Raw genomic sequence first — 57,671 nt, 5'->3', positions numbered from 1 at the left:
GCACCAGCGCGACGAGGTGCCGGACCGACTCCGCTCGGCCTCCCGTGAGGAGGTCTTCGACTACATCGACAACCTGCTCGACGAGTAGGCCGTCTCCGGCGCGCCGAACCGGAACGATCCGGTCCCGCTCGAACCTGACAAGGAACCGCTCGATGCGTGCGCTGCTGATCGACAACTACGACTCCTACACCTACAACCTGTTCCAGCTCCTCGCCCGGGTGTACGGCAAGGAGCCGACCGTCCTGGTCAACGACGACGCGTCCTGGGCGAAGCAGGACCCGGCGGCGTTCGACTGCGTGGTGATCTCGCCCGGCCCCGGCCGGCCCCAGCGCCCCACCGACCTCGGCTTCTGCCAGGGCCTCCTGGACCGCTGGCAGGACGTTCCGGTCCTCGGGGTGTGCCTGGGCCACCAGGCCATCGCCCACCACTACGGCGGCGAGGTCGTCCCGGGCGTGCCGCGGCACGGCCATCTGACCCGGGTCAGGCACGGCGGCGAGGACCTGTTCGACGGCCTGCCGCAGCACTTCACGGCGGTGCGCTACCACTCGCTGCGCGTCACCGAACCCCTGCCGCGGGGCCTGCACGCCACCGCCTGGGCGGAGGACGGGACCGTCATGGCGCTGCGCCACGACGAACTGCCGCGCTGGGGCCTGCAGTTCCACCCGGAGTCCGTGGCGAGCGAGTGGGGCGCCCAGCTCCTGCGGAACTTCGCCGAACTCATAGGCGGCCACTACGCCGCCCCACCACCGGAGTACGCGCCCTGGGCCCGCCCGCCCGAGACCGCCGGGGCCGCGCGCCTCGACCTGACCGTCGAGGTCGTCGACCGGGCCGTGGACACCGCGGCGCTGTTCACCACGCTGTTCTCCGGCAGCGAGCACGCCTTCTGGCTCGACAGCAGCGCCCCCGGCGTCGGCGGCTCCCGCTTCTCCTTCCTCGGCGACGACTCCGGCCCCCTCGCCGAGACCCTGACGTACCGGACCGGCGAGAACGCGGTCACGGTCCGCGACGCAACCGGCGAACGCACCGAGGACGGCACCATCTTCGAGGTCCTCCAGGACCGCCTCCGCGCCCGCCCCGTCGGCGCGGCGGACCTCCCCTTCGACCTCAACGGCGGCTACGTCGGCTACTTCGGGTACGAGCTGAAGGCCGAGTGCGGCAGCCCCAACGTCCACCGCGCCGAGACGCCGGACGCCGTGTGGATGTTCGCCGACCGGCTGCTCGCGGTGGACCACCAGGAGGACCGCACCTACGTCCTGGCCCTCAGCGGCCCGGGCCCCGACGAGGCCGCGCCCGCCCGCTCCTGGGTGGCCCGGACGGCCCGCCGCGCCCGCGGCCTGCCGGACGCCGCTCCCGCGGGCGGCCCCGCCCCGGAGGCCGGGGCACCGGCGGACGCGGCCGTCCTCGCCCGCGCCCGCGCCGACTACGTCGACGACATCGAGGACTGCCTCCGGGAACTGCGCAGCGGGGAGAGCTACGAGATCTGCCTGACCAACCGCATCCGGCTCCCCGCCCTGCCCGACCCGCTCGACTACCACCTGCTGCTCCGGCGCCTCAACCCCGCGCCCTACAGCGCCTATCTGCGCCTCGGCCCGGTCGGCGTCGTCTGCTCGTCCCCGGAGCGGTTCCTGCGCGTCGACCGCGACGGGACCGTGGAGAGCAAGCCGATCAAGGGCACGGCGCCCCGCGGGGCCGACCCGGCGAGCGACGAGCGGCTGCGCAGGTCCCTGACCGCGTCGGCCAAGACCCGCGCCGAGAACCTCATGATCGTCGACCTGCTCCGCAACGACCTCGGCCGGGTCTGCGAGGTGGGCTCCGTCGACGTGCCCGCGTACATGGTCACCGAGTCGTACGCGACGGTGCACCAGCTCGTCACGACCGTACGCGGCCGACTGCGGCGCGACGTGGACCCGGTCGCCTGCGTCCGCGCCTGCTTTCCCGGCGGCTCGATGACGGGCGCCCCGAAGCTGCGCACGATGGCCATCATCGACCGCCTGGAGCAGGAGGCGCGGGGCATCTACTCGGGCACCATCGGCTACTTCGGGCTCTGCGGCGGCGCCGACCTCAACATCGTGATCCGCACCGCCGTGACCTCCGGCACCGGCACGGTCATCGGCGCGGGCGGCGCGATCGTCCTCGACTCCGACCCGGCCGACGAATTCGACGAAGTCCTCCTCAAGGGAAGGGCGTTGGTGCGGGCGCACGCGCTGCTGACCGGGGCGGCGGAGCGGGAGGAGGAGCCGCGTGACGGATGAACGGGAGGGAGCGGGGGCGGCATCGGCAGCGGTGGGTGCGGCGCCGACCGGCTCGGCGCCGACCGGCACGGCGCCGACCGGCTCGGCGGCGGCCAACACGGTGGTGACGGCGACTGGCGCTGTGGCGGCTGCGACGGCCGCGACGGGGGAGGGCGCGCGGCCCGTCGGTCCGGGTGTCGCGCGGCTCGACGGCAGCCCCGCCACCGCCGACGACCTGGCGGCCCTCGCCCTCTACAACTACGGCCACTTCACCGCCCTGCGCGTCGAGCACGGCCGCGTCCGCGGGCTCGCCCTCCATCTGCGGCGCCTCGCCGACGACAGCCGGACGCTGTTCGCCGCGGAACTGGACACCGGCGCGGTGCGGGCGGCGCTGCGGCGCGTCGCGGAGCGGAGCGAGGGGCCCGTGACCGTGCGGGTCACCGTGTGCGCCCCGGAGATGAACCTGGACTGCCCCGACACCCTGACCCCGGTCGCGCTGATCAGTACGCGCCCCGCACCACCGGACGTACCGCCCCCGCTCCGCCTGGCCACCGCCTCCTACGTCCGTGACCTGCCGGAGGTGAAGCACACCTCCCTCTTCGGCACGCTGCGGCTGCGCCGGGACGCCCGGCGGCGGGGCTTCGACGACGCGCTGCTGCTCGACCCCGGCGGCCGGGTCCAGGAAGGCACCACCTTCAACGTCTGCGGCTGGGACGGGGCCCGGCTCCTGTGGCCCCGGGCGAGCTGCCTGCCCGGCGTCACCGCGCGCCTCCTGCGCGAGGCGGCCACCGCCGCCGGCGTACCGGCCCTCGACGCGCCCGTCACCCGGCACGAACTCGGCGCCCTGCGCGGTGTGTTCGCGACCAACGCGGCCTTCGGCGTGCGCCCGGTCGCCGCCGTCGACGGCACGGCCGTTCCCGTGGACCCCGAACTCCTCGCGACCCTGCGGGCTCTGTACGCCGAGGTGCCCGCCGAACCCCTGTGACCCAAGATCCAAGCCGACTCCAAGAAGGCACCAAGAGCCACTGAACAGAATGCGGTGCGGCAGCGCACCCGCCTTTTCGCCGAGGGAAGGACCGAGTATGTCGACCGTCGCAGAGTCCGGGACGTCATGGCAGGACCTGCCGTTCCTGGACATCACCGTGCCGGATTTCGCCTGGGACTCGCCCGAGGTGGCCGAGGCCAGAGAGCGGTCCTGGGTCGCGGGCACCCCACTGGGACTCCTCGTCCTGCGGTACGCCGAGGCCCACAGCCTCTCCCGCGACCCGCGCCTCGTCTCGGGCTTCCGTGACGTCGTGGACCTGGTCGGGCCCTCCGAGGGTCTCGTGCGCGAGTTCATGCGCGACTTCATGCAGAGCCTGGAGGGCCCCGACCACCGCAGGCTGCGTGGCCTGGTCACGCACGCGTTCACGTCCCGCCGTATCACCGCGCTGCGGCCGTTCATCCGCGCCACCGCGGAGCGCCTCGCCGACGAACTCGCCACCGGGGGAGAGCGCGACTTCGTGGCCGCGTTCGCCGACCCGCTGCCCGCGGCCGTCGTCTGCGAACTGCTCGGCTTCCCGGCGGAGGACCACGCGGTCGTCGGCCGCTGGTGCAAGAACACCAACCTGGTCCTCGCCCTCGGCCCCGACCAGAGCAGGGTCGGCGAGGTCGAGGAGGGCCTCGCGGGGATGTACGAGTACTTCGAGACCGTGATCCAGGAGCGCAAGGCGAACCCCGGCGACGACCTGTTCTCCGACATCCTGCGCGCACAGCAGGAGGACGGCGCCCTCGACGACCGAGAGCTGCGCACCCTCATCGCGACCCTGCTCGTCGCCGGATACCAGACCACGAGTCACCAACTGGGCCACGCCATGGTCGCGTTCGCCGCGCACCCCGAGCAGTGGCCGCTGCTGCGGCAGGGACCCGAACCGGTCACCCAGGCGGTCGAGGAGGTGCTGCGCTGGTGCCCCACCACGACGGTCGTGGCCACCAAGTCGGCGGCCGAGGACTTCTCCGTCAACGACCTGCGCATCCAGGCGGGCACCCCGGTCTGGCTGTGCGCGCACTCGGCGCAGCGCGACCCGCTGGTGTTCAAGGACGGCGACGCCTTCGACATCACCGTGAAGCGGGAGGCGTCCCCGCTGGCCTTCGGCGGCGGCGCGCACTACTGCCTGGGGGCGGCCCTGGCCCGCGTCGAACTCGCCGAGGCCTTCGACGTGCTCGCGGCCCGGCTCGGCCCGCCCGAGGTCGCGGGACCGATCACCTGGCGGCCCTCGACGGGGGTCTCCGGCCCCGACGCCCTGCCGCTGCGCTTCGGCGCCGCGCCCACCACCTGATCCCACCCGGCCCGGCGCCACCGGCCGACCCCGGCGAGCCCGCCAGGTCCCCCCTCTTCGCGGGAAGGGCAGCACGTTCGACATGACCCACGGCACCGGCACCAACCACGGCACCGACACCGGCACCGCCCACGGCACCGACACCGACGACAGGACGCTGGACTACCTCAAGCGTCTCTCCGCCGAACTGGGCCGGACCCGCGAGCGCCTGCGGCTCGCCGAGTCGGCGGGCCGGGAGCCCGTCGCGCTGGTGTCGATGGCCTGCCGCTTCCCCGGTGGCGTCACGTCCCCCGAGGACCTGTGGCGCCTGGTCGCCGAGGGCCGGGACGGTGTCGGCGCGCTGCCCGCGGACCGGGGCTGGGACGTCGAGGGGCTCTACCACCCGGACCCCGACCGGGTGGGCACCTGTTATGCGCGCGAAGGCGGGTTCCTCGCCGACATCGCCTCGTTCGACGCGGCCCTGTTCGAGATCAGCCCGCGCGAGAGCCTGGTGATGGACCCCCAGCAGCGGCTGCTCCTCGAAGTCTCCTGGGAGACGTTCGAGCGGGCGGGCCTCGCCCCCGCCGCCGTGCGCGGCAGCCGCACCGGCGTCTTCACCGGGATGATGGGACAGGACTACACGGCGCGGGTCCCCGGCACGCACACCGAGTACGAGGGACAGCTGGAGACCGGACGAGCGGCGAGCGTCGCCTCCGGCCGCGTCGCCTACACCTTCGGCCTCGAAGGCCCCGCGGTCACCCTCGACACGGCCTGCTCGTCGTCCCTGGTGGCCCTGCACCTCGCCGTCCAGGCGCTGCGCAACCGGGAGTGCGACCTCGCCCTGGCCGGCGGGGTCACGCTGATGTCGAGTCCGGCGACCCTCCTGGAGTTCAGCAGGCAGCGCGTGCTCTCGCCCGACGGCCGGTGCAAGGCGTTCGCCGGACAGGCCGACGGCACGGGGCTCGCCGAGGGCGTGGGAGTGGTCCTCCTGGAGCGGCTTTCGGACGCGCGACGGCTCGGCCACCCCGTCCTCGCCGTCGTCAGCGGCAGCGCCGTCAACCAGGACGGCGCGTCGAACGGGATGACCGCACCCAACGGCCCCTCCCAGCAACGCGTCATCCGCGCCGCCCTCGCCGACGCCGGACTCACCGCGGCCGACGTCGACGCCGTCGAGGCGCACGGCACGGGCACCCGCCTCGGCGACCCCATCGAGGCACAGGCGATCCTCGCCACGTACGGCAAGGGCCGCGACGCCGAACGCCCCCTGTGGCTGGGGTCGTTGAAGTCCAACATCGGCCACACCCAGGCCGCCGCCGGGATCGCGGGCGTCATGAAGACCGTCCTCGCACTGCGTGCGGGCCTGCTGCCACCGACCCTGCACGTCGACACCCCGACCCCGCACGTCGACTGGTCCACGGCCCCCGTCCGGCTCCTCACCGCCCCCCGCCCCTGGCCGGACACCGAGGGCCGCCCCCGCCGGGCGGGGGTGTCGTCGTTCGGCATCAGCGGGACGAACGCGCATGTCATCGTCGAGGCGGGGGACGGGGTCGCGGCGAGCGATGAGGGCCTGGAGGGTTACGGGAGCTCGTCGGGGGAGGGTGTGGCGGACAGGGCGGCCACCGTGGCCCCGGCCAACCCGGCGGCCACACCCCCCTGCCCCGTCCCCTGGGTGCTCTCCGCGGGAACCCCCGAGGCCCTGCGCGCGCAGGCGTCCCGGCTTCGGGAGCACCTCGCGGCGCGCCCCGGGCTCCGCGAGGCCGACGTCGCGTACTCGTTGGCGACCACGCGCGCGCCGCTCGCGCACCGGGCCGTCGCCGTCGGCCGGGACCGGGGTGAACTGCTGCGCGCGGTCGGGGCGTTGGCCGACGGTGAGCCCTGCGCGGGGCTGGTCGAGGGCGTGGCGCGGGATGCGGGGCGGACGGTCTTCGTGTTTCCCGGGCAGGGTTCCCAGTGGGCCGGGATGGCCAGGGAGCTCTGGGACACGTCCGCCGTGTTCCGTGAGCGGATGGAGGCGTGCGCGGCCGCCCTCGGTCCGTACGTCGACTGGTCGTTGCGCGACATGGTGCGCGGCCACGCCGACGACGGCGCCGAGGACCGCGTCGATGTCGTCCAACCGGTGCTGTGGGCGGTGCTGGTGTCGCTCGCCGAGCTGTGGCGGTCGTACGGGGTCGAACCCGCCGCCGTGGTGGGGCACTCGCAAGGGGAGATCGCGGCGGCCTGTGTGGCGGGGGCGCTGTCCCTCGACGACGGCGCCCGGGTCGTGGCCCTGCGGTCCCGGCTGGTCGCCGAGCGCCTCGCCGGGGCGGGCGGCATGGTGTCCCTGACGGCCCCGGTGGCCGAGGTCCGGGCGCGGCTCGCGGAGTTCGGCGACCGGCTCGCGCTCGCCGCCGTGAACGGCCCGTCGTCCGTCGTGCTCTCGGGCGACCCGGCGGCGCTCGACGAACTGATGGGCGGCTGCGAGCGGGACGGCGTGCGCGCCCGGCGCGTAGCCGTCGACTACGCCTCCCACTCCCCGCAGGTGGAACGGCTCCGCACGGACCTGCTCGACGCGCTGACGGCGATCCGCCCGCGCGCGGGCACGCTGCCCCTGTACTCCACGGTCACCGGCGCGGTCGTGGCGGGCACCGAGCTGACCGCCGAGTACTGGTACCGCAACCTGCGCCGCACCGTCCGCCTCTCGGACGCCGTGGAGCGGCTCGCCGCCGCCGGACACGGCACGTTCGTGGAGTGCAGCCCGCACCCGGTGCTCGCCCTCGGCCTGACGTCGACGCTCGGCGACCTGGGCCGGGACGCCCTCGTGACGGGCACGCTGCACCGCGCCGACGGCGGCCTCGACCGGTTCCTGCGCTCCCTCGGCGAGGTGCACGCGGGCGGCGGGTCCCCGGACTGGGAGAAGGTCTTCGCCGGGACCGGCGCGCGGCGCGTGCCCCTGCCCACGTACGCCTTCGACCGGCAGCGCTACTGGCTCGACGCCGCACCGCCCACCGGTGACGTCGGCGCCGTCGGCCTCAGCCCGCTCGACCACCCCTGGTGGGGCGCCGTCACCGACCTGCCCGACTCCGGCGGCGTCCTCCTCACCGGGCGCCTCTCCCGCGACACCCACCCCTGGCTCGGCGACCACGCGGTCGACGACGTGGTCCTGCTGCCCGGAACGGCCTTCCTGGAACTGGCCGTCCAGGCCGCCGAGCAGGTGGGCTGCGACGGCGTGGCCGAGCTGACCCTGGAGGCGCCCCTGGTCCTGCCCGCGCGCGGCGGCGTCCAGCTGCGGGCCGTCGTCGGCCCCGCCGACACGGCCGGGGACCGCCCCCTCACCGTCCACACACGCCCCGACGACGCGCCGGACGCGCCCTGGACCAGGCAGGCCGCGGGATCGCTCACCCGCACCGTCCGGCACGGCGGCGTCCCGCTCACCGCCTGGCCCCCGCCCGACGCCGAACCCCTCCCCGTGACGGGCGTGTACGAGGACCTGGCCGAGCTGTCCCTGCGGTACGGCCCCGGCTTCCGGGGTCTGCGGGCCGCCTGGCGCCAGGGCGACGAGATCCACGCCGAGGTCGCCCTGCCGGGCGACGGCGACGCGGACGGGTTCGCCGTCCACCCGGCGCTCCTGGACGCCGCGATGCACGCGGCTGCGGCCTTCGACGGCGTGGCGCGCCCGGCGGGCGACGGCCAAGAGGGCACGGGTTCCGGGCCCCGGCTGCCGTTCTCCTGGTCCGGCGTGCGGATCCACGCGGTCGGCGCGACCCGGCTGCGCGTACGGATCACACCGGTGGGCCCCGACGCCGTCGCGCTCGAAGCCGCCGACGAGACCGGCGCGCCCGTCGTGTCCGTGGAGTCCCTCGCCCTGCGCCCGGTGACGCCCGGCCGACTGCGGTCCGCCGCCCCGGACCCGGCGGACTCCCTCTTCGCCGTCCACTGGGTGCCCGCCCCGGCCGCCGCGCCCGGCACGCCGCAGACGTGGGCGGTCCTCGACGGCGCCGAGGCGGTCGTCCCCGCGCTCGACGCGAGCGGCGCCCAGGTGCGGCGGGAGCCCGGCATCGCGGCGGTGGCCGAGGCGCCGGACGTACCGGACGCGGTGGTCGTGGCACTCCCGACACCCGTACCGACACAGACACCCGTACCGGCACAGGCACCGGTACCAGTACCGACACCGGCACGGACACCGGCACCTGACGACACGTGTGACCTGGCCAGGACCACCCGCGAGGCCGTCGTCGGGGCGCTGACGCTCATACAGAGGTGGCTCGCCGACGACCGTGCCTCGTCCGCCCGCCTCGTGGTGCTGACCCGCGGCGCCGTGGCGGTACGCGACGACGAGACGGCCGACCCTGCCCTCGGCGCGGTGTGGGGCCTGCTGCGCTCGGCGCGGGCGGAGCACCCGGACCGGTTCGTCCTGGTCGACTGGGACGGTCGGGAACCGTCGGCCGAGGCGCTGCCCGCCGTCGTGGGCGGCGACGAACCGGAGGTGGCGCTGCGGGCCGGGGAGGCGTTCGTACCGAGGCTCCACCGGGTGCCGGTCGGCGACGGCGCAGCCGACGACAGCCCCCGGGCCGACGCCGGCAGTGGCGATGGCGATGGCCCGGGCGGCGTCGTTCCCTTCCGTCCCGACGGCACGGTTCTGGTGACCGGCGCGTCCGGCGTCCTCGGCCGGATCGTGGCCCGTCACCTCGTCGAGGCGCACGGCGTACGACACCTGCTGCTGGTGAGCCGCCGCGGCGCGGACGCGCCCGGAGCCGCCGAACTCGCCGCGAACCTCGCGGACGTGGGGGCGTCGGCTCGCTGGGCCGCCTGTGACGTCGGGGACCGCGCCGCCCTCGCCGAGGTCCTCGCGGAGGTGCCCGTGGAGCACGCCCTGTGCGGGGTGGTGCACGTGGGCGGTGTGCTGGACGACGGCGTCGTGCCGTCGCTCTCGGCGGAGCGGATCGGCACGGTGTTCCGGCCGAAGGTCGACGCGGTGGTCAACCTGCACGAGCTGACCCGGGACGCGGACCTCTCCGCGTTCGTCCTGTTCTCCTCGGCGGCGGGCACGTTCGCCACCGCGGGCCAGGGCGGTTACGCGGCGGCCAACGCGTTCCTCGACGCCTTCGCCCGGGTCCGGCGCGCCCAGGGGCTGCCCGCGCTCTCCCTGGCCTGGGGGCTGTGGGCCGAGGCCAGCGCGATGACCGGCGGCATGTCCGACACCGACCGCGACCGGCTGCGCCGCGCCGGGGTGACCGGCCTGTCCGCCGACGAGGGCACCGCCCTGCTCGACGCGGGCCTCACCGCCGGACCGCCCGTCGTCGTCCCGGCCCGCCTGGACCTGGCCGCCGTCCGGGCCGGGGCCGCCACCACGGGCGTCCCCGCACTGCTGCGCGCCCTCGTGCGGCCCCCGGCGCGGCGCGCGGCGGCGGGCGCCGACGGGGACTCCGCCCTCGCGCGCGAACTCGCCGACCTCGCCCCGCAGGACCGTGCCACGCGGGTCCTCGACGTGGTCCGGGCCCAGGCCGCGGCCGTACTCGGCCACACCGGGCCGACCGCCGTCGAACCCGGCCGTGCCTTCAAGGAGTTGGGCTTCGACTCGCTCACCGCCGTCGAGCTGCGCAACCGGCTGACCCGGGCGACCGGCCTCAGGCTGCCCGCCACGCTCGTCTTCGACCATCCGACGCCGCAGGACCTCGCCGCGCACGTCCACGGGCGGCTGACCGGCCAGGACCGGCGCGAGCGGCCGACGGTACGGGGCACGGCCCGGGCCGACGAGCCGATCGCCGTCGTCGGCATGGCCTGCCGGTTCCCCGGCGGCGTCGGCTCGCCCGAGGACCTGTGGCGGCTCGTGGACCGGGGCGCCGACGCGATCTCCGCGTTCCCCGCCGACCGCGGCTGGTCCCTCGGCCCCGGCGGCTTCGCCACAGAGGGCGGATTCCTGCGGGACGCCGCGCAGTTCGACCCCGAGTTCTTCGGCATCAGCCCGCGTGAGGCGGTGGCGATGGACCCGCAGCAGCGGCTCCTCCTCGAAGTGTCCTGGGAGGCCCTGGAACGGGCGGGCCTCGACCCGACGGCCTTGCGCGGCAGCCGCGCCGGGGTGTTCGCCGGGCTGATGTACCACGACTACACGACGCGCCTCGGGACCATCACGGACGACATCGCCGGATACCTCGGCACGGGCGGGTCCGGCAGCGTCGCCACCGGCCGCATCGCCTACACCTTCGGGTTCGAGGGCCCCGCCGTCACCGTCGACACGGCCTGCTCGTCGTCGCTCGTCGCCCTGCACCTGGCCGCGCAGGCGCTGCGCGGCGGGGACTGCGACCTCGCGCTCGCGGGCGGGGTCACCGTCATGTGCTCGCCGAACGCCTTCACCGAGTTCGCCAGGCAGGGCGCGCTCGCCGCCGACGCCCGCTGCAAGCCGTTCGCGGCGGCGGCCGACGGCACCGTGTGGGGCGAGGGCGCCGGTGTCCTCCTCGTCGAGCGGCTCTCGGACGCGCGCCGCAACGGCCACCGCGTGCTCGCCGTCGTCCGCGGCTCCGCCGTCAACCAGGACGGCGCCAGCAACGGCCTCACCGCCCCCAACGGCCCCTCCCAGGAACGCGTCATCACCCAGGCCCTCGCCGGAGCCCGGCTCGCGCCGTCCGACGTGGACGCCGTCGAGGCCCACGGCACCGGCACCACCCTGGGCGACCCCATCGAGGCCCAGGCGATCCTCGCCACCTACGGACAACAGCGCCCGGCCGACCGGCCGTTGTGGCTCGGCTCCGTCAAGTCCAACCTCGGGCACACCCAGGCGGCCGCGGGCGTCGCGGGCGTCATCAAGATGGTCATGGCGCTGCGCCACGCCGTCCTGCCCCGCACGCTGCACGTGGACGCGCCCTCACCGCACGTCGACTGGTCGTCCGGCGCCGTGGAACTCCTCACCGAGGCCCGCCCCTGGCCGGACGAGGGACGGCCCCGCCGGGCCGGGGTCTCGTCGTTCGGGATCAGCGGCACCAACGCGCATGTGGTGCTCGAGCAGGCGCCCGTGGGGGTGAACGGGGGTGACACGGGAGTGGGTTCGGCTCCGGGCGCGGGCGGTTCGAAGGCCGCCGTGCTGCCGGGCGCCGACGGCCCAAGGGGCGCTGTGGTGCCGGTCACCGGGCGATCCAGGGTGGCCGCGGGTCCCGATGCCGAGCGTGCCGACGCGCCCACCGTGTCCGACGCCGAGCGGGCCAGGGCGTCCCGGGCGCCGGACTCCCCGCGCTCCGGCGAGTCCACGGCGTCCGGTGCCGAGCGCTCCGGGTCGTCCGAGCCGTCCACCGATGCGCGGTGTGGGGCACCCGAGCCGTCCGGCGCTGAGGCTTCTGGGGCGCCGGAGTCGTCCGGCGTCGAGGCCTCTGCGCCACCGGAGTTGTCCGGCGCCGTGGCTTCTGGGGCGCCCGAGTCGTCCCGCGCCGAGGCCCCTGCGACACCGGAGCCGCTCGACGCCGTCGCCTCTGGGGCACCGGAGTTCCCCAGGGGCGAGCACGCCGGGGTGTCCGATTCGCCCGCCCCCGACCGTCCCGGTGCCCCCGAGTCCGCCGCCGCCCCGGCGAAGCAGGCGGCGACCCCTGACCCCGACGCCTCAACGCCCCCCATGGAGACAGACCCTGACGACTCCCACCCCCAACCAGCCCCCACCCCCGTCCCGTTGACCCTCTCCGCCAGGAGCGAGCCCGCCCTGCGGGCCCAAGCAGGCGCCCTCCGCGAGCGGTTCGTCGCCGAGCCCACGCTCGATCCCGTCGACGTGGCCCACTCGCTCCGGACCACCCGTGCCGCGCTGGAGCACCGCGCCGTGGTCCTCGGCGGTGACCGGGACGCGCTGCTGTCCGCCCTCGGCGCCGTCGCGGAGGGCCGTGAGACGCCCGCGGCCGTCGAGGCGGTGGCGCGGGACGCCGGGAAGACCGTCTTCGTGTTCCCGGGGCAGGGCGCCCAATGGGCGGGCATGGCGGCCGGGTTGTGGGACGCAGCGCCCGTCTTCCGGGCCCGCCTGACCGAGTGCGCCGACGCGTTGGCCCCGTACACCGACTGGTCCGTGGTGGACGTCGTCCGGGGCCGGGCCGCCGGGGTGGACCCGGAGCGGGTGGACGTGGTGCAGCCCGCGCTGTGGGCGGTGATGGTGTCGCTCGCGGAGCTGTGGCGGTCGTACGGAGTGGAACCCGCCGCCGTGGTGGGGCACTCGCAGGGGGAGATCGCGGCGGCCTGTGTGGCGGGGGCACTGTCCCTCGACGACGGCGCGCGCGTGGTCGCGCTGCGCAGCCGGGCCCTGACGGCGATCGCGGGACGCGGCGGCATGGTCTCGCTGGCGACGGGCGCCGCCGAGGCCGAGGACCTGGTGGCCGCCTGGGGCGGGCGCGTCTCCCTCGCGGCGGTCAACGGGCCCGCGTCAGTGGTGGTGTCGGGCGGTACGGCCGCCGTGGACGACCTGCTGGCCCACTGCGAGCGCACCGGGCTCTGGGCGCGCCGGATCCCGGTGGACTACGCCTCCCACTCGCCCCACGTCGAAGCGGTGCGCGAACGGATCGCCGAGGACCTCGCGGGGATCCACCCCCGCCCGGGCCGCGTCGCGTTCATGTCGACGCTCACGGGCGCCTTCCTGGACGCCACCGGCCTCGACGGCGACTACTGGTACCGCAATCTGCGCGAGTCCGTCCGGTTCGAGCCCGCCGTACGGGAACTGCTCGCCCAGGGCTTCGGCGCCTTCGTCGAGTCCAGCCCCCACCCCATGCTCACGATGGGCCTGCGGGAGGTCCTGGCGGAACGGCCCGGCGGGCCCGGCGTGGCCGTGGCGTCGCTGCGGCGCGACCAGGGCGGCCCCGAACGCTTTCTGACCTCGGTCGCCGAGGCGTACGCCCACGGGGTCGCCGTCGACTGGTCCGCGGCCTGGACGGGCCGCGCGCCCCGCGTCGTCGACCTGCCGACGTACCCCTTCCAGCGGCGCAGGTTCTGGCTCGACGCCCCCGCCGCGGCCGGTGACGTGACCGCCGCGGGCCTCGGCCGCCCCGACCACCCGCTCCTCGGCGCGCGCGTGGACCTCGCCGACTCCACCGAGGCCGTGTTCACCGCGCGCTGGTCCCTGGACACCCACCCGTGGCTCGCCGACCACGCCGTGGGGGACACCGTCGTCGTACCCGGCACCGCCTTCCTGGAACTGGCCGCCCTCGCGGGCGCCGGGACCGGCTGCCCGCACATCCGCGAGCTGATCCAGGAACAGCCCCTGGTCCTCACCGACGGGAGCGCGGTGCGGATCCAGGTGCGGGTGGCGCCGCCCGACGAGGAGGGCACGCGGACGCTCGGCGTGTACGCGCGCCCCGACGGCCCCGACGGCCCCGACGACCTCGACGGCCCCGACGGCACAGCCCCGCAGGACCCCTGGTCGTGCCACGCGCGCGGCGCCCTCACCGCGGCGGACACCGCGGCACCGGCCGCCCTCGAGGGAACCTGGCCGCCGCCGGGAGCCGTCCCCGTCGACCTGTCCGACTTCTACGAACGCCTGGACGGGATCGGCCTCTCCTACGGCCCCGCCTTCCACGGCCTGCACACCGCGTGGCGCCTCGGCGACGAGATCCTCGGCGAGGCCGCGCTGCCGGACGACAGCCACGCCGACGCGGCCCGCTACCACGCCCATCCCGCGCTCCTCGACGCGGCGCTGCACTCCTGCCTGCTCCGCACCCGCCCCGACGGAACCGCGGGACCCGACGGAACCGGCGGGGCGGCCATGCCGTTCGCCTGGAACGACGTCGCCCTGCACGCCCCGTGCGGCCCGGAGGTGCGCGTCCGGGTGTCCCCGGGCGCGGCCCAGGACGTGTCGGTGGTCGTGGCGGACGCCGACGGCACACCCGCCGTGACCGTGCGCTCGCTGGCGGCCCGCCCGGTCTCGCCCGAGCGCCTGCGCGCTTCCGGCGGCCACGAATCGCTCTTCCGGCTCACGTGGACGGCGGCACCCGCCGCCACCGCGCCGCCAGCGCCGAGCACTTGGGCCGTGCTCGGGGACGACGACCTGGGACTGCCCCCGGACGTCGGGCGCTTCGCGGACCTGCCCGCGTACCGCGCGGCGATCGAGTCCGGCGCGTCGGCACCCGGCGTCGTACTCGTCCCGCTCGGCACGGACCCGGAGGACGGCCCGGACGGTCCCGGCGGTCGACCGGACGAGGCGGTACGCGCACGGCAGTCGACCTGCCGTGCGCTGGAGCTGCTGCGTGACTGGCTCGCCGAGGACACGGGGAGCGCGGCGCGGCTCGTCCTCGTCACGCGTGGCGCCGTCGCCGCGCCGGACGACGGGACCGACGGGGACCCGGCCGCCGCGGCGGTGTGGGGCCTGGTGCGCTCGGCGCAGGCGGAGCACCCGGGCCGGTTCGTCCTTGCCGACGTCGACGGCCACCCGGAGTCCACGGCCGCGCTCACCACGGCCCTCGCCACCGCCTCGGCCATGGACGAGCCCCAACTCGCCCTCCGCGCGGGCCGGATGCTGCTGCCCCGACTGGAACGCGCGCCGCTGCCCCCGGACACCACCGCGGTCCGGGACACGTCAGCGGCTCGGGACACGCCAGCCGCGCCGGACACGACAGCGGCCCGGGACACGACAGCGGCCCGGAACACCGCCACGGACCCGGCCACCCCCACCCCAGGGACCCCATGGGACCCCGACGGCACCGTCCTGCTCACCGGAGCCGCCGGAACCCTCGGGCGCGCCCTCGCCCGGCACCTGGTCGTCACGCACGGCGCCCGCCGTCTGCTCCTGGTGGGCCGACGCGGCGGCGACACCGCCGAGGCCCCGGCCCTCACCGCCGAACTGGCCGCGCACGGCGCGGAGGTGACCTGGGCGGCCTGCGACGTCGGCGACCGCGACGCGCTGGCCGCGCTCCTGAAGGCGGTGCCCGCCGCGCACCCCCTCACGGCCGTCGTGCACGCGGCCGGTGTCCTCGACGACGGCGTGCTCCCGGCGCTCACCCCGGAACGGATCGACCGGGTGTTCCTGCCCAAGGCGGACGGGGCGGTCCATCTGGACGAGCTGACCCGGACGGCGCCCCTGGCCGCGTTCGTGGTGTGCTCCTCGGCCGCGGCCACTCTGGGCAGCGCGGGTCAGGCCAACTACGCCGCCGCCAACGCCTGCTCGGAGGCGCTGGTACGCCGCCGACGCCGCGCCGGACTGCCCGCGCTCGCGCTCGGCTGGGGGCTGTGGGCCGAGAGCAGCGACCTGACGGCCGGGCTCGGCCGGGCGGACGAGGCCCGGATGGCTCGCGCCGGAGTCCAGGGCCTGACGACAGCGGAAGGACTCGCCCTCTTCGACGCCGCCCGCGCCCTGGACGAACCGCTGCTGCTGCCCATGCGGCTCGACCTCGCCGCGCTCCGCGCGCGCCACGACACCCTGCCGCCGGTGCTGCGCAAACTGGTGCGCGCCCCGGCGCGGCGCGGCGGCTCCGGGAACACGGGCGCCGCGGCGCTGCGGCGGCGCCTGGCCGCCCTGCCCCCGGCCGAGCGGAACCGGCAACTGCTCGACGTGGTCCACGCCGAGACCGCCACCGTCCTCGGCTATCCGAGCCCGGCGGCGGTGGCGCGGGACCGGGCCTTCAAGGACCTCGGCTTCGACTCGCTGACCGCCGTCGAACTGCGCAACCGGCTCGCCGCGGCGACCGGCCTGCGGCTGCCGCCGACGCTGGTCTTCGACCACCCCACGCCGACGGCCCTCGCCGAGCACCTGTCCGCGGAACTCGCCCCCGCCGACGCGGAGTCCGACACCCGGCGCGACACCGAACGCCAGGTCCGCGAGGCCCTCGCCGCCATCCCGCTGCCCCGGCTGCGCGACGCGGGCCTGCTCGACGCCCTCCTGGAACTGGCGGGCCGCCCGACGGGCACCGCACCCCCACCGGACGGCGCCGGGGCCGAGGCCGGTGCGCCGTCCGGCTCGATCGACCAGATGGACGCCGAGGGCCTGCTCGCCCTGGCGCTCAACACCAGTGCGTACGACGGCCACGACAGCGACAACGGCCACGACGGCAACGGCACCGGCCCGGACCACGCCGCGCACGCCGGGACGGAGGATCACGATGCCGGTAGGTGACGAGAGGCTCGTCGAGGCGCTGCGGGCCTCCCTCAAGGAGGTCGAGTCGCTGCGCGCCCGCACCCGCGAACTGACGGCCGCCGCCCACGAGCCGGTGGCGATCGTCGCGATCGGCTGCCGTTTCCCCGGCGGCGTCCGCTCCGCCGAGGACCTGTGGGACCTGGTGGCCACCGGCACCGACGCGATCTCGGCCTTCCCCACCGACCGGGGCTGGGACACCGAGACGCTCTTCGACCCGGACCCCGACCGGCCGGGGCGGACCTACGCCGTCGAAGGGGCCTTCCTCGACGACGCGGCGGAGTTCGACGCGGACCTGTTCGGCATCAGCCCGCGCGAGGCGGCAGCGATGGACCCCCAGCAGCGGCTGCTCCTGGAGACCGCGTGGGAGACGTTCGAACGCGCCGGAGTCGACCCCGGCGCCCTGAAGGGCGAGCCCGTCGGCGCCTTCGTCGGCTCGGTCCTGATGACCAGCGGCGGCGGCACCGGAACCGGTGACGGAACCGAGGGACACCAGCTCACCGGAGGCGCCGCCAGCGTCCTCTCGGGCCGGCTCGCCTACACCTTCGGCCTCGAAGGCCCGGCGATCACCGTCGACACGGCGTGCTCGGCGTCCCTCGCGGCGGTGCACCTGGCCGTGCAGTCCCTGCGGCAGGGCGAGTGCAGCATGGCCCTGGCCGGTGGCGCCGCCGTGATGTCGACACCCGGCATCTTCGTGGAGTTCAGCCGTCAGCGCGGGTTGGCCGTCGATGGGCGGTGCAAGGCGTTCGCGGCGTCGGCGGACGGCACCGGCTGGGGCGAGGGTGTGGGTCTCGTCCTGCTTGAGCGTTTGTCGGACGCGCGGCGCAACGGGCATCCGGTGCTCGCTGTCGTACGGGGTTCCGCCGTGAACCAGGACGGCGCCTCCAACGGTCTGACGGCGCCGAACGGGCCGTCCCAACAGCGCGTCATCCGGCAGGCGTTGGCGTCGGCCCGCCTTTCGGCGGACCTGGTCGACGCGGTGGAGGCGCACGGGACGGGGACGTCGCTGGGGGACCCGATCGAGGCGCAGGCACTCCTGGCCACGTACGGTCAAGAGCGGCTCTCCGAACGGCCGTTGTGGCTCGGCTCCATCAAGTCGAACATCGGGCACACCCAGGGCGCCGCGGGCATCGCCGGGCTGATCAAGATGATCATGGCGATGCGTCACGGCGTACTCCCGAGGACCCTGCACGTGGACGAGCCGACGCCGCACGTCGACTGGTCGTCGGGTGCGGTACGGCTGCTGACCGAGGCACGCGACTGGCCGGAGACAGGCCGTCCGCGCCGCGCGGGCGTGTCGTCCTTCGGCATCAGCGGCACCAACGCCCACGTGATCCTCGAACAGGCACCCCGCAGGGACGACGCCGACCCGGCCCGGACGGCCGCCCCGCACACCCCCGTGCCCCTCGTGGTCTCGGCGCGCGGAGAGCGCGCCCTGCGCGAGCAGGCCGAGCGCCTCGCCGCCCACGTCCGCTCCCGGCCCGACGCCCGCCCGGCGGACGTCGGCTGGTCCCTCGCCGGGTCCCGGGCCGCCCTCGACCGGCGGGCCGTGGTGTGGGCCGCCGACCGGGACGCGATGCTCGCCGGGCTCACGGCGCTCGCCGATGACCGTCCCGCGCCCGGCCTCGTGCGGGGTGCGGCCACCGACGGCGGGCAGGCGTTCCTCTTCGCCGGGCAGGGCAGCCAGCGCCCTGGAATGGGGCGCGAACTGGCCGCCGCCTTCCCGGTGTTCGCCGACGCGCTCGACACCGTCGCGGACCACCTGGACCCGCACCTCGACAAGCCCCTGCGGGACGTCCTGTACGCCGCCGAGGGGACGCCGACGGCCGCGCTCCTGGAGCAGACCGCGTACACCCAGCCGGGACTCTTCGCGTACGAAGTGGCGCTGTACCGGCTGCTCACGCACTGGGGGCTCGCCCCCGGCCTGCTGCTCGGCCACTCCGTCGGCGAGCTGGCGGCCGCGCACGTCGCGGGCGTCCTGTCCCTCGCCGACGCGTGCGCGCTCGTCGCCGCGCGGGGCCGCCTCATGCAGGACGTGCCCGGCAGCGGCGCGATGGTCGCGGTGCGGGCGACCGAGGCGGAGATCCTGCCGGACGTGACCGCGCACGCCGACGAGATCGCCCTCGCCGCCGTCAACGGACCCGCGTCGGTCGTCGTGTCCGGCACCGAGAGCGCGGTGCTCGAACTCGCCGAGCACTGGCGGGACAAGGGCCGCAAGACGCGCCGCCTGCGCGTGAGCCACGCCTTCCACTCCCCGCACACCGACGCGATGCTCGACGAGTTCGGCCAGGTCGCGCGGAAGATCGCCTTCCACCCGCCCCGTGTCCCCATCGTCTCCGACGTCACCGGCGACATCGCCGGCACCGCCGAGCTGTGCTCGCCGGAGTACTGGGTGCGGCACGCCCGGGCGACCGTGCGCTTCCACGACGGGATGCGCCGCCTCGTCGCGGCGGGGGCGCGCACGTTCGTGGAGGTCGGTCCGTCCGGGACGCTCACGGCGATGGCCCAGGACTGCTTCGCGGAGCAACCCCCGGGCGTGGGGCCGGTGTTGATCGCGGCCGCGCGCGCCGGACGGCCGGAGGCCGACACGGCCCGCGCGGCGGTGTCCGAGGCGTACGCCCACGGCGCCCGCGTCGACTGGACCCGGTTCTTCGACGGCGCCGGGGCCCGCCGCGTGGACCTGCCCACGTACCCCTTCCAGCGCCGCCGCCACCCCTGGACCGTCGCGGGCACCGCGAGCACCGGCACCGAGGTGACGGCCGCCGGTCTCCAAGGGCTCGCCCACCCCTTCCTCGGCGCGTCCCTGGACCTCGCCGATTCCCAGGAGACCGTCCTCACCGGCACTCTGTCCCGGCGCACCGAGGCGTGGCTCGCGGACCACGTCATGCTCGGCACCGCCCTCGTCCCCGGCACCGCCGTCGTCGAGATGGCGGTCCGCGCCGGAGCCGAGGCCGGGTGCCGCCGTCTGGTGGAGCTGACGCAGGAGGCGCCGCTGGTCCTGCCCGAGCGGGGCGCCGTGCGCCTCCAGGTGCGGGTGGGGCCCGTGGGGCCAGAAGGGGCAGACGGTCGGCGTGCGGTGAGCGTGTACTCCAGCGCCGAGGACGCCCTGACGGAGACGGCGGGCGCACCGGAGGCGGTGTGGGTGTGCCACGCCCGGGGCACGCTCGCGCCCGACGCGGCCGAGGCCCCCGCCCGCCCCGGCGAGGCCTGGCCGCCGCCCGGCGCGGAACCCGTGCCGCTCGACGGGTTCTACGCGCGCCTGGCCACGGCGGGTTTCGCCTACGGCCCCGCGTTCCGCGGGCTCTCGCGGGCCTGGCGGCGCGGCGACGAGGTGTTCGCCGAGGTGACGCTCCCAGGCGCCGCCCGCTCCCGCACCGACGGCTACGGCCTCCATCCGGCGCTGCTCGACGCCGCGCTGCACGCGGCTCTCCTCACCGGCCAGGACGCGGGGGACGCGAGCGCGGCCGGGCAGGTGCGAGTGCCGTTCGCGTGGCACGAGGTGTCCTTCCACGGCGCGAGCACACCGACTCTGCGGGTGCGGCTCGCCCCGGCGGGGACGGACGCGGTGTCCCTCGCCCTGTGGGACGAGCGCGGAACGCCGGTCGCGTCGGCCGGATCGCTCGTCACCCGCCCCGTCTCCGTCCGGCAACTCCGGTCCGGCCGCACGCGCGACACCCTGTTCCACGTCGACTGGGTCGACCAGGCCGACGGGGCCGAGCGGGCCGCCTCGGACGAGACCGCGTCCGACCCGTCGGCACCGGCCGCACGCTGCGCCGTCCTCGGGGACCCGGCCCTCGCCGACCGGCTCGCGGCCACCGCCCACTCCGACCTCGGCGCGCTCGTCGCGGTCCTCGAATCCGGCGAGCCCGCACCGGAGTCGGTGTTCCTTCCGTGCCACGGCGGCGAGGCGGGAGAGACCGGAGACGAAGGTGCCGAAGGCGCGGGCGCGGGCGGCCCGGTGGGCGTCGCCCGCTCCCTGTCCCTGGCCGTCCTCGACACCCTGCGGACCTGGCTCGAGGAGCCCCGCCTCGGCGCCGCCCGGCTCGTCGTGGTGACTCGCGGCGCCATGTCCGTGTCCGCCGACGAGCGGGTGGCCGACGTCGCCGCCGCCGCGGTCTGGGGCCTGGTGCGCTCCGCGCAGGCGGAACACCCGGGGCGGTTCGTGCTCGTCGACTCGGACGGCGGGCCCGATTCGACGGCCGCCCTGACGGAAGCAGCGGCCGCGGACGAGCCCCAACTTGCGCTCAGGGACGGGCGGACGCTCGTCCCGCGGCTCGCCCGTGGCGTACCGCACGGCACGCTCGTGCCCCCCACAGGAGTACGGGAGTGGCGCGTCGCCCTGACCGGTGGCGGCACCGTCGACGACCTCGCCCTCACGCCGAGCCCGGAAGCGGCGGCACCGCTCGCGCCGGGCAAGGTCCGCGTCGACGTGCGCGCCGCGGGGCTCAACTTCCGGGACGTCGTCATGGCCCTCGGCATGGTGCCCGACCAGCGGGAGCTGGGCGGCGAGATCGCGGGCGTCGTCACCGAGGCGGGGCCCGGCGTGGCCGGACTCGCCCCCGGCGACCGGGTGTTCGGCCTCGCGGCCGGGTGCCTCGGCCCGGTCGCGGTCGCCGACCACCGCCTGCTCGCCCGGATCCCCGAGGGCTGGTCGTACGCGCGGGCCGCGTCCGTCCCCGTCACCTTCCTCACCGCGTACGAGGGCCTGGTGGACCTGGCCGACGTGCGGCCGGGGGACAAGGTGCTCGTGCACGCGGCGGCGGGCGGTGTCGGGATGGCCGCCGTACAGCTCGCGCGGCACCTGGGCGCCGAGGTGTACGCGACGGCGGGACCCGCCAAGTGGGACGCGGTGCGCGCCCTCGGCGTCGACGACGCGCACCTCGCCTCCTCCCGCACCACCGACTTCGAGGAGCGGTTCACCGACGCGGGCGGCCCCCGGTGCATGGACGTCGTCCTGAACTCGCTGGTGCGGGACTTCGCCGACGCGTCCCTGCGGCTGCTGCGGCCGGGCGGCCGGTTCGTCGAGATGGGCAAGACCGACATCCGCGACGCCGACGAGGTCGCGGCCCGCCACGACGGCGTCGCCTACCGGGCGTTCGACCTGATGGACGCGGGGCCCGAGCGCGTCGCCGAGATGCTGGCGGACATCGTCGAGCTGTTCGAGCGCGGCCGGCTGCGGCCGGTGCCGGTGACGACGTGGGACGTACGGCAGGCGCCCGCCGCCTTCCGCTTCCTCGCCCAGGCCCGGCACGTGGGCAAGGTCGTCCTCACCATGCCGCCCGCGTGGAACCCCGAGGGCACGGCGCTGGTCACCGGCGCCTCCGGGGCGCTCGGCGCGGAGGTCGCCCGGCACTTGGTGCGCACCCGCCGGGTGGCGCACCTCGTCCTTGCCGGACGCCGGGGGCCGGACGCGGAGGGCATGGCGGACCTCGTGGCCGAGCTGACCGGGGCGGGCGCGACGACGGTACGGGCCGTGGCGTGCGACGTCGCCGACCGGGCCGCGGTGGCGGACCTCCTCGCCTCGGTGCCCGCCGCGCACCCGTTGACGGCCGTGGTGCACGCGGCGGGCGTGCTCGACGACGGCCTGCTGGAGACGATGACGCCCGAGCGCCTCGACACGGTGTTCCGGCCCAAGGCCGACGGCGCCTGGCACCTGCACGAGCTGACGCGGGACCAGGACCTGGCCGCGTTCGTCGTCTACTCCTCCGCGGCGGGCACCGTCGGCACCACCGGCCAGTCCAACTACGCCGCGGCCAACGCCTTCCTCGACGCCCTCGCCGGACACCGCCACGACTCCGGCCTGCCCGGGACGTCGCTGGCCTGGGGCCGGTGGGCGGGGCCCGGCGGCATGGGGGCGCGCCCGGGACGAGCGGTGCGCGCGGGACGACCGGAACCGGCGGCACCCGATGGACCGGCCGCGGGCCTCTCCGTCGAGGACGGCCTCGCGCTGTTCGACGAGGCCCTCGCCACCGGCCTCCCGGTGTGGGTGCCGACCCGGCTCGACCCCGGCGAACTGCGGACCGCCGCCACGAACGGCAACCTGCCCGCCCTGCTGCGCGGCCTGGTGAACACCACCACGGCGGAAGCGGAGCCGGGCGCCGCGCACGCACTGCGCGAACGCCTCGGCTCCCTCGGCGCCGAGGACCGCGCCGCGGCCGTCCTCGAACTCGTACGCGGCCAGGTCGCCCTGGTCCTCGGCCACACGACAGCCGGGAACGTGGACCCGCACCGGCCCTTCCAGGAGCTCGGCTTCGACTCGCTCACCGCCGTGGAACTGCGCAACCGCCTGGGCGCGGAGACCGGCCTGACCCTGCCCACCACGCTGGTGTTCGACCGCCCGACGCCCACCGCCCTGAGCGAGCACATCGAGGCCGCGCTCGTCTCGAAGCTGGGCTCACCCGTGGACTCCGTCCTCGCCCGTCTCGACGCCCTCGCGACGCACCTCTCGACGGCGCCGCTCGACGACGGCGACCGGGAACGCGTGGCGGACCGGCTGCGCGCGCTCGCCCAGCGGTGCGGCGAGCGGGCACCCGGGCCCGGCGCGACGGCGGGCGCGCAGGACGACGGCACGACCGTCGCGGACGAACTCGACCTGGCGACCGACGACGAAGTCATCGACTTCATCAGCAAGGAGCTGGGCATCTCCTGACCCCGCGCCGCGGCCCGCGCGCGAGCGGACCACGGCGACGTCTCGACGAGGTGGATGGCACATGGCGACGGACGACCGGATTCGGTACTACCTCAAGCGGGTCACCGCCGACCTGCACGAGACGCGCGGGCGCCTGCGGGAGCTGGAGGACGCCGCGGGCGAGCCCGTCGCGGTGGTCGCCATGGGCTGCCGCTTCCCCGGGGACGTCCGCTCCCCGGAGGACCTGTGGGACCTGGTGGTCTCCGGCACGGACGCCGTCGCGCCCTTCCCGGAGGACCGCGGCTGGGACGTCGAGCACCTCTACGACCCCGATCCGGACCGGCTTGGGAAGACCTACGCGCGCGAGGGCGGCTTCCTCGCGGACGTGGCGTCGTTCGACGCGGGCCTGTTCGGCGTCAGCCCGCGCGAGGCGCTGACCCTCGATCCGCAGCAGCGCCTGCTCCTGGAAGTGGCCTGGGAGACCTTCGAACGCGCGGGCCTCGCACCGACCCGGATGCGCGGCAGCCGCACCGGCGTCTTCGTCGGCACCAGCAGCCAGGAGTACGCGCTCCTGCTGCAGAGCGCCCGGGAGACCTTCGAGGGCTACTCGACGGGCTTCCTCGCCAGCGTCCTCTCGGGCCGGCTCGCCTACACCTTCGGCCTCGAAGGCCCGGCGATCACCGTCGACACGGCGTGCTCGGCGTCCCTGACGGCACTCCATCTGGCCGCCCAGTCGCTGCGGCAGGGCGAGTGCAGCATGGCCCTGGCGGGCGGCGCCTCGGTGATGACGACCCCGGGGATGTTCGTGGAGTTCAGCCGTCAGCGGGGGCTCGCGACCGACGGGCGGTGCAAGGCGTTCGCGGCGTCGGCCGACGGCACGGGGTGGGGCGAGGGCGTGGGTCTCGTGCTGCTTGAGCGGTTGTCGGACGCGCGGCGCAACGGGCATCCGGTGCTCGCCGTGGTGCGGGGCTCGGCGGTGAACCAGGACGGTGCGTCGAACGGTCTGACGGCGCCGAACGGGCCTTCGCAGCAGCGCGTCATCCGGCAGGCGTTGGCGTCGGCCCGTCTGTCGGCGGACTTGGTCGACGCGGTGGAGGCGCACGGGACGGGGACGTCGTTGGGGGATCCGATCGAGGCGCAGGCGCTGCTGGCCACGTACGGTCAGGAGCGTTCCGCCGAACGGCCGTTGTGGCTCGGCTCCCTCAAGTCGAACATCGGGCACACCCAGGCGGCGGCGGGCGTCGGCGGCGTCATCAAGACGGTCATGGCGCTGCGCCGGGGAGTCCTGCCCCCCACCCTGCACGTGGACGAGCCGACGCCGCACGTCGACTGGTCGTCGGGTGCGGTACGGCTGCTGACCGAGGCACGCGACTGGCCCCGGCACGAGGGGCCACGGCGGGCCGGGGTGTCGTCCTTCGGGATCAGCGGCACCAACGCCCACGTGATCCTGGAGCAGTCGGACGACGACGCGTTCCCCGCGCCCGCTCCGGGGCCGGTCGCCGGACCGGTGCCGCTCGCCGAGTCCACGGGCGGGGCGCACGGCCTGGCGGACGACGGGGTGGACGGCCCGGCACGCGAAGTGCCGGACAGCCCGGTGCGCGAAGCGGTGTGCGGACCGGCACCCGACGCCGGGGGCGACTCCGCACCGGACCGCGCCCACCCCGCCCCCGGCCCGCTGCCGTGGCTGATCACCGCGCGCAGCGGCCGCGGGCTGCGCGAGCAGGCGGCCCGGCTGCGCGACCACGTGCGCGCCAGGCCCGGCCTGGCCCCGGCCGACGTCGGCCACTCCCTGCTGGTCTCGCGCACCCACTTCGACCACCGCGCCGTCGTGCTCGCCGACGACCGGGACGCGTACCTCGCGGGCCTCACCGCCGTGGCCGAGGGGAAGAGCATCCCCGGCGTCGTGCAGGGCGTCGCGCGCGACCCCGGGAAACCGGTGTTCGTCTTCCCCGGCCAGGGCGCCCAGTGGGAGGGCATGGCGGCGGACCTGTACCGCGAGTCGAAGGTCTTCCGCGAGCGGCTCGGCGCGTGCGCCGAGGCCGTGGCGCCCCACGTCGACTTCTCGCTCGTCGACGTCGTGCGCGGCGTCGACGGCGCGGCCCCGCTCGACCGCGTGGACGTCGTCCAGCCCGCGCTCTGGGCCATGATGGTCTCGCTCGCCGCGCTGTGGCGGTCCCACGGCGTGGAGCCCGGCGCCGTCGTGGGCCACTCCCAGGGCGAGATCGCCGCCGCGTGCGTCGCGGGCGCCCTGTCCCTGGAGGACGGGGCCCTGATCGTGGCACGGCGGTCCCGGCTCGTCGCCGAACGCCTCGCGGGCAGCGGGGGCATGGCCTTCCTCGCCCTGCCCGTCGACCGGGCGCGCGACCGCCTCGCGGAGTGGGGCGCCCGCCTCGGGGTCGCCGCGGCCAACGCCCCTTCGTCCGTGGTGGTGTCGGGCGACGCCGAGGCCCTCGACGAGCTCCTGGACGCCGCCGAGCGGGAAGGCGTCCGGGCGATCCGCGTCGCGGTCGACTACGCCTCGCACTCGGCGCAGGTCGAGACGTTGCGGGACGAACTCCTCGCGACACTCGCCGACATCGCCCCGCGCACGGCCGACATCCCCTTCCACTCGACGGTCCTCGGCGCCGAGGTCGACACCTCCGGGCTCGACGCCGCCTACTGGTACCGCAACCTGCGGGAGACGGTCCGCTTCGACGCGACCGTCCGGGCACTCCTCGCGTCCGGGCACCGTACGTACGCCGAGATGAGCCCGCACCCGGTGCTCGCGATGTCGGTGCAGGAACTCATCGAGAACACGACAGGCGGGGCGGGCACGGCAGGTGCGGCGGGTGCGGCAAGCGCGCCGGGTGCAGCGCGCGTGGCGGGCTCCGCGGACACCGGGAGTCCGGCGAGCGGCGGCGCGCCCGGCACCGTCCTGACCTCGCTGCGGCGCGACGAGGGGCACCTCGCGCGCTTCCTCGCCTCCGTCGCCGAGGCGCACGTGCAGGGCGTCGGCGTGGACTGGTCGGCCCGCATCGGGCCACGGGCCCGCCTCGTGGACCTGCCGACCCACGCCTTCCAGCGCCGTCGCTACTGGCCGGACGCGCTGCCCGGCATCACCCCGGTCCACGAGGCCGACGACAGCGCGGCCTCCGTGTTCCGGCGGCGCCTCGCCGAACTGCCGGACGGCGGCAAGGAGCGGCTGGCCCTGGAGACGGTGTGCGAGCACGCCGCCGCCGTCCTGAACCTCGCATCCCCGGGGGACGTCGACGTCACCCGGGCCTTCACCGACCTCGGGTTCGTCTCGCTGACCGCGATGGAGCTGCGCAACCGGCTCACCACGGCGACGGGTGTCCGCCTGTCCCCGGCGGCGGTCTTCGACCACCCGACGGCCGAGAAGCTGTCCGCCCACCTGCTCGCGTGCCTGACGGGTGCTCAGGAGCAGTACGAGGAAGCGGTGTCGGCGGCGCCGGTCGCCGGTGAGCCGATCGCGATCGTCGCCATGGGCTGCCGCTACCCCGGCGACGTGGCCTCGCCCGAGCAGCTGTGGGACCTGGTCGCCTCCGGCCGGGACGCGACCTCCGGCTTCCCGGCCAACCGGGGCTGGGACACGGCGGGCCTGTACGACCCGAACCCCGGCAGGCCGGGACACACCTACGTCCGCCGGGGCGGCTTCCTGCACGACGCCGACGGGTTCGACCCGCTCCTGTTCGGGATCAGCCCGCGCGAGGCACTCGCGATGGACCCGCAGCAGCGCCTCCTGCTCGAAGTGGCCTGGGAGGTCCTCGAGCGGGCCAGGCTGGCGCCCGACGCGGTCGGCGGCAGCCGCACCGGCGTCTTCGTGGGCGTCAGCGGCCAGGACTACCTGCCCCTGCTCACCGCCGACCCGGACGGCGGCGCGGGCCACTTGATGACCGGCACCTCGACGAGCGTCGCCTCCGGGCGGATCGCCTACACCTTCGGCCTCGAAGGCCCCGCGGTCACCGTCGACACGGCCTGCTCGTCGTCCCTCGTGGCCCTCCACCTCGCCGTGCAGGCGCTGCGGCAGGGCGACTGCACGGCCGCCCTGGTGGGCGGCGCGACGATCCTCTCGACCCCGGGCGCGTTCGTCGAGTTCAGCCGCCAGGGCGCCCTCGCGGCCGACGGGCGCTGCAAGGCGTTCGCCGCCGAGGCCGACGGCACCGGCTGGGGCGAGGGCGTCGGCGTCCTGCTCGTCGAACCCCTTTCGGTCGCCCGGCGCGCCGGACACCCCGTCCTCGCCCTGGTCCGTGCCACCGCCGTCAACCAGGACGGGGCGAGCAACGGCCTGTCCGCCCCCAACGGGCTCGCCCAGCAGCGCGTGATCCGGCAGGCCCTCGCCCAGGCCGGTCTCACCGCACGGGACGTCGACGCCGTCGAGGCCCACGGCACGGGCACCACCCTCGGCGACCCCATCGAGGCGGAGGCCCTGCTCGCCACCTACGGCCAGGGACGGCCCGCCCACGCGCCGCTCTGGCTCGGCTCGCTCAAGTCCAACGTCGGCCACACCGCCGCCGCGGCCGGGGTCGGCGGTGTCATCAAGACGGTCCTCGCGCTGGACCGGGCGGTCCTTCCGCCCACCCTGCACGTGGACGAGCCGACCCCGCACGTCGACTGGTCGTCGGGCGCCGTGGAGATCCTCACCGAGTCCCGCCCCTGGCCGGACACGGGCCGGGCGCGCCGGGCCGGTGTCTCGTCCTTCGGGATCAGCGGGACCAACGCGCATGTGGTCCTCGAACAGGCCCCGCAGGAGGACGGGGGAGCGGGGCAGGACGGGGCCCCGGCGGGCGAGGGTGCGGCGGGTCGCCCTGCTCAGGAGGACGGGGGTGCGGCGGGCCGCCAGGCTCAGGAGGACGGGGGTGCGGCGGGCCACCATGCCCAGGAGGACAGGGGCGCGGCGGGCCACCATGCCCAGGAGGACAGGGGCGCGGCGGGCGGCCACGTTCAGGAAGGCGGGGGCGTGGCGAAGGAACGCGCTTCGGAGGACGGGGACTTGGCGCCGGACCCGGCACGCGTGGCGCCGGACGACATCCTCCCCGTGCTGCCCTGGCCGCTGTCGGGCGGCACCGAGGAGGCGCTGCGCGCGCAGGCCGACCGGCTGCGCCGCTTCGTCGAGGGCCACGCGGACCTCGTGGCGGCCGACGTCGCGCGCTCGCTGGCGGCGACCCGGGCGGGCCTGGAGCACCGCGCGGTGGTCGTCGGCCGGGACCGGGACGCGCTCCTGGCGGGCCTTGCGCGCCTTGCGGCGGGCGAGTGCGGGCCGGACGTGGTCCGTGGCTCGGCCCGGGCGCGGGAACGGGTCGCGTTCGTGTGCGGCGGTCCGCTCCCGGACCCGGCCGGGGGACCGGGCGGTGAACGGGTCGGACTGGTCAGGGAGTTGTACGAGCGGGCGCCCGTGTTCGCCACGGCGCTGGACGAGGCCGGTGCCGCCGTAGCGGAGCAGTTGGGCCGACCCTGGAGCGAGGTCCTGCCCCTGGAGGGACCGGAGCCGGGGGGCCAAGTGCTCGCCCGCGCGGCCGCGTTCGCCGGGGAAGTCGCGCTGTTCCGCCTCCTCGAACACTGGGGAGTCGGACCCGCCGTCCTCCTCGGCCACGGTCTCGGCGAGGTGACCGCGGCGCACTGCGCGGGTGTGCTGTCCCTGACCGACGCGGCGGCGCTCGTCGTCACCCTCGTACGGGACGCCACCCCCGTACGAGAAGCGCCGCCGGAGACGGAGGCAGGCCTGGGGGCCGACGCGGGGGACGCCGTCCGGCGGACCGTCAAGGACCTGACCTTCCGCCCGCCGGTGATCCCCCTCGCCGCAGCCCGCACCGGCAGCCCGGTGCCGTACGAGGAGCTGTCGTCCCCGGACCACTGGGTGCGCCTCGCCCAGGAGGCTGACGCTCCGTCAGTCGACGCCATGGGCCTGCTCGGGTCCCAAGGGGTGCGCTCCTGCCTGCGGTTGGGCCCTGGCGAGGACCTGGCCGGGCTCCTCGGGCAGGAGTGCGGCACCGGTCTGCGCGGGCTCCTCACCGCGCTGGCCCACCTGTACGTCAAGGGCGTCCCGGTGGGCTGGGACAGGATGCTCGCCGACTGCGGCGCGCGTCTGGTGGACCTGCCCACGTACGCCTTCCAGCACCAGCGGTACTGGCCCGAGGGCACCGGCCTTCCGATCGGCGCGGCCGGGCGGCCCGCACCCGGCGCGGCGCGGGCGGACCAGGGACGCCAGGTCAGGCAAAGCCTCGCGGCGGCGGGCGACGACGAGCGGCCCGGTCTGGTCGCCGCCCTCGTCCGCACGCACGTCGCGGCGGTCCTGAGGCTGGCCGACCCGGACGCCCTCGACGACGAACGGCCCCTGCCAGAGCTGGGGTTCGACTCGCTGACGGCGGTGGACCTGCGCAACCGGCTCGGCGCGGACACCGGGCTGCGGCTCCCCCCGGCCCTCGTCTTCCAGCACCCGACCGTCGCCGCGCTGACCGGGCACCTGGTCGCACTGTGGGCGGCCACACCTACCGCGGCCGAGGCCGGGGCTGGGGTCGGGGCTGGGGTCGGAGGCGGAGGCGATGCTGCGGACGCGGGTGCGGGCCCGGGCGGCACAGGAGAAGTCACAGGCACGGCACCCGGCGACACCGGCGCCGCACGCCTCATCCTCGGCCCCCTGCTCGCCCGTGCGAGCGAACTGGGCCGCACCGAGGAGTTCCAGGAACTGGTGCGCCACGTCGCGGCGTTCCGGCCCACCTTCGACACCCCCGAGGAGCGGCTGCGGCCACCGCACGTCCGGCTCGCGCGCGGAGCCGCCGCGCGCCTCGTCTGCTTCCCGACGTTCGCCGTCGGCGCGGGCGCGTCCCAGTACGCGCGGCTCGCCGCCGCGTCCGGGGGCGAGCACGACGTCTGGGTCCAGCCGGTGCCGGGCTTCGACTGGCGGGAGCCGCTGCCCGCGTCCGTCGACGCGCTGGCTAACCTGCTGGCGGACGGTGCCGCACAGTGCGCCGACGGCGGTCCCGTCGTCCTGCTCGGGTACTCGGCGGGCGGCTGGATCGCCCACGCCACCGCCGCCGCGCTCCAAGCACGCGGCGCGGGCCCCGACGCCGTCGTCCTCCTCGACAGCCACTGGCCCACCAGCCCGATGCTCCCGCACCTGCACGCCCGCATCGAACGGGCCCGCGCCTCGGGGGCACCGGACGGGCTCTGGACCCAGGAGGCAGGTGACGACGCGTACCTCACCGCGATGGCGCACTACGCCGGTCTGTTCCGGGCCTGGACCCCGACCGAGATCAGCGCGCCGACCCTGCTCGTACGGGCCTCGCAGGACCCCCTCGACGACGAGCCGCGGACGCCCGCCGAGCCGCAGGCCCCGGACGCCCCGGAAACATCCGGCACGCCCGGGACACCGGCGGACCGGCTCGCGCGCTGGCACCTGCCGCACACGGCCGTCGACACCCCCGGAACACACTTCTCGATCATCCGCGAGCACAGCGGGCCCGCCCTGCGCGCGGTGGCCGACTGGCTCGGCGGCCCGCAGGGCACCCCCCGGCCCGCACCGACCCAGCAGCCCGTCACCTCTGAAGGAGCATGATGACGTCCGAAGGCGCCCACGCCGGCAAGCCCCTCGACCAGCACCTCGACCAAGGGGTCATCGACGGGCAGTCCGGATACTCGAAGCCGTTTCTCACCCTCTACGACCTCCTGGTGTACCGGGGCACGGCGCCCCTCCTCTGGCGCTGCCCGTCGGCGGTGTCCCGGAGCCTGTACGACAGTTGTGTCGGCGCGCGCCACATGGACATCGGCGTGGGCACCGGCTATCTGCTCCACCACGCCCGGTTCCCGGTGCCCGACCCGCGGATCACGCTGGTCGACCTCAACCGCAACTCCCTGGCCCACACGGCGCACCGGCTCCGGCGCCACCGGGTCGAGACGGTCCGCGCGAACATACTGGAACCCCTGCCGGTGGCCGCGCGGTCCCACGACTCGGTCGGGATGAGCTATCTGCTGCACTGCGTTCCGGGCACCCTGCGGGAGAAGGGGATCGCCCTGGCGCACGCCGCGGCCGTGGTCCGTCCCGGCGGTATCGTCTTCGGCACCACGGTCCTCTCGGCCGGGGTGCCGGTGTCCGGCTCCGCGCGCCGGGCGATGCGGACACTGAACAAGCGGGGCGCGTTCCACAACGACGCCGACGCCCTCGACGACCTGCGCGCCCAGCTCGACCTGCACTTCGACCGGCACGAGCTGACCGTCCACGGCTGCGTCGGTGTCTTCCGTGCCTGGACGGCCGCCTGAGATCCCCCGTACACTCCGAAACTAGCAGCGCTAATTAAACCGCTCATGTCTCGGAGCCGCCCAGTGCGCACCGTCCACTTCGCCGCCGCCCGCCGCACGCCGATCGGGCGGCTCCGCGGTGCCCTCTCCGCCGTCCGCCCGGACGACCTCGCCGCCACCGTCGTCCGCGGCCTGCTCGCCGACCTGCCGGGGCTCGACCCGGCCCGCGTCGACGAGGTCTACTGGGGCGCGGCCAACCAGGCGGGCGAGGACAACCGCAACGTCGCCCGCATGGCCGTCCTCCTCGCCGGACTCCCGGACTCCGTCCCCGGCGCCACGGTGAACCGCCTGTGCGCCTCCGGCCTGGAGGCGGTCACCCTGGCCGCGCGGACCATCGCCGCGGGCGACGCCGACATCGTGCTCGCGGGCGGCTCCGAGTCCATGAGCCGCGCCCCCTTCGTCCTGCCGCGCCCCGACGAGACCCTGCCGCACCGCATGGAGACCGCCGACACCCGCCTCGGCTGGCGCCTGGTCAACCCGAGGATGAAGGAGCTGCACGGGCTCCTCTCCATGGGCGAGACGGCCGAGGAGGTCGCGGCCCGGCACGGCGTCTCCCGCGAGCGCCAGGACGCCTTCGCCCTGCGCAGCCACCAGCGTGCCGCCGCCGCCCGCAGATACGGCCACTTCGACGCCGAACTCCTGCCCGTCACCACCCCCGACGGCACGGTCCTCGACGCGGACGAGAGCATCCGCGAGGACACCTCGTACGAGAAGCTCAGCGGACTGCGTCCGGTGTTCCGCGCGGGTGGCACCGTCACGGCGGGCAACGCGTCGCCCATGAACGACGGCGCGGCGGGCCTGCTCCTGGTCAGCGAGGAGGCCCTGAACGACCTGGGCCTGGAGTCCCTCGGCCGGTACGCGACGGGCGCCTCCGCCGGAGTGCACCCCGACGTGATGGGCATCGGCCCCGTGCCCGCCACCCGAAAGGCCCTGGCCCGGGTCGGCTGGAGCGTCGCCGACATCCAGGAGGCCGAGTTCAACGAGGCGTTCGCGGCCCAGGCGCTCGCCTGCGTGGACGCCCTCGGCATCGACCCGGACCTGGTCAACCCCGACGGCGGCGCCATCGCGCTCGGCCACCCCCTCGGCTGCTCCGGCGCCCGCATCCTCACCACGCTCCTGCACCGCATGCGCCGCACCGGCACCACCCGTGGCCTCGCCACGATGTGCGTGGGCGTCGGCCAGGGCACCGCCCTGCTCGTCGAACGGGACTGACCCCGCCACCGCGCTCGTCGCACGGGACCGACCCCGCCACCGCGCCCGCCGCACGGGACCGACCCCGGCCCGCCCCGCCACAAAGTGCTTGGGCATACCATCGGTGCCCAGCATGGACGCCTCCGCCGCCACCTCCGCCCTGTCCGCCCTGACCGTCTGGGAGTTCGGCGCCCTGGCCCTGGCCGCCGGGGTCGTCGGCTTCTCCAAGACCGCCGTCAGCGGCGCGAACACCATCAGCCTCGCCGTCTTCGCCGCGGTCCTCCCGGCCCGCGCGTCGACGGGCGTGCTCCTTCCGATCCTCATCGCCGGGGACGTCCTCGCCGTCCTCACCTACCGCAGACACGCCCACTGGCCCACGCTGTGGCGGCTCTTCCCCGCGGTCGGCGCGGGCGTCGCCGTGGGCACGGTGTTCCTGATGTTCGCCGACGACGCCATGATGCGTACGTCGATCGGGGCGATCCTGCTGCTCATGGCCGCCGTGACGACGTGGCGACGCAGGTCGGCCGCGACCGGCGCCCCGGCGGACGACGAGGGCGGGACGGCGCGGGCGACGGCCAGGATCGCGGCGCCCTCCTACGGCGTGCTCGGCGGCTTCACCACGATGGTCGCCAACGCGGGCGGACCCGTCATGTCGATGTATCTGCTCTCGGCGGGCTTCAAGAAGCTGAGCTTCCTCGGCACTTCGGCGTGGTTCTTCCTCATCGTCAACACCTCCAAGGTGCCCTTCAGCGTGGGCCTCGGCCTCATCGACGGACCCTCGCTGCTGCTCGACGCCGCCCTCGTCCTGTTCGTGATCCCGGGCGCCCTCATCGGCAAGGCGTGCGTGCACCGCATCAACCAGCGGCTCTTCGAACAGCTCGTCATCGGCGCGACGGTCCTCGGCGGGCTCCAGCTCCTGCTGCGCTGACGCGGAGGGCGCCCTAGGCCGACGTCTTCGCCACCGGGCGCACCGTCTGCCCCCGGTCGAGCGCGAGACCGTGCGCGAGGTCCTCCGCGAGGAGCCGTTTCGCGATCGCGTCGACCGCCGCCATCAGCTTCCCGTCGCCCCCGGCCGTGTCCTCCAGGGCGCGGCCGCCGCCCTTCTCCAACTGCTCGCGCAGCCACGCCCCCCACGCCGCTCCGATCACCTCGGCCTCCCGCGCGCCCGCGGCCGTGTGCTGGAACAGCGTCCCGGTGCGGCTCAGATAGCCCTCCTCGACCATGCGGTCGAACACGGGCACCAGGACCTCGGGCGGCAGTTGGCGGCGGGCCGCGATGAGGTTCAGGTTGGCGTGGCCGACCATCCGGGTGAACAGGGCGACCTGCATCACCGCCCACGCCCCGGCCATGTCCAGACGCGTGTCGGACCGCTGGATGACGGCGCGCGCGGTCTGCGGGCCCTTCTCGCGCAGGATGTTGCCGACGGCGAGTTCCAGGAGTCGGCCGGAGTCGCCCGACTGCGGTGACGCGAACCCCTCGCCAAGGTCGGACGAGCTCATCCGCGCGCTGTCGCGCAGCTCGACCTGCTTGAGGAAAAGGGCCACGACGAATCCGACGAGCGCGACCGGCACGGTCCACAGGAACACCGTCTGGAGCGTGTCCGCGTATGCCTTGACCAGCGGTGCCGCCGCCGCGCCCGGCAGGTCGTGCAGCCCCTGCGGGCTCTGTGAGGCCTTCGCGACGGCGTCCGGCGGCGCGGCGCCGGTACGGGAGGCCTCCGCGACCCCGTCCCGCAGGTTCGGGGCGAGCGTGTTGGCGTAGATCGTGCCGAACACGGCCGTCCCGAACGAGCTGCCCAGCGTGCGGAAGAAGGTGACGCCGGACGTCGCGGTGCCGAGGTCGGCGTAGGCGACGGTGTTCTGGACGGCGATCGTGAGCACCTGCATGCACAGGCCGATCCCGGCGCCGAGCACGAACATGTAAAGCGACTCCAGCCACGTACTGGTCTCGCTGCCCATCAGCGACAGCAGGAACAGGCCGAGCGCCATCACCAGGGAGCCCACGATCGGGAAGATCCGGTACGTGCCCGTCTTGCTGACCACGTTGCCGCTGAAGATCGACGCGATGAGCAGGCCGACGACCATCGGCAGCGTCCGCACGCCGGAGATCGTGGCCGAGTCCCCGTCGACGTACTGCAGATACGTGGGCAGGAACGTCATCGCGCCGAGCATCGCGAAGCCGACGATGAAGCTGAGCACGGAGCAGACCGTGAAGACGGGGTTCGCGAAGAGCCGCATGGGCAGCATCGGCTCGGCCGCGCGCGTCTCCACCCAGCAGAAGCCCGCGAGCGCCGCCAGGCCGCCCGCGAAGAGCCCGATGATGACGCCCGAGCCCCACGCGTACTCGTTGCCGCCCCAGCTCGTCGCGAGGATCAGCGCGCTCGCGCCGACCGCCACCAGGGCGATGCCCAGATAGTCGATGACGGGCCGCGACGCCGACTTCACCACCGGGATCGTGCGGGCCGCCGCCGCGACCACGAGGATCGCGATGGGAACGTTGACGTAGAACGCCCAGCGCCAGGTCAGATGGTCCGTGAACAGACCGCCGAGCAGCGGCCCGATGACCGTGGACACACCGAAGACCGCGCCGATCGCGCCCTGGTACTTGCCGCGCTCCCGCAGCGGGATGACATCGGCGATCAGCGCCATCGCCGTGACCATCAGACCGCCCGCGCCGATGCCCTGCAGCGCCCGCCAGGCGATGAGCAGCGTCATGTTCGTGGCGAGGCCGCACAGGAACGAGCCGGTGATGAAGACGATCGCCGACACCTGGAACACGATCTTGCGCCCGAACAGGTCGCCGAACTTGCCCACGAGCACCGTCGCGACCGTCTCCGCCAGGAGGTACGACGTCACGACCCACGACATGTGCTCGGCCCCGCCGAGGTCCGACACGATCGTCGGCAGCGCGGTTCCCACGATCGTCTGGTCGAGCGCGGCGAGGAGGACGCCCAGCATGATCGTCACGAAGACGACATTGCGCCGGCGCTTGTCCAGGACCGGCGGCCCCTGTTCCGCCGCGGCCACGGGCTGATCGGTAACGGTCACAGCCTCACCCTCACACCCGCACCGGGGGTGTGCATGCGGGGCCGTCCGGTCCGGTGACGGGGCTCCGGGCCGGTGCCCGCGCGGGGGCAGCGGGGCGGGTCAGCCGTCCGTGCGCCTGCGCAGCAGGTACGTGTCCATGATCCAGCCCTTGCGGGCGCGGGCCTCGGCGCGCAGCCGCTCGATGCGAGGCGCGGCCTCCGGGAGCGGCCCCGATTCCAGGATCTCGTCGGGGGTGCCGATGTAGGCGCCCCAGAAGATCTCGACGTCATCGCGGTCGGCGTACCGCCGGAAGGCCTGCCGGGCGTCCAGCATCACCACCACGTCGTCGACCCCGGCCGGGAAGCCCTCGTCGGCGAGGCGGCGGCCCGTGGTGATCTGCACGGGGCGCGCGACGCGGTTCAGGCCGGTGCGGTGGCGGGCGGCGAGGGCCGAGACGCTGCTGATGCCGGGGACGACGTCGTAGCCGAAGGCCACGGCACCCCGCCCGAGCACCTCCTCCAGGATCCCGATCGTGCTGTCGTACAGCGCGGGATCGCCCCACACGAGGAACGCCCCCGTCTGGTCCGCGCCCAGCTCGTCGGTGATGAGCCGCTCGTAGATGTCGGCGCGGCGACTGCGCCAGTCGCCGACGGCGTGCGAGTAGTCCGCGCCGTCCGCCGTGCGGTCGCGCTCGGGGTCACGGGCCTCGACGACCCGATAGTTCCCGTCCGGCCGGTGCGCGTCGAGCATGCCCCGGCGCAGCGCCACGAGGTCCGCCTTCTCCTCGCCCTTGCCGAGGATGAAGAACACGTCGGTGTCCCCGAACGCCTTGACCGCCTGCAGGGTCAGCTGATCGGGGTCGCCCGCGCCGATGCCGATGACATGAATCTTTCGCACGGGCCGAGTGTGCCGCACCGGTCCACGCGTCCCTGCGCCGGGTGCGGAACCCTCGCCCGGCGCGGAGCTGTCGCCGCGTCCTCAGCTCCGGGCGCCGCCGCCCGCACCCCGGCCGCCCGCGGCGCGCTCACCACCGCCGTCATCGCCGGGGCACAACGTGGGAGCACAGGCGGCGGCGTCCGCGAGCTGCCCGTCCCGCTCCACCCGCGCCGCCAAGTCCCGCGCCCACAGGACCAGTTCCGGTACGCCGATGCCGTACGGCCGCTGCCGCCCCGCCGACTCCTCGGTCCACGCCGAGACGGCGCCCGCACCCCGCCGCAGCAGCCGGGCCCCGCCCGTGGTGTTGCCGCGCGCGGAGTGCGTGAGCCCGACGGCGAGCTGCGCGAGCCCCTTCCACAGGCCGCGCTCCTCCTCGGGCCCGGACTTCCAGGCGTCCTCGAACACCTCGTGCGCGTGGAAGGGCCGCCCGGCGTCGAGGAGCGCCTGCGCCTCGGCGACGGTCTCACGAGGGGTGCGCACCACGCCCTCCGGTTGCCGCTCCACCCCGTCGGAGCCGTACGGCAACGGCCGCCCAAGCCCGTCGCGCGGCCGGGCGTTGCGGGCCCGCCCCTCCGCGTCACGGTCACGGCCGCGCCCCGCGCCGTCCGGTCCAAGTGCGCCAGTCATGTGCCGATTCTCCCGCGTCCCGCATCCCGAGGCAGGCCGGGGCACACCCCTCGCGCCCGCCGGGACCCACGCGCACCGGACCACCCCGCGGCGTGCGGTAGAGTTCTACCTACGTGATCACGCGGGACACCGCGAGGAACACGACGGGACGTGGCGCAGCTTGGTAGCGCACTTGACTGGGGGTCAAGGGGTCGCAGGTTCAAATCCTGTCGTCCCGACTGTTGAAGTCGTGATCGAGGGGCCGAGCCGGAGAAATCCGGTTCGGCCCCTCGGGCGTTTCCGGGGCGCCCCGGCGCGACTCCTCGGCCGCTTCCGGCGCGCGGTCAGCTTCCGTAGAGCCAGCTGTCGTACGCGGCGTTGTCGACCAGGTGGTACAGCCCGTAGGCGCCGGGGAAGAGGAGCAGGCCGGTCATGCCCAGGCGGACGAGGGCCGGGGCCATGACGGTGACGGCCTCGGTCTGGCCCGTGATCGTGCGCAGGTCGCGCCAGCGGCGGACGTCGCTGCCGCACGCCGACCAGAAGAACAGGCCGACCAGGAGGCAGAAAGCACCCGCTATCAGCCCGAGTCCGGACACGACGGCGAGGAACGTCCGGCGTTCGGCGTGGTCCTCGACGAGGCCGAGCCCCACCAGCGGCACGACGTTGCCCGCGACCCCGTACAAGGTGCCCCGCACCAGCACGTTCAGGAACCGCAGCCGCGGCAGCAGCACACCGTCCTCGTCCCGGTCCTGTCCCTGGTCACGCCGCTGTGGAGAAGTCATCGCGGCAGCGTACGTCAGGGGTGCGGGAGCGGACGCGCGGGCCTCGCGTCCCGTGCGCCCTGTGTGCCCCGGTCCTCGCCCGTTCCCGGCCCGGTCGCCAGCTCCTCGGCGACGAGACGCGTGAGGGCGGTGCACCGGAACCGCGTCCTGCCCCGCTCGTCGTGCGCCGAGGGCACCACGAGCCACGCGTCGGCCAGCTGCTCCAACCCCGCCTCGACGACCGGCTCCAGACCCGGATCCCCGACGAGGTCCGCCGCGCCGAACTCCGGCCCGGCATCCGGCCCGTCACCCGCGCCGCGCCCCGACCCCCGCTCCGGCCCGGACAGCGCGCCCAGTCGCGGCAGCAGCGCCCGTACGTCCTCGGGCAGTCGGCGTACCGCCGCCATCAGCGTGCCGTGCAGGCTCTGCCCGCCGTAGCCCAGCTCGCGCAGGCGGCGGGCCGGGTCGGCGAGGCGGGCCGCCAGGTCGGCGACGGTCCACAGCGGCCGTGCCGCGAGGCGCGCGCCGACCAGGCGCAGGGCCAGGGGGAGTCCGTCGCAGTACGCGACGATCTTCCGCGCCGCCGCGGGGTTGCCGAGCACCGTCTCCCGGCCGCCGATCGCGGCGAGGAGTTCCACGGCGTCGGCGCTCGCAAGGGGTCCGAGGCACACCGTGTCCTCGTGGGTCACTGTCGGCAGCCTGCGGTCGCCGGTCAGGATGACTGCCGCGTGGGGGCTGTTCGGCACGAACTGCTCGACGTCCTGCTCCGCGACCACGTCGTCCAGGACGACGAGCAGGCGGCGGTCATGCGACGCGAGGCGGTACCTGCGGAGCAGTTCGGGCGCGTCGGCGTCCGGCGGGGGGCGCTCGTCCAGGCTGGTGAGGAGCAGGGTGAGCAGGTACTTCGCGCTGTGCGGGGCGCCGTCCGGCGCCGTGGCCCGTGCGAACAGGACGCCGTCCGGGAACAGGTCCGCGCGGGCGTGGGCGGCCCGGACCGCGAGCGCCGTGCGGCCCGAGCCGACCGGGCCGGTGATGAGGATGCGGGTGGGGGTGGGGGTGGGGTCGGCGGGAGCGTCCGTCGGGGAGTCCGTCGAGGAGGCCGTCCCCGCGTTCGTCCCCGTGGCTTCGGCCGCTGCCGCGACCTTCCGCTCGACGGCGCGGAGTTCGGCCGCCCGGCCCAGGAAGGGATCGAGGTTCGGCGGCAGGAACACCGCCTTGGGTCTCGGCCACTCGGAGGCTGTTGCCGGCGCGGCCGGGGCCGGGGCCGTGGGGGAGACGGATGGTGTCCCCTCCTCGAGCACCGACTGATACGCCTCCGACAGCTCCGGCCCCGGATCCACGCCCAGTTGCTCCGCGAGCAGCCTCCGCCCCTCGTGGTACGTGAGGAGCGCCTTGGCCTGGCGGTTGCTGCGGCCGAGGGCGATGACGAGCTGGGCACGGAAACGTTCCCGCAGGGGGTGTTCCCGTACCAGGACCGTCAGTTCGGGGACGAGGCGGGCGTCCGCGCCGAGCGCCAGGTCGGCTGTGACCCGCTGCTCGATCGTGGTCAGGTACGCCTCCTCCAGCGGCGGGCGCTCCAGCTCGGCGAGATGCTCGGTGACGTTCGCGAGCGGGGTGCCGCGCCAGAGCCGCAGCGCGGCCGTCAGCTTCGCCGTCGCCGTGCGCTGGTCGCCGCGGTCGGCCGCGCGGCGCCCGGCCTCCGTCAGCTCCTCGAACTGCACCAGGTCGAAGACCGAGTCGTCGGCGTCGAGTTGGTAGCCCCGGTGCTGTCGGGTCAATCGCGCGGCAGGGCCGAGGCTCTTGCGCAGCTTGTGGATGTACGAATGGATCTGCGCGTGCATCGAGGACGGCGGCGTCAAGCCCCAGAGCCGGGAGCTGAACTGCTCGTACGTCACGGGACGCCCGCGGGCGAGCAGCAGCGTGGCGAGCACGGTGTGGATCTTGGCGCCGGACAGCGTGACCACGGCGCCGTCCGCGCTCGCCTCGACCGGTCCGAGAATGCGGAATTCCATCGCTTGCGAGCCCCCCTGCTCGTACTGCCCCTGGCCGTCCGGTGGTTGTCGCCCCGCCTCCTCCGGATCGAACGGAAGATCGAGTGTACGGGGCGCCGTCCAGGGGTGATCGAGCCGCGCGGCACCGCTCATGGAACCGCTTATAGAAACCGCATAGAGCGGATCGGTGTGCTGTACGTGACGGGAGGGACGGGGGCCGCCCGTGAGGGCCGCGCCCCCGACTGCCCGTGCCCACCGCCGTCCTGACGGTGACCAGCGGCTCCTCGACCCCTTGACTCAGGAGTACACGAAGCATGGTGGACCTTCCCGGTGCGACCAGCGTGTCCGAGGTCTTCGCACGGCACGCGCACGAGATCGGCGACCGGCAGGCCGTCGTGATCGTCAGCGACCCCACGGACCCCGCGTCCGCCCAACGGCTCACGTTCGCCGAACTCGACCAGGCGGCCCGTGTGTTCGCGCGCGACCTGCGCGAGGTGTGCCCGGTGGGTGCGCGCGTCCTGCTGCTCCAGCCGACCTCGGCCGAGTTCGTCGCGGCCGTCCTCGGCTGCCTCTACGCGGGCCTGGTGGCGGTGCCCTCCTCGATGCCCGGGCGCTACCAGCAGGACCAGCGCCGGGTGCGCGGCATCGCCCACGACGCCGACATCGGCTGCGTGCTGACCGCGCCCGACGAGCGCGACGACGTCCTCGCCTGGAGCGAACAGCAGGGCATCAGCGCGCCGGTGCTCTCCCCGAGCATCGACCTCGGCCGCCGCGCCGACGACTTCGCCGTGCACGCCGCCGACCGCGAGGCCGTCGCCGTGCTCCAGTACACGTCCGGCTCGACGAACGACCCCAAGGGCAGCATCGTCACGCACGGCAACCTGCTCGCGAACGCGGCGACCACGGACGCGGCGTTCCCGCTGGCCGACGGCGAGACGTTCGGCGGCTGGCTGCCGAACTACCACGACATGGGCCTGATGGGGCTGATCCTGTCCCCGCTGCTCGCCGGGCACGGCTGCGTCCTGATGCGGCCCGCCGCCTTCCTGCGGCGGCCCCGGGCCTGGCTCGAGCTGATCCAGAACTTCGACATCGCCGTCTCGGCCGCGCCGAACTTCGCGTACGAACTCTGCGTCACCCGCGTCGCCGAGAAGGACGTCGAGGGACTCGACCTGTCCCGCTGGAAGTACGCCGTCAGCGGCTCGGAGCCGGTCAAGGCCAGCGTCCTCGACGACTTCGCCGAGCGGTTCGCGCCCGCCGGGTTCCGGCCCGAGCAGTTCGCGCCGTGCTTCGGCATGGCGGAGGCGACCCTGCTCGTCTCCAGCTCCCCGCGCCGCACCCCTGTCGTGCTGCGCTGCGACCCCGGCGCCCTGGAGCGCGGCCGCCTGGAACCGGCCGCCGACGGCCCGGCCCGCACCCTGGTGAGCTGCGGCGCGCTGCTCGACATCGAGGCCAGGATCGTCGACCCGGCGAACCTGGAGGAACTGCCGCCGGGGCAGATCGGCGAGGTCTGGCTGCGCGGCGACTCGGTCGTGCGCGGCTACTGGCGCAACGACGAGGTGACCGGCGCGACGTTCGGCCAACGCCTCGGCGACGAGGGCGGGTTCCTGCGCACCGGGGACCTCGGCGTGCTCGTCGCAGGGGAGCTGTACATCACCGGACGCATCAAGGAAATGATGATCATCCGGGGCCGCAACGTCTACCCGCACGACATCGAGCACGAACTGCGCCTGCACCACGAGCCGTTGCGCGACACCGTCGGCTCCGTGGTGTCCGTACCCGCGGACGACAGCGACGACGGGCAGCTCGTGGTCATCCACGAGGTCCGCCGCCGCGCCCCGGACGACGAACTGGCCGCGCTCGCCAAGCGGATGCGCAACACCGTGTCCCGCGAGTTCGGGCTGCGCGCCCACTCGGTGCTGCTGATGCGGCGCGGCGGGGTGCGGCGCACCACCAGCGGCAAGGTCCAGCGGTCCGCGATGCGCGCGCTGTACCTCGATGGCGCGTTGCAGCCGCTGTGGTCCGACGGCTACCAGGAGCGGGCCGAGCCGGCCGCATCCGTGACAGGAGAGTTGAGTTGAGTACATCCGAGCTGGCCGCGGAGGTCGACCTCTGGTCGCGGCCCGGCGGCCCCTTCGACCCGGAGCTGCTCGCCGCGCACGACGAGGCCGAGACGTTCCCCGCCCAGGCCTGCGCGGCCCTCGACCAGTGGGGGCTGCCCGACCACTACGTCCCCGGCAGGCACGGCGGCCGTCTGGAGCGCCTGGACGAGGTGCACGGCCTGCTGCGCGCGGTGGCGGCCCGTGACCTGACCGTCGCCGTCGCGCACGGCAAGACCTTCCTCGGCACCGCCTCGGTGTGGGCCGCGGGCGACAGCGCGGCGGCGGCCTCCCTCGCCCGGCACGTCCTCGCGGGCGAGCCCGTCGCCTGGGGGCTCACCGAGCCGGACCGGGGCAGCGACCTGCTCTCCGGCGAGGTCACCGCGGTCCGCGACGGCTCCGGCTGGCGCCTGTCGGGGCGCAAGTGGCCCGTGAACAACGCGACCCGCGGCCGCTTCGTCTGCGTCCTCGCCCGCACCGACCCCGGCGGCGGACCGCGCGGCTTCAGTGTCTTCCTGGTGGACAAGGACGCCACGCCCCGCGGCACCGTGCGCCACCTGCCGAAGGTGCCCACGCACGGCATCCGCAGCGCCGACATCAGCGGCGTGGAGTTCCGTGACGCCCGCGTACCCGCCCACGCGCTCATCGGAACCGTCGGCGGCGGCCTCGAACTCGTTCTGAAGTCGCTCCAGTTGACCCGTGTGGCCTGCGTGGCGCTGTCCCTCGGTGCGGGCGACCACGCCCTGGAGATCGGCCGGAACTTCCTGGCCGAGCGCCGACTGCACGGCAGGCGCCTGGCCGACCTGCCGCACGCCCGCGCCGTCGCGGGCCGCGCCGTGGCCCGGCAACTGCTCGCCGAGGCCGTCTCGTTCACGGCGGCACGCGCCGCCCACGAGGTGCCCGAAGAGCTGGGCACCGTGTCCGCGATCACCAAGGCGCTGGTCCCGACCCTCGTCCAGGGCCAGCTCCGCCTCGTCGGTGAACTGCTCGGCGCCCGCTCGTTCCTGACCGGCGTGGACGGCTACGGCGGCTTCGCCAAGATCGAGCGGGACCACCAGGTCGTCGGCATCTTCGACGGCAGCACCTGGGTCAACCGCAGCGCCCTCGCGACGAGCCTGCCCGCCCTGCGGCCCGGCCGCCGCCCGCGCCCTGGCACCGGCCGCCCCGTACGGGAATGGCTGCGCGCGGACCACGAGCCCGCCGCCCTCGACCTGACCCGCCTCGGCGTGATGCCGCGCCGCGACTCGGTCCTCGGCGCCCTCGGCGAACTCGTCGCCGCCCTCACCGCCGAGCCGCCCGGCGGCGCCGACCGCCTCGCCGCCCGTCTGCTCGACGCCCACGGCGACCTCGGCGCGCGGATCGCCGCGGTCCGACCGGCCGCGGGCCTGCCCGCGACGGCGACGATGCGGCTCGCGGAGCGGTACGAATGGTGCTTCGCCGGGGCCGCGGCACTCGCCGTGTGGGTCGCCAACCCGCAGGCCCACGACCGCCCCGCGTGGCGCGACGGGCTGTGGCTGCGCGGCGCGCTCGCCCTGGTCCTCGAAGGCCTCGGCGACAGGACCCCGGAGGCGAACGGCGTCTTCGACGAACTCGGCCGCCTGCTCCTCAGCGACGACGGCGCCCGTATCTCCCTGTTCGGCACGCCGCTGGAGGTGTCCGCATGAGTGACGTCCACGCACGCATGGAAGCGCTCGAGGAACGCCTCGGCGACCCCTTCGACGCCGCGGCCGGTGCCGGGTTCGCCGCCGTCCTGACCGCCGACGAACGCGAGGAGGTCCCGGTCGGCGGCGCGAGCGCCCTCGACGAGTTCGGGATCCTCTCCGAGTTCGTGCCCGGCGCGCTCGGCGGCCGCCTCGAACGCGTCGACCACCTCATCGAGCTGATGCGGTCCGTCTACCGGCGCGACCCGAGCCTCGGCCTCGGCCACTGCTCGAGCTCCCTGCTCGGCGCGGTCAACGTCTGGACCGCCGGCTCGCCCGACCAGCGGCGCGACACCGCCGAACTGCTGCTCGCGGGCCACAAGGTCTCCTGCGCGTTCCACGAGCTCGCGCACGGCAACGACATCGGCTCCGTCGAGTTCGCGGCCACGCCCGCCGAAGGCCGCCTCGTCCTGAGCGGCCGCAAGGAGTCCATCACCAACCTGGACCGGGCCGACGCCATGGTGTTCCTGGCCCGCACCGACCCCTCCGGCGGCCCCCGCTCCTGCTCGCAGCTGCTCGTGCCGACGGCCGGACTCGACCCGGACCGGGTGCGGTTCCTGCCCCGTTTCCGCTCCGTCGGGATGCGCGGCGTACGCCTCGGCGGCATCGACGTGGACGCCTTCGCCGTCGACGAGGACGCGCTGCTCGGCGCCCCCGGCACCGGCCTGGAGACGGCCAACCGCGCCTTCCAGCTGACCCGCATCGCCATGCCCGCGATGAGCACGGCGATGCTGGACACCGGGCTGCGCGTCACCCTGCACCACGTACGAGAGCGCCGCCTCTACGGCCGCGACGCCGCGTCCATCCCGATGGTGCGCACCACCCTGGCCAACACCTTCGCCGACCTGCTCCTGTGCGAGGCGTTCGCAACGGTCGCCGCCCGGTCGCTGCACGCCCTGCCGGAGTCCGGCAGCGCCTACGCGCCCGCCGTGAAGTACCTCCTGGCCGGGGTGACGCTCGACGCGTTCGAGCAGCTGTCGCTGGTGATGGGCTCCGAGTTCTACCGCCGCGACGGGCAGCACGGGGTGTTCCAGAAGATGGCACGGGACATCAAGCCGGTCGGCTTCGGGCACATCGCCCGCGCCGCCTGCCTGTCCGCGGTGCTGCCGCAACTGCCGGTGCTCGCCCGCCGCTCGTGGCGGGACGCGGCCCCCGCCCCGGCCGCCCTGTTCGTCCCCGACGCCGAACTCCCGCCGCTCGACCTGCCGGGCCTGCGCGTCACCGCGGGCGGCAAGGACGGCCTCGTGATGGCGCTCAACGCCGCGCTCGACGACGACGTCCCGGCGCCGCTACGGCCCCTGATTGAGCGTCAGATCCGCGGGATGCGCGAACTCACCGAGGCCTGCGCGGGCCTGAAGCCCCGTGACCTGTCGATCGCGGCCACCGTCGAGGTCCGCGACCTCGCCGCCCGGTACACCACGGCGCTCGCCGCCGCCGCGTGCGTCGGGGTGTGGCGGCACGCGCCCGGCGACGACTTCCTGGCCCGCCCGGAGTGGCTCGTCGCCGCCCTGACCCGCCTGGAGGGCATCGCGACGGGACGGCCCGAGGACGTGCCGTCCGAGGTGGAGGGCGCCCTCGTCGACGAACTCCTCAGCCGCGACGACCGCACGGTGAGCTTCGGCCTCTCCGCGCGCCAGTACCGCTGACCGGGCCGGTCGGCCCACCGCCGACCGGCCCGGCCGAGCAAGCCCCTTCCGCATGCGCGGCAACCGACGCGTGCGGCTACCGACATATGCGCCAATCGGCACATTCGGCAATCGACATGTGCAGCACGTGACTTGAGGAGCATTCAGATGGAGAACACGGCTTCCGACACGCTCACCCTCGACGAGCTGGAGCGCTGGCTCGTCGACCGGGTCGGCGAGTACGTCCCCGACCTCGACGCCCCGGTCGACCCCCAGCAGGAGCTGGGGGAGTACGGGCTCGACTCCGTCGCGGTGGTCGCCTTCGCCGCCGACGTGGAGGACTGGCTGGGGATCCAGGTCGAGCCGACGGCCGTGTGGGACCACCCGACGGTCGCGCGGCTGGCCGCCTATCTGCTGGCCGAGCGGGAGCAGCAGCGAGCGGCCACCGCCTGACGGCGATGTACCCGTTGTCACGATCTTCGGCAAAAGTTGTGACATGGAAATCAAGGTGGCGAAGGGTCCATTGACACGGCTTTCCGGCCGTGTGCCGACACGCGCGTCCCTGTGCGTGTCGGCATTCACACGTGAAGAGAGGGCTGGCCAACATGGCTGAGTCGAAGAGCGCCGCGCCCGCGCGGCAGACCGTGTCGCGCAATCCCGCCGACCTCGGGGACATCGTCGCCGAGCGGGCGCTGAGCGACGCGGACGGCCTGGTCGCCGCCGCCCGGGCCGCCCACGGCGCGCGCACCGCGTGGGCGGCCCTGCCCGCGCCGCTGCGGGGCCGGGTCGCGCAGAACGTGGGGCGGCTGGTGGCCGAGAACAAGGAGGCGCTGGCCGCGCTGATCACCCGGGAGGTCGGCAAGCCCTACGGCGAGGCCCTGGGCGAGGTGCAGGAGGTCATCGACACCTGTGACTTCTTCCTGGGCGAGGGACGGCGCCTGTACGGCCAGACCGTGCCCAGCGAGATGCCCGACAAGCAGCTGTTCACCTACCGCAAGCCGCTGGGCACCGCCGTGATCGTGACGGCGGCGAACTTCCCGGCCGCCGTGCCCGCCTGGTACCTCGTACCGGCGCTCCTCTGCGGCAACACCGTCGTGTGGAAGCCGTCGGAGTCCGCGGTCGCCGTCGCGGAGGCGCTCGCGGCGCTGTTCACCGCGGGCGGGGTGCCCGAGGACGTGCTGCGCCTGGTGCACGCCGACGGCGAGGCCACGTACGCGGGCCTGGAGCGGGCGCTCGAAGAGGGGCTCGTCCAGAAGATCGGCTTCACCGGGTCGACGGCCGCGGGCCGCAAGGTGAGCGAGCTCGCCGGGCGGCACCTGCAGTCGCCGTGCCTGGAGCTCGGCGGCAAGAACCCGCTGGTCGTCACCGACGACGCCGACCTCGAACTCGCCGTCCAGGGCGCGGTGTTCAGCGGTTTCGCCACCGCCGGGCAGCGCTGCACGTCCCTGGGCACGGCGATCGTCCACCGCGATGTGCACGAGGAGTTCCTGCGCCGCTTCAGCGCGGCCGTGGCGGACCTGACCGTCGGCGACCCGCGGCGCGAGGAGGTGTTCTACGGCCCGCTCATCGGCGAGCGGTACCTGGAGAACTTCCTCGGCTCCCTGGACCTCGTCCGCCCCCACCACACCGTGTCCGGCTCCACCGCGACCGGCCGGATCACCTCCGGGAGCCCGCGCAAGGGCTTCGTCGGCGACCCGGACGCGGGCGTGTTCGCGCACCCGGCGATCGTGGCCGGGGTGCGCCCCGACGACGAGCTGTACCGCACCGAGACGTTCGGCCCGCTGGTGTCCGTCATGGCGTACGACACCTTCGACGATGCCGTGGACCTCGCCAACGGCCACGGGTACGGCCTGTCGGCCGCGATCTACACCGGCTCCGCGCGGACGGCCTTCTCCTTCCGCGAGCGCTGCACGGCGGGCATGGTCAGCGTGAACAACTCCACCGTCGGCGCGGAGGCGCACCTGCCCTTCGGCGGCAACGGCCTGTCCGGAAACGGCAGCCGCCAGTCGGGCATCTGGGTCATCGACCAGTTCACCTCGTGGCAGTCGGTGAACTGGGACTACGCGGGCACGCTCCAGCGCGCGCAGATGGACGTCCAGGACATCGACGCGGACCTCGGGTTCCGGCTGTCCTGACGCGGCCCGCCCCGCCCGGCGGGTCGGACGGACCGCGGGCGTACCGCGTGAAACGGGCGAAGGACGCCTCCGACCACGGTGTCGGAGGCGTCCTTCGTGTGGCCTGCGGCGCGGGGGGTGCCGCGGGCCCGGGCGCCGCCGCCGGGCGGGGGTCCCGGGCGGCGGCGAGGTCGGTCGGCGCGTCAGTCGCCGCGCACGGTCACGTCGCCGATCTTCGTGCGGGCCTCCACCGGCGTGCCGGACGAGGAGTCCCGGTCGATGTCCACCTTCCGGTCGCCGATCTTGGTGAAGGCGTTCACGTCGTACGGCCCCGAGTTCTTCGGCAGGTGCAGCTCCACGTCGCCCATCTTGCTGACGGCCTTGAGCCTCTCGAACGGCTCGATGTCCTCGAACCGGATGTCACCCAGCTTCGACGTGGCCTCGGCGGAGTCGAAGTCGACGTGCTTGAAGGTGACCGCGCCGGTCTTGCTGAAGCCGACGAGCCGGCCGCCGGTGATGTGCTCGAGGCGGACCCCGCCGATCTTCGTGCGGGCGTCCACGGAGCCCCGTACGCCCTTCACGGACACATCGCCGAGCCGCGTCGCGACCTTGACGCGGGTGCCGGCCGGGACCGTCAGGCGGTAGTCGGAGCCGCACTTGCCCATGCCCTCCCCGCAGTCGGTGCTGATGCGCAGGGTGTCGCCGTCCTGCTCGATCTTCTCGTCGGGCGAGCGCAGCGACTTCGTGAGCTTCTTGTGCAGCTCCGGCTTCTCGCCCTGTCCGGCCACGTCGATGTCGACGTCGCCGCTGTCGATGTCGACCACCACGTTCCGGGTCGACTTGTCGATCGCGGAGGTGCCGGTGTCGGTGCGGGTGACCAGGAACAGCAGCAGGTACCAGGCGGCCCCGCCGACGAGCGTGATGCCGGTGAGGATCGCGATGACGCGGATGACGCGCCGCACGACGGAGCGCCGGGGGCGGCCCGCCGGGCTCGGCGCCGAGCCGGTCGAGGTGAGGGTCTCGTACATGTCCAACTCCGGTCTTGGATGGTCAGCGCGGCTCGGTGGGGGACAAGGGGCGCTCACTCCGGTGATCTGCGAGCGTCGGCGAGGGAGTCGAGGTACTGCAGGACGGCGAGGACGCGGCGGTGGCCCTGGTCGTCGGGGAGCAGGTCGAGCTTGGTGAAGATGGAGCGGATGTGCTTCTCCACGGCGCGTTCGGTGATGAACAGGCGCTCCGCGAGGCCGCCGTTGTTCAGCCCCTCGGCCATCAGCGCGAGCACCTCGCGTTCGCGCGCGGTGAGCGGCGCCAGGCCGTCCTGCTTCTGCGTGCCCGCGAGGACCTGGCTGACCACCTCGGCGTCGAGGGCCGTGCCGCCCTCGGCGACGCGGTGCAGGGTGGCCACGAACTCGTCGACGTCGGCGACGCGGTCCTTGAGCAGATAGCCGAGCCCCACGCTGCCGTTGGCGAGCAGCTTGGAGGCGTACCTGGCCTCCACGTACTGCGACAGGACGAGGACGGGCTGGCGGGGGTCGCCCGCGCGGATCGTCAGGGCGGCGCGCAGCCCCTCGTCGGTGTGGGTGGGCGGCATGCGCACGTCCACCAGGCACAGGTCCGGCGCGACGTCGGCGACCAGGGCGAGCAGCTCGTCGGCGTCCCCGGCCTGCCCCACGACGTCGATGTCCTCGTCCATGAGCAGCTTGGCGAGGCCGCTGCGCAACAGGACGGAGTCTTCCGCGATGACAACGCGCAACATGCTGATGCTCAGGCCTTCCAGGGAAGCGTGACGTCGACGACGGTGGGGCCACCGGCGGGGCTGGTGAGAGTGAGATGGCCGTCGACCGCGTGGATCCGGTCCCGCAGCCCGCGGATGCCCGATCCCCGGTCGGCGTCGGCGCCGCCGATCCCGTCGTCGGTGACGAGCAGGCGCAGCAGGTTCTCCTCGCGGAAGACCCGCACCGCCGCCCGGTTGGCCGCGGCGTGCTTGGCGACGTTGGTGAGCAGTTCGGACACCACGTAGTACGCGACCGCCTCGGCCCGCGGCGTGGGGCGCTCCGCGAGACCGATGGAGAGCGTGACGGGGACCGGGCTGCGGGCCACGATGGTGGTCAGGGCGGGTTCGATGCCCTGCTCGGTGAGGATGGACGGGTGCAGGCCGCGGGTGACGTCGCGCAGCTCCTGCATGGCGGCCTTGGCCTCCTCGTGCGCGGCCATGAGCAACTGCCGTGCCTTCTTCGGGTCCCGGTCGAAGCGGGACTTGGCCCGGCCGAGGCTCATGGCGACCGAGAGCAGCCGCTGCTGCGCCCCGTCGTGCAGATCGCGCTCGATGCGCTGGCGCTCCACCTCGGCCGCGTCGACCATTCGCGAGCGGCTGTCCTCCAGGTCCAGCATGCGGCGGACGAGGTGGTCGACGCGGTTGGCGCCGAGCATCCGGGCGACCATGGTGGACTCGGTCCTGGCCAGCGGCCCGCTGAGCCAGAGTCCGGCGGCGAGCAGCGCGAGGCCGATCGCGAGGCCGAGCACCATCCCGGCGATCGTCGAGGGGTCCACGCCGAGCAGCGAGGCGCCGCTCGGCAGGAACCAGCCGAGCACGGGGAGCAGCGCAAGCAGCAGGCCCGCCGCGAGCAGTCCCACCACCAGGCCGCCGACCCCGAGCCCCCACATCGTCATGACCCCGGTGAAGCCCAACTCGCGCCAGGCGCGGCGGCCGAAGAGCCGCTCCAGGCGCTCCTTCCAGCCGCCGCCGGACTGCGCCAGCGGCATGTCGATGTCCAACTCCTGCAGGAAGTAGAGACGTTCGCGGTCGACCCGGGCGATCCACCCGGCCAGCTTCATGGCCAGGGGCAGCAGCGGCAGACCGAGCAGCAGCAGCGGGGTGAGGCCGGCGCCCAGCGTGAACAGGATGACGGGCACGCAGTACAGCGGCGTCATCGCCAGCGTCGTCAGCAACTGCAACAGGTCGTTGCGGGTGTCCCGGCCGAGCGGTCCGCGTGCGACGCGATACAAGGCCGCACGAATCCGCGGTGGTCTCAGCCTCACGTCGCCCCTCCGGTCTCCAACTCGACTACCAGGGATCTTAGGCAGCGCAACGGCTGTTCTCCGAGCGTGCAGGCGCTTCCTTCCCCGGTGGTGGCAGCACTACCGGTCGATGGGTGGCTGCACGCCTGACCGCGCGGGGGGCCGCTGCGTAGCGTCACGGCGTACCCCCTGACGAGGAGCTTTGACGATGTCAGTGACCGAGGAATCCCAGCAGAGGGCCGCCGCGCGCCAGCGCGACGCCCCATCGGGGAGCGCCCCGCCGCGCGGAGTCGTGGAACGCACGGCCGCCTGGAGCATGGCCCACCGCAAGACCACGCTGCTGCTGTGGGTCCTCGCGGTGATCCTCGCGTACGGGGCCAGCATGGTCACCGGTGTGAAGGATCAGGAGGACGCCGACAGCCTGACCGGTCAGGCCGCCGTCGCCGAACGGATGCTGGACGACGCGGACTTCGCCGACGAGGGCGTCGAGCGCGTGCTCATCCAGGCGCGCAGCGGCAAGCTCTCCGACGCCACCGCCGACTCCGTGGTCAAGTCGCTGCGCACGCGCTACGCCGACGTCGAGGACGTGGCCCGCGTCGGCGACCCGGTCACCGCGAAGGACGGGCGCAGCGTGCTGCTCCCGGTCACCCTCGACCTCGGCACCGGCGACGACAAGAAGAAGCCCAAGGCCGTCGTCGGCCCCATGCTGAAGGCCACCGAGGCGGAGCAGAAGGCCCACGGGGACCTGCGTGTGGAACAGCTCGGCAAGGGCTCCGTGACCAAGGAGTTGAGCGCCAAGCTGGGCGCCGACTTCCAGCGCGCGGAGTTCATCAGCCTGCCGCTGACCCTGGTGATCCTCCTGGTGGCCTTCGGCGCGCTGCTCGCCGCGGGTCTGCCGGTGCTGCTCGGCATCACCGCGGTGGTCTTCGCCATGGGGCTCGCCGGCATCACCTCGCTCGTCGTCCCCGTGAACGAGAACCAGGCCAGCCTGATCCTGCTCATGGGGCTCGCCGTCGGCGTCGACTACTCGCTGTTCTACATCCGGCGCCGCCGCGAGGAGCGGGCCCTCGGCAAGTCGCCCGACGCGGCCCTGCGGATCGCGGTGGCGACATCGGGGCGGGCCGTGCTCGTCTCCGGTCTCACGGTGGCCATCGCGATGGCCGGAATGTTCCTCTCCGGCAGCATGCTGTTCTCCTCGCTGGCGCTCGGCACCGTCCTGGTCGTCCTGGTGGCGGTCCTCGGCTCGCTGACGGCGCTGCCCGCGGCCCTCGCCGGGCTCGGTGACAAGATCGACCGGCCGCGGATCCCGCTGCTGTGGCGGCGTACCAACGTCGGCAAGGAGAGCAAGCTGTGGGCGGCCGTCCTGCGCCCCGTCCTGAAGGCGCCCGGAGTGTGCCTGACCATCGGCCTGGTGGCGATGCTGGCGCTCGCCGCGCCCGCGCTCGGCATGAAGCTGAAGATGCCCGGCGACGAGGACCTGCCGCGCTCCTACGAGGTCATGCAGACCTACGACCGCGTGGTCGAGGCCTTCCCCAGCGAGGGCACGTCGCACGCCGTCGCCGTTCAGGCCGACAAGGCGCGCTCCGGTGAGGTCGCGGAGCTCCTGACCGGGCTGCACGCCAAGGCCATGGCGACGGGCCGGTTCGCCGATTCGGACAAGCCGGACCTCTCGGTGTCGAAGGACGGCCGGGTCTCGCGCCTCGAACTGCACGTGAAGGGCGACGCCGGGGGCAAGCAGGCCAAGGACACGCTGAAGCTGCTGCGTTCGGACCTGGCGCCGCAGGCGCTGAAGGGCGCGGACGTCGACAAGTGGGCCGTGGGCGGCGCCACCGCCTTCTCCACGGACTTCTCCAAGACGCTCAAGGACCGGCTGCCGATGGTGATCGGCTTCGTGATGCTGCTCTGCCTGGGGATCATGCTGCTCGCGTTCCGCTCCGTGGCGCTCGCGCTGCTCACGGGAGTCCTCAACGTCCTTTCCGTGACGGCTGCTTACGGCGTGCTCGTCCTCGTCTTCCAGCACGAGTGGGCCGAAAACGTCTTGGGCTTTGACTCAAATGGAGCGGTCGTTTCCTGGCTGCCGCTTATCCTGTTCGTAGTTCTTTACGGCCTGTCGATGGACTACCACGTCTTCGTTCTGAGCCGGATTCGTGAGGGTGTCAGGCGGGGGGGCTCTGCACATGAGGCGATTAGGCACGGCATCCTTACGTCCGCCGGTGTGGTCACCACAGCCGCTGTGATCATGGTCGCGGTGTTCGCGGTCTTCGCGACACTCTCGACCCTGGAAATGAAGCAGTTGGGCGTGGGACTGGCCGTCGCCATCCTTCTCGACGCCACCTTGATCCGCGGTGTGCTGCTGCCCGCCGCGTTGAAACTGCTGGGCTCGAAGGCGTGGCGCGAACCGCGATCGCCGCGCACCGTCCCGGCCGCCTCCCACGACTGATCGGCCCGCGTGAGGGGGGACCGGGTGTCGCCCGGTCCTGCCCTCCGTGTGCCCGGCGGCCAGCGAACTAAGGAGATCAGGTAGATGGGTGGGTGGGCCGCGGTTCCTTCCGGTCTGGTCGTGCGGTCGGGTGAGCTCCATGTGTTCCGGGTCAGCCTGGAGCCCGCGCGTCAGGCCATCGCTCAGGCGCTGGAACTGGTCACCGACGCGGAGCGCGCCACCGCCGAGGCGTTCGGCCGCTCCGGCGACGGCTGGGCCTTCCTCAGCGCCCGGGCCACGACCCGCAGGGTGCTCGGCTGGGTGCTCGGACGGGGCCCCAAGAGCGTCGAGTTCTGCCGTACGGAGCACGGGCGCCTCGCCCTCGTCGACCACGAGGTGTGCTTCAGCTCCGCGTACGTCGGCGACCAACAGCTCGTCGCCGTCTCACTGATCAGCGAGGTCGGCGTCGACGTCCAGGACGGCGACGTGGCCTACGGCGAGAACCTGCACCTGGCCCTGACGGAGTGGGAGCAGCGGCTGCTGCGCAGGCTGTCCCCGGACGCCCGGCAGATGTTCTTCCTGAGCCTGTGGACCCGCAAGGAGGCGGTCCTGCGGGCGGCGGGGTACGGCCTGCGGGTCCCGCCGGACGAGGTGGACGTGCTCGTCGAGGACGGCGCCGGTGTGGTGGCGGTGCCGCTGCCCGACGGCTCCGGCATGACCGAGGTGCAGGTCCGTGACCTGCCCAGCGGGCGCGGCACCGTGGCCGCCGTCGCGGCCGCCGGACCCGTGACCGCCCTGCACACCTGGACGTTCAACCCGACGTTCCACGAGGCGCACTCCTACTGAGACCCGCTGGGGCCGGGCCGGGGAACCCGGCCCGGACCGCCGCGGTCCCGCCGGGCCCGCAGAGGCCTGCCGGGGCCCGCCGGGCGCTTCGTGGGCGCTGAACTCCGGCTGACCGGATACGGACGACAACCCCCTGGCACTCCGGTCCCGTCAGTCGGTGGCCGCGGCCGGCCCATCCCCGGGGCCGGCCGCGAGCATTTCGCTCAACTGCCGCCAGGCCTCGGACGACTTGCGATAGGCACCCGCCCGGTCGAGGGTCTCGGCCGCGAGCCGGTAGCTGTCCCGGGCCGCCGCCGCGTTCCCGGCCAGGGCGTGCGCGCGGGCCGCGAGCAACTGACACTGCCCGAGCCCGGCCAGCGGAAGTTCCGTGCCGCCGTCGCACACCTTGGTGGTGAGCTCGAGGACCCGCTCCGGCTCACCCTGGCGCAGCGCCAGATGCGCCTCGGCCAGCATCAGCTCGGCCATGTCGTCGTCGCGCCCGACGAGCTCCAGGGCCTGACGGGCGCGCGCGAGCAGGCGCGCCGCGTGCCCGGTGGCGTCGGGCGAGAGGTCGTACTCGAGACGGAGTGCCGCGGACGCCCGGCACAGCCGTGCCCAGGCCCCCAGGTTCACATCGGGGCGCAGACAGGCGAAGGCCTGTTCGTGCAGGTGGACGCCGTCCTCGGGGCGGCCGCACAGGAAGCGGGCGCTGCCCGCCGCCCAGTAGACCTGGCCGCGCAGTTGCCGGGAGGGAATGTCCTCGGCCGTCTCCTGCAGGGTGTCGGCGAGACCGGCCGCGTTCTCCAGCTCACCGCTGTCGGTGTAGGAGTTGATCAACGCCAGCATCGCGCCGATCCGCTCGTGGGCGGTGGGCGGCAGGGCCACGGTGACCGAAACGGCGTGCTCGGCGGTGCGGACGGCCTCGCCGAGGCGGCCCTGGCGGCGCAGGTTCTCCGAGAGCGCGGTGGCGACGCGCGCGGCGAGCCGGGGCGTCTCCTGGGACAGGGCGGTGTCGCCGAGGTCGGCGAGGACCCGGTGCTCGGCGGTGGTGTCGCCGGTCTCGCGCAGGACGTCGGCGAGCTCCCAGGTGGCCTCCCACAGCACGTCCTCCTCGGCGTGCCCGGTGGCCGCGGCGCCGATGCCGCGCAGCAGTTCGGCGGCGACGGTGAGCTCGCCGTCCTTGCGCAGGGCGCGGGCCTCGAGGAGCTTGCCCGCGATGTCGAGCCGTCGGCTGCGGTGCTCGCCCTCGTCCTGGGACGCGGGGTTGGTGAGGGCGTCCAGCGGGACGTCGAGGCGGCGCGCGAAGAAGGCGGCGATGAGCTCGTTCGGTGACCGCCGACCGCTCTCCACGCGGGAGACATAGCTGGCCGACACCTCGTCGCCCGCCAGTTCGGTCTGGGACAGGCCACGCTGCACGCGCAGCATCCGCAGTCTGCGTCCGAACGCGGGCTGTTCGATCATCTTCGTCCTCAGGGATCGCCCCGGCTTGCCGGGAGGCGACAAGCGGATGCCGCCGGGCACACCGCGTGGCACCGCTCTTGGTCAAGGGCCGCAAGGAACGTGCGGCCCTGTCACCGGTTATTACGGCGGCAGAGTAGGGCGAAGGGGGTAGGGCTGTCGAACCGGTACGCAGCCACGTCGCGAACTTGGCGACTTCTTAACACCATTGCAGGTCAACGCCCTACCGCACGGTGCGTGCAATTTTTGGCTTGAAGTGTGACAGGGCCGTGTCTAGTGTTGTGACTCGTGTGACAGGCCCTGTCACACATTTGACGGGCTCTGTCATTTTTTGTGACAGCTCACGGGGAGGGCGTCGCAGTGGATGTCGTGCACGGGGGAAATCACGGCCGGGCCGAAAGACGACCAGAGGCGGAACTAGACGTTCCACTCTCGGTCGGGCAGGCATCCCTCTTCTTCCTTCAGGAACTCGCGCCCGACTCGCCGTCGTACCACGTGGCCGGAACCGTGCGGGTCACCGAACGCCTGCGCACCGAACCGCTGCGCCGCGCCTGGGACGCCGTCTGTGCCCGCCACCCGGTGCTCACCAGCACCGTCGCCCCCGGGGCCGAGGGCTATGTGCAGCGCCGGTACGCCGCCGACGCCCCCTTCACCGTCCGTGACACGCCGGGCGTCGGCGCCGACGAGCTGAGGATCCTCGCCACCCGCGACTACGAGCGCCCCTTCGCCCTCGGACGTGAGGCGCCCGCCCGCCTCTTCGTCTACCAGGACACCGCGGCCACCACCGTGCACCTCGTCCTGCACCACGTCGTCGGCGACATGAGCTCCCTGTTCATCACGCTGGAGGACCTGCTCACCGCCTACCGGTCCGAGGTCGAGGGCACCCCGGGCCTGCCCGCCGAGCCCGACCCGTCCTACGCGCGTCACGTCGCCGCCGAACGCGCCTTCCTCGCCGGACCGCGCGCCGAGGCGCTGAGTGACTACTGGGCCCGGCGGCTCGACGGCTGCCGCTTCGCCCTCGACCTGCCCGGCATGACCGCGCCCCGCCCGGTCGCCGACCCCGACGCCCCCGCCCACGTCCCGTTCCGCCTCGACGGCGGAGTCGTCGACCGGGTCCGGGCACTGGCCGGATCCAGCCGCAGCACCACCGCCACCGTGCTGCTCGCCGCCTTCAACGTGCTCCTCCACAAGCTCACCGGCGGCGACGACCTCGTGGTCGGCTTCCCCGTCGAGGGCCGCAAGACCTCCGTCAAGCGGACCGTCGGCCACTTCACCAACTCCCTGCTCCTGCGCACCCGGATCAGTCCGGAAGCCGCCTTCACCACCGTGCTCGACGCGACCCGCACCGCGCACGTCGAAGCCGTCCGGCACCGGGCCCTGCCCACCCCGACCGTCCTCGGCCGGCTGAACCCCGGCTCGGCCCTGTCCGGCCAGTCGCTGTACCAGGTGAGCTTCCAGTTTGAGTCGGACCGGCTCTCGTACGGCACCCGGTCCATCACCGGCAATCTGGGCACCGTTCACATCTCCGGCTACGACACCGAGCCGGTGCCGGTGCGCCAGCAGGTGGCGCAGTTCCCGCTGCGGCTCCAGGCGGGCGAGGTCGACGGGGAGGTGCACGGCGTCCTGCACTTCGACCCGGCGCGGCTCGACGCGGACACCGTCGCCGGTTACGCCCTGCTCTTCGAGACCCTGGTGGCCGAGGCCGTCACCGACCCGGCCGCCACCGTCGCCGAACTCGGCGCCGCCGCCGACGCGGGCCCGCGCCACTCGGGCGCCGAGGCCCCGGCGGCGGGCGACGGACAGCCCGTGCACCGGGCGATCCTCGCCCACGCGCGGACCGCGCCGGACGCCGTCGCCCTGATCGACGGGGAACGGACCTGGACGTACGGGGAGTTGGAGCGCGCGTCGGCGGCGGTGGCCGCCCGGCTGCGGGACGCGGGCGTCGGACCCGAGTCCGTGGTGGGGCTCTGCCTGCCGCGCGGCGCGGCGACCGCCGTGGCGATGCTCGGGGTGCTGCGGGCCGGGGGCGCGTTCCTGGCCCTGGACCCCTCGTACCCGGCCGAGCGGCTGCGCCTGATGGCGGGGGAGGCGGGCTGCGCCGCCGTCGTGCGGGGCGCCGCCCAGCGGGAGTTGGCGGACGACGTCGTGCCCACGGGCACGCCGGTCCTGGAGCTGGACGGCTCCGACCTGACGGCGGACGTCGACCGGACGGGCCTGGACGCGGCGCACGCCGACGACCTGGCGTACCTCGTCTTCACCTCCGGCTCCACCGGCCGCCCCAAGGGCGTCGCCGTCACCCACGGGACCCTGGCCCGCTCCACCGCCGCGCGCGCCGCCTTCTACGGGCCGAACCCGCCCCGCTTCCTGCTCCTTTCGTCCTTCTCCTTCGACAGCGCCTA

At 74.6% G+C, this 57,671-nt stretch carries 26 protein-coding genes, 1 tRNA gene and 1 pseudogene (2 of these 28 cut by a window edge); 19 read left to right on the top strand and 9 right to left on the bottom strand.

The genetic code is table 11. The features are described from left to right. The 10 genes and pseudogenes from ACFVHO_RS15545 to ACFVHO_RS15500 all read left to right on the top strand — a co-directional run. Positions 1-88 (top strand): annotated as a pseudogene (locus ACFVHO_RS15545) (type I polyketide synthase); its annotated part reaches 6,212 nt to the left of the window's first position; the annotation flags it as partial. 64 nt (positions 89-152) lie between these two features. Beyond that, positions 153-2,252, top strand: a complete 2,100-nt coding sequence (pabB, locus tag ACFVHO_RS15540) for an aminodeoxychorismate synthase component I (RefSeq protein ID WP_385713788.1) — start codon at positions 153-155, stop codon at positions 2,250-2,252. Next, positions 2,242-3,216 (top strand): aminotransferase class IV, encoded by a 975-nt coding sequence (locus ACFVHO_RS15535; RefSeq protein WP_385713786.1) that lies wholly within the window; start codon positions 2,242-2,244, stop codon positions 3,214-3,216. The genes pabB and ACFVHO_RS15535 overlap by 11 nt, the downstream gene beginning before the upstream one ends. Before the next feature lie 97 nt (positions 3,217-3,313). Continuing rightward, positions 3,314-4,549 carry a cytochrome P450 gene (locus ACFVHO_RS15530; protein WP_385713785.1) on the top strand — a complete coding sequence of 412 codons (1,236 nt, stop codon included), beginning with the start codon at positions 3,314-3,316 and terminating at the stop codon, positions 4,547-4,549. Between the two features lie 82 nt (positions 4,550-4,631). Continuing rightward, complete coding sequence (locus ACFVHO_RS15525) at positions 4,632-16,568, top strand: SDR family NAD(P)-dependent oxidoreductase (protein ID WP_385713783.1); 11,937 nt, start codon at positions 4,632-4,634, stop codon at positions 16,566-16,568. Then, positions 16,555-23,235, top strand: coding sequence for an SDR family NAD(P)-dependent oxidoreductase (locus ACFVHO_RS15520; RefSeq protein ID WP_385713781.1), 6,681 nt, complete (start codon positions 16,555-16,557; stop codon positions 23,233-23,235). The genes ACFVHO_RS15525 and ACFVHO_RS15520 overlap by 14 nt, the downstream gene beginning before the upstream one ends. 61 nt (positions 23,236-23,296) lie before the next feature. Further along, the gene (locus tag ACFVHO_RS15515; RefSeq protein ID WP_385713779.1) at positions 23,297-30,766 is read left to right on the top strand and encodes a type I polyketide synthase; all 7,470 of its coding nucleotides are present in this window, start codon (positions 23,297-23,299) and stop codon (positions 30,764-30,766) included. Then, positions 30,763-31,467, top strand: coding sequence for a class I SAM-dependent methyltransferase (locus ACFVHO_RS15510; RefSeq protein ID WP_385713777.1), 705 nt, complete (start codon positions 30,763-30,765; stop codon positions 31,465-31,467). The genes ACFVHO_RS15515 and ACFVHO_RS15510 overlap by 4 nt, the downstream gene beginning before the upstream one ends. Before the next feature lie 63 nt (positions 31,468-31,530). Continuing rightward, complete coding sequence (locus ACFVHO_RS15505; RefSeq protein WP_385713775.1) at positions 31,531-32,718, top strand: thiolase family protein; 1,188 nt, start codon at positions 31,531-31,533, stop codon at positions 32,716-32,718. Positions 32,719-32,830: 112 nt separating this feature from the next. Then, a complete protein-coding gene (locus ACFVHO_RS15500) occupies positions 32,831-33,625 on the top strand; it encodes a sulfite exporter TauE/SafE family protein (RefSeq protein ID WP_385713773.1) in 795 nt (264 codons plus the stop codon). A 13-nt stretch (positions 33,626-33,638) separates the two neighbouring features. Here ACFVHO_RS15500 and ACFVHO_RS15495 read toward each other — a convergent pair whose 3' ends face one another. The 3 genes from ACFVHO_RS15495 to ACFVHO_RS15485 all read right to left on the bottom strand — a co-directional run bounded on the left by ACFVHO_RS15495 (position 33,639) and on the right by ACFVHO_RS15485 (position 37,286). Continuing rightward, complete coding sequence (locus tag ACFVHO_RS15495) at positions 33,639-35,744, bottom strand: MDR family MFS transporter (protein ID WP_385713771.1); 2,106 nt, start codon at positions 35,742-35,744, stop codon at positions 33,639-33,641. A gap of 99 nt (positions 35,745-35,843) precedes the next feature. Beyond that, a complete protein-coding gene (gene cobF, locus ACFVHO_RS15490) occupies positions 35,844-36,620 on the bottom strand; it encodes a precorrin-6A synthase (deacetylating) (protein ID WP_385713770.1) in 777 nt (258 codons plus the stop codon). An 81-nt stretch (positions 36,621-36,701) separates the two neighbouring features. Further along, a complete protein-coding gene (locus tag ACFVHO_RS15485; RefSeq protein ID WP_385713769.1) occupies positions 36,702-37,286 on the bottom strand; it encodes a DUF309 domain-containing protein in 585 nt (194 codons plus the stop codon). 144 nt (positions 37,287-37,430) lie between these two features. Between ACFVHO_RS15485 and ACFVHO_RS15480 the strand changes: the two genes are divergently transcribed. Next, positions 37,431-37,504: transfer RNA gene (locus tag ACFVHO_RS15480), tRNA-Pro, on the top strand. 105 nt (positions 37,505-37,609) lie between these two features. Here the strand turns inward: ACFVHO_RS15480 and ACFVHO_RS15475 are convergent. Together ACFVHO_RS15475 and ACFVHO_RS15470 are read right to left on the bottom strand one after the other, a co-directional pair. Next, on the bottom strand, positions 37,610-38,047 hold the full coding sequence (locus tag ACFVHO_RS15475) for a DUF6336 family protein (protein ID WP_385713767.1): 438 nt from the start codon (positions 38,045-38,047) through the stop codon (positions 37,610-37,612). Positions 38,048-38,061: 14 nt separating this feature from the next. After that, positions 38,062-40,038: a BTAD domain-containing putative transcriptional regulator gene (locus ACFVHO_RS15470; RefSeq protein WP_385713765.1), complete on the bottom strand. Its 1,977-nt coding sequence runs from the start codon at positions 40,036-40,038 to the stop codon at positions 38,062-38,064. A 293-nt stretch (positions 40,039-40,331) separates the two neighbouring features. On the opposite strand from ACFVHO_RS15470, the gene ACFVHO_RS15465 reads away from it, so the two are divergent. The 5 genes from ACFVHO_RS15465 (at position 40,332) to ACFVHO_RS15445 (ending at position 47,573) form a co-directional block, all read left to right on the top strand. After that, positions 40,332-42,095, top strand: a complete 1,764-nt coding sequence (locus ACFVHO_RS15465; protein WP_385713763.1) for a fatty acyl-AMP ligase — start codon at positions 40,332-40,334, stop codon at positions 42,093-42,095. After that, entirely contained in the window at positions 42,092-43,777 is a 1,686-nt protein-coding gene (locus tag ACFVHO_RS15460) for an acyl-CoA dehydrogenase family protein (protein ID WP_385713761.1), read from the top strand. Before ACFVHO_RS15465 ends, ACFVHO_RS15460 begins: the two co-directional genes overlap by 4 nt. Next, complete coding sequence (locus ACFVHO_RS15455; RefSeq protein ID WP_385713759.1) at positions 43,774-45,459, top strand: acyl-CoA dehydrogenase; 1,686 nt, start codon at positions 43,774-43,776, stop codon at positions 45,457-45,459. The genes ACFVHO_RS15460 and ACFVHO_RS15455 overlap by 4 nt, the downstream gene beginning before the upstream one ends. 147 nt (positions 45,460-45,606) lie before the next feature. Next, positions 45,607-45,891, top strand: coding sequence for an acyl carrier protein (locus ACFVHO_RS15450; RefSeq protein ID WP_289943891.1), 285 nt, complete (start codon positions 45,607-45,609; stop codon positions 45,889-45,891). A 152-nt stretch (positions 45,892-46,043) separates the two neighbouring features. Then, positions 46,044-47,573 carry an aldehyde dehydrogenase family protein gene (locus ACFVHO_RS15445; RefSeq protein WP_385713757.1) on the top strand — a complete coding sequence of 510 codons (1,530 nt, stop codon included), beginning with the start codon at positions 46,044-46,046 and terminating at the stop codon, positions 47,571-47,573. Positions 47,574-47,755: 182 nt separating this feature from the next. Here ACFVHO_RS15445 and ACFVHO_RS15440 read toward each other — a convergent pair whose 3' ends face one another. The 3 genes from ACFVHO_RS15440 to ACFVHO_RS15430 are packed head-to-tail and all read right to left on the bottom strand — an operon-like array spanning position 47,756 to position 50,558. Next, positions 47,756-48,580 (bottom strand): DUF4097 family beta strand repeat-containing protein, encoded by an 825-nt coding sequence (locus ACFVHO_RS15440; protein ID WP_385713755.1) that lies wholly within the window; start codon positions 48,578-48,580, stop codon positions 47,756-47,758. Positions 48,581-48,633: 53 nt separating this feature from the next. Further along, a complete protein-coding gene (locus tag ACFVHO_RS15435) occupies positions 48,634-49,305 on the bottom strand; it encodes a response regulator transcription factor (protein ID WP_289955487.1) in 672 nt (223 codons plus the stop codon). 11 nt (positions 49,306-49,316) lie between these two features. Beyond that, on the bottom strand, positions 49,317-50,558 hold the full coding sequence (locus tag ACFVHO_RS15430; RefSeq protein ID WP_385713753.1) for a sensor histidine kinase: 1,242 nt from the start codon (positions 50,556-50,558) through the stop codon (positions 49,317-49,319). A gap of 220 nt (positions 50,559-50,778) precedes the next feature. Here ACFVHO_RS15430 and ACFVHO_RS15425 point away from each other — a divergent pair, with 220 nt between their 5' ends. Both ACFVHO_RS15425 and ACFVHO_RS15420 read left to right on the top strand, forming a co-directional pair. After that, positions 50,779-53,010 (top strand): MMPL family transporter, encoded by a 2,232-nt coding sequence (locus ACFVHO_RS15425; RefSeq protein WP_385713751.1) that lies wholly within the window; start codon positions 50,779-50,781, stop codon positions 53,008-53,010. A gap of 84 nt (positions 53,011-53,094) precedes the next feature. Beyond that, positions 53,095-53,835, top strand: coding sequence for a 4'-phosphopantetheinyl transferase family protein (locus tag ACFVHO_RS15420; RefSeq protein ID WP_385713749.1), 741 nt, complete (start codon positions 53,095-53,097; stop codon positions 53,833-53,835). 150 nt (positions 53,836-53,985) lie between these two features. Here the strand turns inward: ACFVHO_RS15420 and ACFVHO_RS15415 are convergent, their stop codons facing one another. Continuing rightward, complete coding sequence (locus ACFVHO_RS15415; RefSeq protein WP_385713747.1) at positions 53,986-55,275, bottom strand: helix-turn-helix domain-containing protein; 1,290 nt, start codon at positions 55,273-55,275, stop codon at positions 53,986-53,988. A 330-nt stretch (positions 55,276-55,605) separates the two neighbouring features. Here ACFVHO_RS15415 and ACFVHO_RS15410 point away from each other — a divergent pair, with 330 nt between their 5' ends. Continuing rightward, positions 55,606-57,671: the 5' portion of an amino acid adenylation domain-containing protein gene (locus tag ACFVHO_RS15410; protein ID WP_385713746.1), read on the top strand. It continues 7,441 nt past the right edge of the window; 2,066 of the gene's 9,507 nt are visible here — the first part of the coding sequence; the start codon lies at positions 55,606-55,608; its stop codon lies off the right edge, out of view.

This window comes from Streptomyces sp. NPDC127108 (assembly GCF_042677545.1).
Taxonomy (GTDB): domain Bacteria; phylum Actinomycetota; class Actinomycetes; order Streptomycetales; family Streptomycetaceae; genus Streptomyces.
This window is presented reverse-complemented; position numbering and strand designations above follow the sequence as displayed.

What these genes read in the sequence shown, in the direction of transcription:
- pabB (WP_385713788.1), top strand. Translation starts at nt 153, where the DNA reads ATGCGTGCGCTGCTGATCGACAACTACGACTCCTACACCTACAACCTG.
- ACFVHO_RS15530 (WP_385713785.1), top strand. Translation starts at nt 3,314, where the DNA reads ATGTCGACCGTCGCAGAGTCCGGGACGTCATGGCAGGACCTGCCGTTC.
- ACFVHO_RS15525 (WP_385713783.1), top strand. Translation starts at nt 4,632, where the DNA reads ATGACCCACGGCACCGGCACCAACCACGGCACCGACACCGGCACCGCC.
- ACFVHO_RS15520 (WP_385713781.1), top strand. Translation starts at nt 16,555, where the DNA reads ATGCCGGTAGGTGACGAGAGGCTCGTCGAGGCGCTGCGGGCCTCCCTC.
- ACFVHO_RS15515 (WP_385713779.1), top strand. Translation starts at nt 23,297, where the DNA reads ATGGCGACGGACGACCGGATTCGGTACTACCTCAAGCGGGTCACCGCC.
- ACFVHO_RS15510 (WP_385713777.1), top strand. Translation starts at nt 30,763, where the DNA reads ATGATGACGTCCGAAGGCGCCCACGCCGGCAAGCCCCTCGACCAGCAC.
- ACFVHO_RS15500 (WP_385713773.1), top strand. Translation starts at nt 32,831, where the DNA reads ATGGACGCCTCCGCCGCCACCTCCGCCCTGTCCGCCCTGACCGTCTGG.
- ACFVHO_RS15485 (WP_385713769.1), bottom strand. Translation starts at nt 37,286, where the DNA reads ATGACTGGCGCACTTGGACCGGACGGCGCGGGGCGCGGCCGTGACCGT.
- ACFVHO_RS15475 (WP_385713767.1), bottom strand. Translation starts at nt 38,047, where the DNA reads ATGACTTCTCCACAGCGGCGTGACCAGGGACAGGACCGGGACGAGGAC.
- ACFVHO_RS15470 (WP_385713765.1), bottom strand. Translation starts at nt 40,038, where the DNA reads ATGGAATTCCGCATTCTCGGACCGGTCGAGGCGAGCGCGGACGGCGCC.
- ACFVHO_RS15465 (WP_385713763.1), top strand. Translation starts at nt 40,332, where the DNA reads ATGGTGGACCTTCCCGGTGCGACCAGCGTGTCCGAGGTCTTCGCACGG.
- ACFVHO_RS15455 (WP_385713759.1), top strand. Translation starts at nt 43,774, where the DNA reads ATGAGTGACGTCCACGCACGCATGGAAGCGCTCGAGGAACGCCTCGGC.
- ACFVHO_RS15450 (WP_289943891.1), top strand. Translation starts at nt 45,607, where the DNA reads ATGGAGAACACGGCTTCCGACACGCTCACCCTCGACGAGCTGGAGCGC.
- ACFVHO_RS15445 (WP_385713757.1), top strand. Translation starts at nt 46,044, where the DNA reads ATGGCTGAGTCGAAGAGCGCCGCGCCCGCGCGGCAGACCGTGTCGCGC.
- ACFVHO_RS15440 (WP_385713755.1), bottom strand. Translation starts at nt 48,580, where the DNA reads ATGTACGAGACCCTCACCTCGACCGGCTCGGCGCCGAGCCCGGCGGGC.
- ACFVHO_RS15425 (WP_385713751.1), top strand. Translation starts at nt 50,779, where the DNA reads ATGTCAGTGACCGAGGAATCCCAGCAGAGGGCCGCCGCGCGCCAGCGC.
- ACFVHO_RS15420 (WP_385713749.1), top strand. Translation starts at nt 53,095, where the DNA reads ATGGGTGGGTGGGCCGCGGTTCCTTCCGGTCTGGTCGTGCGGTCGGGT.
- ACFVHO_RS15415 (WP_385713747.1), bottom strand. Translation starts at nt 55,275, where the DNA reads ATGATCGAACAGCCCGCGTTCGGACGCAGACTGCGGATGCTGCGCGTG.